Annotated in this window: 35 protein-coding genes and 1 riboswitch (1 of these 36 running past the window's edge); of the genes, 13 read left to right on the top strand and 22 right to left on the bottom strand. The window is 55.8% G+C overall.

The features are described from left to right. Positions 1–432: 432 nt before the first annotated feature. From cysK to BLQ24_RS04255, 4 genes are all read right to left on the bottom strand, one after another. A complete protein-coding gene (cysK, locus tag BLQ24_RS04270) occupies positions 433–1,365 on the bottom strand; it encodes a cysteine synthase A (protein WP_090162996.1) in 933 nt (310 codons plus the stop codon). Positions 1,366–1,519: 154 nt separating this feature from the next. Then, entirely contained in the window at positions 1,520–1,951 is a 432-nt protein-coding gene (locus BLQ24_RS04265; protein WP_090163022.1) for an RrF2 family transcriptional regulator, read from the bottom strand. Positions 1,952–2,168: 217 nt separating this feature from the next. Then, positions 2,169–3,044: a phosphoribosylaminoimidazolesuccinocarboxamide synthase gene (locus BLQ24_RS04260; protein ID WP_090162994.1), complete on the bottom strand. Its 876-nt coding sequence runs from the start codon at positions 3,042–3,044 to the stop codon at positions 2,169–2,171. A gap of 130 nt (positions 3,045–3,174) precedes the next feature. Beyond that, complete coding sequence (locus tag BLQ24_RS04255) at positions 3,175–4,377, bottom strand: MalY/PatB family protein (RefSeq protein WP_090163020.1); 1,203 nt, start codon at positions 4,375–4,377, stop codon at positions 3,175–3,177. Positions 4,378–4,626: 249 nt separating this feature from the next. On the opposite strand from BLQ24_RS04255, the gene BLQ24_RS04250 reads away from it, so the two are divergent. The 3 genes from BLQ24_RS04250 (at position 4,627) to hflX (ending at position 8,423) form a co-directional block, all read left to right on the top strand. Next, positions 4,627–5,601 carry a bile acid:sodium symporter family protein gene (locus BLQ24_RS04250; RefSeq protein WP_090162991.1) on the top strand — a complete coding sequence of 325 codons (975 nt, stop codon included), beginning with the start codon at positions 4,627–4,629 and terminating at the stop codon, positions 5,599–5,601. A gap of 168 nt (positions 5,602–5,769) precedes the next feature. Next, on the top strand, positions 5,770–6,999 hold the full coding sequence (gene pepT, locus BLQ24_RS04245) for a peptidase T (protein ID WP_090162989.1): 1,230 nt from the start codon (positions 5,770–5,772) through the stop codon (positions 6,997–6,999). A 131-nt stretch (positions 7,000–7,130) separates the two neighbouring features. After that, positions 7,131–8,423, top strand: a complete 1,293-nt coding sequence (hflX, locus tag BLQ24_RS04240; protein ID WP_090162987.1) for a GTPase HflX — start codon at positions 7,131–7,133, stop codon at positions 8,421–8,423. Positions 8,424–9,153: 730 nt separating this feature from the next. Here the strand turns inward: hflX and BLQ24_RS04235 are convergent. The 7 genes from BLQ24_RS04235 to pheS form a co-directional block, all read right to left on the bottom strand. Continuing rightward, positions 9,154–10,125 carry a cation diffusion facilitator family transporter gene (locus tag BLQ24_RS04235; RefSeq protein ID WP_242869583.1) on the bottom strand — a complete coding sequence of 324 codons (972 nt, stop codon included), beginning with the start codon at positions 10,123–10,125 and terminating at the stop codon, positions 9,154–9,156. A gap of 109 nt (positions 10,126–10,234) precedes the next feature. Next, the gene (gene lon, locus BLQ24_RS04230) at positions 10,235–12,508 is read right to left on the bottom strand and encodes an endopeptidase La (RefSeq protein ID WP_090162986.1); all 2,274 of its coding nucleotides are present in this window, start codon (positions 12,506–12,508) and stop codon (positions 10,235–10,237) included. Positions 12,509–12,660: 152 nt separating this feature from the next. Beyond that, positions 12,661–13,641, bottom strand: a complete 981-nt coding sequence (locus BLQ24_RS04225; RefSeq protein ID WP_090162984.1) for a PAS domain-containing protein — start codon at positions 13,639–13,641, stop codon at positions 12,661–12,663. Between the two features lie 11 nt (positions 13,642–13,652). Continuing rightward, positions 13,653–14,381 carry a response regulator gene (locus BLQ24_RS04220; RefSeq protein WP_090162982.1) on the bottom strand — a complete coding sequence of 243 codons (729 nt, stop codon included), beginning with the start codon at positions 14,379–14,381 and terminating at the stop codon, positions 13,653–13,655. Between the two features lie 2 nt (positions 14,382–14,383). Next, positions 14,384–15,499, bottom strand: a complete 1,116-nt coding sequence (locus tag BLQ24_RS04215) for a sensor histidine kinase (RefSeq protein WP_090162980.1) — start codon at positions 15,497–15,499, stop codon at positions 14,384–14,386. Between the two features lie 136 nt (positions 15,500–15,635). Next, positions 15,636–18,062, bottom strand: a complete 2,427-nt coding sequence (pheT, locus tag BLQ24_RS04210) for a phenylalanine--tRNA ligase subunit beta (protein WP_090162978.1) — start codon at positions 18,060–18,062, stop codon at positions 15,636–15,638. A gap of 18 nt (positions 18,063–18,080) precedes the next feature. After that, the gene (gene pheS / locus BLQ24_RS04205; RefSeq protein WP_090163016.1) at positions 18,081–19,118 is read right to left on the bottom strand and encodes a phenylalanine--tRNA ligase subunit alpha; all 1,038 of its coding nucleotides are present in this window, start codon (positions 19,116–19,118) and stop codon (positions 18,081–18,083) included. Positions 19,119–19,418: 300 nt separating this feature from the next. Here pheS and BLQ24_RS04200 point away from each other — a divergent pair, with 300 nt between their 5' ends. Continuing rightward, positions 19,419–20,462 carry an SPFH domain-containing protein gene (locus BLQ24_RS04200; protein WP_090162976.1) on the top strand — a complete coding sequence of 348 codons (1,044 nt, stop codon included), beginning with the start codon at positions 19,419–19,421 and terminating at the stop codon, positions 20,460–20,462. Between the two features lie 806 nt (positions 20,463–21,268). Here the strand turns inward: BLQ24_RS04200 and BLQ24_RS04195 are convergent. The 3 genes from BLQ24_RS04195 to BLQ24_RS04185 all read right to left on the bottom strand — a co-directional run bounded on the left by BLQ24_RS04195 (position 21,269) and on the right by BLQ24_RS04185 (position 24,760). After that, a complete protein-coding gene (locus BLQ24_RS04195; protein ID WP_090162974.1) occupies positions 21,269–22,363 on the bottom strand; it encodes a hypothetical protein in 1,095 nt (364 codons plus the stop codon). 42 nt (positions 22,364–22,405) lie between these two features. Beyond that, positions 22,406–23,500 (bottom strand): GNAT family N-acetyltransferase, encoded by a 1,095-nt coding sequence (locus BLQ24_RS04190; RefSeq protein WP_090162972.1) that lies wholly within the window; start codon positions 23,498–23,500, stop codon positions 22,406–22,408. 69 nt (positions 23,501–23,569) lie between these two features. Beyond that, the gene (locus BLQ24_RS04185) at positions 23,570–24,760 is read right to left on the bottom strand and encodes an SseB family protein (RefSeq protein ID WP_163427508.1); all 1,191 of its coding nucleotides are present in this window, start codon (positions 24,758–24,760) and stop codon (positions 23,570–23,572) included. Between the two features lie 145 nt (positions 24,761–24,905). Here BLQ24_RS04185 and BLQ24_RS04180 point away from each other — a divergent pair, with 145 nt between their 5' ends. Genes BLQ24_RS04180 through BLQ24_RS04165 form a run of 4 tightly spaced genes read left to right on the top strand, consistent with a single transcriptional unit; the run spans position 24,906 to position 27,947 of the window. Beyond that, the gene (locus tag BLQ24_RS04180) at positions 24,906–25,838 is read left to right on the top strand and encodes an alpha/beta fold hydrolase (RefSeq protein WP_090162966.1); all 933 of its coding nucleotides are present in this window, start codon (positions 24,906–24,908) and stop codon (positions 25,836–25,838) included. A 40-nt stretch (positions 25,839–25,878) separates the two neighbouring features. Then, a complete protein-coding gene (locus BLQ24_RS04175) occupies positions 25,879–26,229 on the top strand; it encodes a hypothetical protein (RefSeq protein WP_090162964.1) in 351 nt (116 codons plus the stop codon). After that, positions 26,229–27,248 carry an oxidoreductase gene (locus BLQ24_RS04170; RefSeq protein WP_090162961.1) on the top strand — a complete coding sequence of 340 codons (1,020 nt, stop codon included), beginning with the start codon at positions 26,229–26,231 and terminating at the stop codon, positions 27,246–27,248. The genes BLQ24_RS04175 and BLQ24_RS04170 overlap by 1 nt, the downstream gene beginning before the upstream one ends. 27 nt (positions 27,249–27,275) lie before the next feature. Continuing rightward, positions 27,276–27,947, top strand: a complete 672-nt coding sequence (locus BLQ24_RS04165) for an HAD hydrolase-like protein (RefSeq protein WP_090162959.1) — start codon at positions 27,276–27,278, stop codon at positions 27,945–27,947. A gap of 89 nt (positions 27,948–28,036) precedes the next feature. Here the strand turns inward: BLQ24_RS04165 and hcp are convergent, their stop codons facing one another. Then, a complete protein-coding gene (hcp, locus tag BLQ24_RS04160; protein ID WP_090162957.1) occupies positions 28,037–29,680 on the bottom strand; it encodes a hydroxylamine reductase in 1,644 nt (547 codons plus the stop codon). A 232-nt stretch (positions 29,681–29,912) separates the two neighbouring features. Between hcp and BLQ24_RS04155 the strand changes: the two genes are divergently transcribed. Together BLQ24_RS04155 and BLQ24_RS04150 are read left to right on the top strand one after the other, a co-directional pair. Beyond that, positions 29,913–30,653, top strand: coding sequence for a Crp/Fnr family transcriptional regulator (locus BLQ24_RS04155; RefSeq protein WP_242869582.1), 741 nt, complete (start codon positions 29,913–29,915; stop codon positions 30,651–30,653). Positions 30,654–30,756: 103 nt separating this feature from the next. After that, positions 30,757–30,930: riboswitch (Lysine riboswitch) on the top strand. Between the two features lie 196 nt (positions 30,931–31,126). Beyond that, entirely contained in the window at positions 31,127–32,806 is a 1,680-nt protein-coding gene (locus BLQ24_RS04150) for a Na+/H+ antiporter NhaC family protein (RefSeq protein ID WP_090162955.1), read from the top strand. An 842-nt stretch (positions 32,807–33,648) separates the two neighbouring features. Here the strand turns inward: BLQ24_RS04150 and BLQ24_RS04145 are convergent. The 6 genes from BLQ24_RS04145 to BLQ24_RS04120 form a co-directional block, all read right to left on the bottom strand. Continuing rightward, complete coding sequence (locus BLQ24_RS04145; RefSeq protein WP_207644939.1) at positions 33,649–33,954, bottom strand: DUF6506 family protein; 306 nt, start codon at positions 33,952–33,954, stop codon at positions 33,649–33,651. Between the two features lie 85 nt (positions 33,955–34,039). Next, positions 34,040–35,068: an aldo/keto reductase gene (locus tag BLQ24_RS04140; RefSeq protein ID WP_090163012.1), complete on the bottom strand. Its 1,029-nt coding sequence runs from the start codon at positions 35,066–35,068 to the stop codon at positions 34,040–34,042. Between the two features lie 93 nt (positions 35,069–35,161). Beyond that, positions 35,162–36,160, bottom strand: coding sequence for an ornithine carbamoyltransferase (gene argF / locus BLQ24_RS04135; protein ID WP_090162953.1), 999 nt, complete (start codon positions 36,158–36,160; stop codon positions 35,162–35,164). Positions 36,161–36,213: 53 nt separating this feature from the next. Continuing rightward, positions 36,214–37,596 (bottom strand): class II fumarate hydratase, encoded by a 1,383-nt coding sequence (gene fumC, locus BLQ24_RS04130; protein WP_090162951.1) that lies wholly within the window; start codon positions 37,594–37,596, stop codon positions 36,214–36,216. 35 nt (positions 37,597–37,631) lie between these two features. After that, positions 37,632–39,035 carry an argininosuccinate lyase gene (gene argH / locus BLQ24_RS04125; RefSeq protein ID WP_090162949.1) on the bottom strand — a complete coding sequence of 468 codons (1,404 nt, stop codon included), beginning with the start codon at positions 39,033–39,035 and terminating at the stop codon, positions 37,632–37,634. A gap of 192 nt (positions 39,036–39,227) precedes the next feature. Next, complete coding sequence (locus BLQ24_RS04120; RefSeq protein ID WP_090163011.1) at positions 39,228–40,595, bottom strand: MATE family efflux transporter; 1,368 nt, start codon at positions 40,593–40,595, stop codon at positions 39,228–39,230. Positions 40,596–40,767: 172 nt separating this feature from the next. Between BLQ24_RS04120 and BLQ24_RS04115 the strand changes: the two genes are divergently transcribed. The 3 genes from BLQ24_RS04115 to BLQ24_RS04105 are packed head-to-tail and all read left to right on the top strand — an operon-like array spanning position 40,768 to position 43,500. Further along, positions 40,768–41,940 (top strand): THUMP domain-containing class I SAM-dependent RNA methyltransferase, encoded by a 1,173-nt coding sequence (locus tag BLQ24_RS04115; protein ID WP_090163010.1) that lies wholly within the window; start codon positions 40,768–40,770, stop codon positions 41,938–41,940. Further along, the gene (locus BLQ24_RS10050) at positions 41,937–42,140 is read left to right on the top strand and encodes a hypothetical protein (RefSeq protein ID WP_090162948.1); all 204 of its coding nucleotides are present in this window, start codon (positions 41,937–41,939) and stop codon (positions 42,138–42,140) included. Before BLQ24_RS04115 ends, BLQ24_RS10050 begins: the two co-directional genes overlap by 4 nt. Positions 42,141–42,144: 4 nt before the next feature. Further along, positions 42,145–43,500 (top strand): MATE family efflux transporter, encoded by a 1,356-nt coding sequence (locus BLQ24_RS04105; protein WP_090162946.1) that lies wholly within the window; start codon positions 42,145–42,147, stop codon positions 43,498–43,500. Between the two features lie 576 nt (positions 43,501–44,076). On the opposite strand, the gene trpS is transcribed toward BLQ24_RS04105, so the two are convergent. Further along, positions 44,077–44,887 carry the 3' portion of a tryptophan--tRNA ligase gene (gene trpS, locus BLQ24_RS04100; protein WP_090162944.1) on the bottom strand. The gene runs 287 nt beyond the window's last position, so the window shows 811 of its 1,098 coding nt (coding positions 288–1,098); its start codon lies off the right edge, out of view; it ends in the stop codon at positions 44,077–44,079.

The following is a 44,887-nucleotide window of genomic DNA, read 5'->3' as shown; positions in this document are numbered from 1 at the left end:
CAACTCATATCTTCTCGCTGTATGATTACATTCGTTTCCGCGCTACATTTCGACAGACATAGGGAGCGGGAACGGAGTCAAGTGACAGTACGCTGGCCGAAAGCCGGGCAGCACTTGACGTAGTGACACGGAAAATCCTTACCCGCACCAGCGGGCGTGGATACACGCTTGCTGGCTGCCCTACAGCGAGGATAAATATTGATCGTCTCTGGCGAAGCCTGAGACACCTTTTGACTGCAGACTCTGTGAAAAAGTGTGTGCATCATAAAAAGCAACCAGCAACATTGCTGTTACTGGTTGCCAAAATCTCTTGATTTTTCACTGTCCTCTTGACGGGTAGCAGTTCAATCATTCCGGGGGCGTCTCGATCAAATTCGGTTCTCTATACAATCATGTCGGGAGTTTCTTTCCGGGCGTTTCCGCCGGAGTCAATTAGTCCTCGAACAGCGGTGTGGACAGGTATCTGTCACCGGTATCCGGCAGCAGCACCACGATCGTCTTTCCTTCCGCTTCCGGTCTCTTCGCCACTTCCAGGGCAGCATTCACTGCAGCGCCGGCGGAAATGCCTACCAGCACACCTTCGGAATGACCGATCAGCTTGCCGGCCTCGAACGCCTCGTCATTTCCCACCGTGATGACTTCATCGTACACATCTGTGTTCAGAACAGCCGGAACGAAGCCTGCGCCGATTCCCTGAATCTTGTGCGCACCGCCGTGACCCTCGGACAGAACCGGGGAAGTGGCCGGCTCAACTGCAATGACCTTCACATCCGCATTCTGAGACTTCAGATACTCTCCTGTGCCGGTCAGCGTTCCGCCTGTGCCTACGCCGGCAATGAAGTAATCCACCTGTCCGTCTGTGTCCTCCCAGATTTCCGGGCCGGTTGTCTCTCTGTGTGCCGCCGGGTTGGACGGGTTGTCGAACTGCGCCGGGATATAGCTGTTTTCAATGGACTCCGCCAGTTCATTCGCCTTGGCAATCGCCCCCTTCATCCCCTTTGTCCCGTCAGACAGCACCAGCTCGGCACCATAAGCCTTCATCAGCGCACGTCTTTCCACAGACATGGTCTCCGGCATCACGATGATGATCCGGTAACCTCTGGCAGCAGCGACAGCAGCCAGGCCGATGCCGGTATTTCCGGATGTCGGCTCGATGATCGTGGTGTCCGCATTGACATCCCCTCTCGCTTCCGCATCATCCAGCATCTTCTTCGCAATTCTGTCCTTTACGGAGCCGGACGGATTGAAGTACTCCAGCTTCGCCAGAATGCGTGCCTTCAGGCCGTACTTCTTCTCGATGTGTGTGAGTTCCAGAAGCGGTGTCTTTCCGATCAGTTCGTCTGCTGTCTTGTAAATCTTAGCCATTTCATTTTCCTCCGTAAATATGGTATTTCTTTTTTTTTGCACGGCACATGCCTTCAGGATTATGTTAAAGCAATAAATTCAAGTTTTCCCTCAGGTATATAGGTTTTTATTTTAGAAACGACGGGTATCCCGCCGGATACCCCCGTCCGTTAAACTAAATCATGTAATAATCTGCTTCATCGCCTCTGTTCGCCAGATCAGCAACAGAGATCCCGTCGAAATAACGGTTCGTCATGTCGTAGAATTTCTTCCACATCGGGAGCGTCTTGCAAAAGCTTTCCCGTTCACACGGTTCCGCACCCTCCTCAAGACAGGCTACCGGCGCGAGTCCGCCTTCGACCAGTCTGAGCACTTCGCCCACGCTGACCGTTTCCGGTGGCTTCGCCAGCTTATAACCGCCTCCCTTTCCTCTGTGGCCAATTACATAGCCGTTCTTCGAGAACACAACGATGATACTCTCTAGATACTTCTCCGAGATATCCTGTCTGGCGGCGATTTCTTTCAGCGGAATGTATTCCCCTCTGTCATGTTCCGAAAGATCCACCAGCACGCGCAGTGCGTAGCGGCCCTTCGTGGAAATCCTCATAGCCATCCGGTTCTCTCCTTTCTTCGGTAACTTTCCATACCCGTATTGTAGCACATCCCGAAATAATTGCAAGTAAAACTATAGGTTTATATGAAAAATTTTCGGAGGAACACCTTCCGGCGGACAAAAAATACGCCGCAGAGGTTGGAATTCCAACCTCTGCGGCAGAAAACCGCTCGTCCTCATTTTCCCTGCAGGAAAGGGGGATTTCGAACGACTATGCGTCTAATTTTTTGCCCGTCAGGAGCTCATAGGCCTCCAGATACTTTCCGATGGTCTTGTCAATCACATCCTGCGGCAGGTTGTAATCGCTGTCCGGATTCGCCTTCAGCCAGTCTCTCACGAACTGCTTGTCATAGGACGGCTGGGATTTCCCCGGTTCATAGCCTTCCAGCGGCCAGAAGCGGGAGCTGTCCGGTGTGAGCATCTCGTCGCCGATCACCAGCTCACCCTTCTCGTTCAGGCCGAACTCGAACTTAGTGTCTGCAATGATAATACCGTGTTCTCTGGCGTATTCCGCACATTTGTTATAGATCGCAATGGTGTTGTCCCGGATGCCCTTCGCCAGTTCTTCGCCCCTGCCCGGATAAGCCTTCTCCAGCACGGCGATGCTCTCTTCATAAGAAATATTCTCGTCGTGATCGCCGATCTCCGCCTTGGTGCTCGGTGTGAAAATCGGCTCCGGCAATTTCTCGGATTCCTTCAGTCCCTCCGGCAGGCGGATCCCGCATACCGTTCCGTTTTCCTGATAGCTGGCCCATCCGGATCCGGTGATATAGCCTCTGACGATGCACTCGATCGGCAGCATCTCCAGTTTCCGGCAAAGCATGCTCCTTCCGGCGAAATCATCATTCTGGAAGAATTCCGGCATGTCCTTCACATCCGTGGAGATGACATGGTTCGGCATAATGTCCCGGGTCAGTTCGAACCAGAATTCCGACATCTGGGTCAGAACCTTGCCCTTTCCCACGATCTGATTCTTCAGAATGTGGTCGAATGCGGAAATACGGTCGGTAGCTACCATCACCAGAGCGTCCCCGGTATCATAGATCTCCCGTACCTTTCCCTCTTTTACTGGCTTATATTCCTTCATTGAAAACCTCCAGATTCTGCCGGGCAGTGCACACTGTCCGCTGCTACACTCATACGCTACTCACATACGCTACTCATTTTAGCACTTCAAATCATAACAATCCACCGAATTCTTTCCGGTGCTTCTCCCGCTACACGAACACATACTTTCTGAGCCGCCGGAACGCCTCTTCCACCCGGCTGGCCGGAGATGCCAGGTTCATGCGGATGGTATAATCCCCGCCGAACCTGGTGCCGTCCTGCCAGATGACGCCGTATTTCACCCCCCGGGACTGCAGTTCCCGGATCGAAATATCCCGGTTCCGGCACCATTCCCCGCAGTCCAGGAACAGCATGTATGTTCCCTGGGGTTTCATCACCTGTACCCCGGGCACCTCCGCCAGATACTGAAGCGCCAGGTCCCGGTTTCCCCGCAGCACAGGAAGAAGCTGCTCCAGCCATTCCCGGCCTTCCTGCGAGTAGGCGCCGATCAGTCCGTACATGGAGAGAACGTTCATATTATTATAATGAGAAAGGGAACTTTCCTTCCGGATCCGGTCCCGGAGCCAGCGGTTGTATATGATATGGTAACTGCCCACCAGTCCGGCCAGATTGAAGGTCTTCGACGGCGCATAGAAAGCCGCCGTCCGGTTCCGGGCATCCTCATTCACAGACTGCAGCGGAATGTGCTTTCCCTCCAGAACCAGATCCGACCAGATCTCGTCGGAAATGACCCAGACATCATTCCGCCGGCAGATATCCATCGCCTGTTCCAGTTCTTCCCGTTCCCAGACCCGGCCGGTCGGATTGTGGGGCGAGCAGAATATGGCCGCATGGATGTGATTCCTGCGGATCTTCTCCTCCATATCCGCGTAATCCATGCGCCAGATTCCCTCTTCATCCCGGACCAGCGGACTGTGAACGATGTGGAACCCGTTGTTTTCCAGTGTGGCGGTGAATCCCACATAAGTGGGAGAGTGAACCAGCACATTATCCCCCGGGCTGCAGAGAACTCTAAGTGCGCTGACCACGCCCCCCAGCACGCCGTTCTCATAGCCGATGTGCTGCTTCTCCAGACCCGTTACGTCGTTTCGGTCCTGCTGCCACCGGATGATGCTCCGGTAATACTCCTGCCGGGGAATGAAGTACCCGAACATGGGATGGGCTGTCCGCCCTGTAATCGCCCGCTGCACCGCAGGAACAGTGGGAAAATTCATGTCCGCCACCCACATCGGAATACGGTCAAATTCCGGATCCGTCTTTCCCGGCGGAATCGACCCTGGCATCGCCAGAAGATCCACCGCCAGTGCGTCCTTCCCTCTTCTGTCTATTACGGATGTGAAATCATACTGCATCACCATGCCCTCCTTCTCTGTTCCGGCCTGAGGCCCTGTTCTGTGAAAATTATAATGAGGGGCGCAGGCAGTGTAAAGCCCGTCATTGACACAAATTTATCTGAATATTATAATACAAAACATATGGATGATATTTTCTTAACGAAAAATCATACACACAATTCTATATTTTTTCTGATTGCTGAACACCGGATAAGCGGTGTACCCGACCGACCCCTTCGGCGGGAAGCACATAGAAAGGAGTAAGCAATGAAGAAACTGGGCAAGCTCGCCTCATTCCTCAGCCTGAACATCGGATTCATCATCCTGATCGGATCCCTCTTCGCATTCTGGAAACCCGCTGCCATCTCATGGGCGGTGAATTACACCTCCCTCTTCCTGGGCACCGCCATGTTCGGCATGGGCCTCACCATCCACGTCTCTGATTTCCGCATGATGCTCCGGCATCCGAAAGACATCTTTCTGGGTGCCTGCTGTCAATACACAATCATGCCGCTTATGGCATGGGCCCTCTGCCGCCTCTTCCGCCTTCCTCCGGATCTGGCCATCGGCGTCATTCTGGTGGGATGCTGCCCCGGGGGCACGGCCAGCAATGTCATCACGTACATTGCCGGAGGAGATGTGGCCCTTTCGGTGGGCATGACCATCACTTCCACACTGCTGGCACCGGTTCTGACCCCGGCTCTGACCTATCTGCTGGGAGGAGCCTGGGTTCAGGTTTCTTTCTGGGCCATGGTACTTTCCGTTGTGAAGGTGGTGCTGCTTCCGGTGCTGGCAGGCATTGCGCTGCAGTATTTCTTCCATGAACAGGTGGAGAAGATCCGGGAAGTTCTGCCTCTGATTTCAGTCATCGCCATCGTCATGATCATTGCGGGCATTGTTGCGGTGAACCGGGAGAAACTGCTGGAATCCGGCCTTCTGGTATTCGGCATCGTCATGCTGCACAATCTTCTGGGCATGGGCGCTGGCTTCCTCATGGCCCGCATTTTCCACGAGGATTACCGGAAAACCACGGCCATTGCCATCGAGGTGGGCATGCAGAACAGCGGCCTGGCCGTATCCCTGGCAGCCGTGAACTTCGCCGCCAACCCGCTGGCTACGCTGCCGGGGGCCATCTTCAGCGTATGGCACAACATCGCAGGTTCCTTGTTCGCCGGCTGGCGCCGGAGGGGGGTCGAAGGAAGGCGCCGGAAAATGCAGGATACCGCCAAAGAAACCGCATAATGAAAGCAAGTTTTTCCGGTCCGGGCTTGTTCTGGAACGTCAACCGTCCTATAATCAGGACTGGATGCGTGGAAGGGGCAGGGTTCCCTGCGCCTTCCACCGGCGGAAGATTCCGAACCGGATTCTTTCGTCGGAAACAAACTTCAAATCAGTTATAGGAGGTAATCTATGAAATCTTACGAGAGACTGATGGAGTACGCCAAGTACCCGACGGGTTCCATTGAAGAGAATGCGAGCTGTCCGAGCAATCCGAAGGAATTCGATTTTGCGAACGCACTGGCGGAAGAAATGAAATCACTGGGCATCACCGATGCAGAAGTGGATGAAAACTGCTACGTCATGGGCACCATTCCGGCTAACATCGAGGGATACAACGGACCGGTTCTGGGCCTGATCGCCCACATCGACACATCCCCGGATGCGCCAAACGAGAACGTGAAGCCGAAGCTCACCCACTACGAGGGAGGCGACCTGATTCTGAATGAGAAGGAAGGCCTGAAGATCAGCGCCGATGCCCTGAAGAACTTCATCGGCTGCGACATCATCACCTCCGACGGCACCACCCTTCTGGGTGCCGACAACAAGGCAGGCGTGGCGGAGATCATGACCCTGGCGGAAATTCTGCATAACGACAGTTCGATTCCTCATGGCACAATCCGCATCGCCTTCACCCCGGACGAGGAGATCGGAAGAAGCAGCGACCTGTTCGATGTAGAGAAATTCGGCGCAGACTGCGCTTACACCATTGACGGCGACCTGTTCGGAGAATGCCAGAGCGAGACCTTCAGCGCCATGGGGGCTACGGTCACAGTAACCGGCATCAGCTACCACCCTGGATTTGCGAAGAACAACATGAAGAATGCCATTCACGTGGCAGAAGAGTTCGAGCAGATGCTGCCGGTGAACGAGCGGCCGGAATACCGGGAAGGCCGGGAAGGCTTCTATCACATCACATCCTTCAACGGCAGTGTGGAGAAGGCAACCATGGGATACATCATCCGGGACTTCGTCTGGGAGAAGATCGAATCCCGCTGCGAAGTGATGCGGAAGGCTGCAGAATACCTGAACCACGTTTACGGTGAGGGAACCGTTCAGGTGGAATTCACAGAGCAGTACCACAACATGGGTGAGGTCGTGGAAAAGCATCCGAAGCTGACAGAGATCCCGCTGGACGTCATCCGGGAGATGGGCTACACCCCGGATACGGCACCGATCCGCGGCGGCACGGACGGCGCTTTCCTGTCCTTCAAGGGTCTGCCTTGCCCGAACCTGGGGCCGGGCGGAAGCAACTTCCACAGCCGTCAGGAGTTTGCAGTGGTGCAGGACATGGAGAATGCAACAAAGATGATCATCGAAGTCGTTCAGCGCATTGCGAAGCTGAAGAAGGATGAACTCTAACACAGGTACATGACAGACACTCTCTTCCGGAAACCGGCGGACCGGGAAGCCCGCCGGCCGGAAGGGAGCATTTTCGTTTCTGGGGAAGACTGTACAGGCAGCCTGCCCGGCAGCCGGAATCAGGAGGCAATATGTTCGACACAGCAGAGTATAATGATCACCAGGGCGGTGAAATCCGGAAGCGTCATGCGTTTCTGGTAGGCGTCCGTTTCCCGGGAGACAGCCGCTTCGAAGCACGGATGGAAGAACTCCGGGGGCTGGCGGAGGCCTGCGGAGCGGAGGTCCGGGGCACGGCGGATCAGAAACTGCCCCGGGAGGATTCCGCCTATTTCATCGGGAAGGGAAAGGTGGAGGAAATCCGTCTGGCTGCCGATTCCCTCCATGCGGATCTGGTGATCTTCAACAACACACTGTCCCCCTCCCAGCTGACCAACCTTTCTGAGGCACTGGAGCTGGAAGTGATCGACCGGACGAACCTGATTCTGAACATCTTCGCAGAACGGGCCCGGAGCCGGGAAGCCCGCATGCAGGTGGACTATGCGAAACTGAAATACATGCTGCCCCGGCTGGTGGGCCTGCGGGCGAACCTGTCCCGTCAGGGCGGCGCTTCCGGCTCCATGTCCAACCGCGGCGCCGGAGAAAAGAAAATCGAACTGGACCGCCGGCGCATCGAAAAGCGAATGACGCTGCTCCGGCGCAGTCTGGACGAAATTGCAAAAGAACGGGAGACCCAGCGGAAGCGGCGGGCCCGCTCCGGCATGCCGCTGATCTCCCTGGTGGGCTACACGAATGCCGGGAAATCCACCCTGATGAACCAGATGATCCGCTGCTGCGGCACAGACGATGAAAAACAGGTGCTGGAACAGGATATGCTGTTCGCCACCCTGGACACATCGGTCCGGCAGATCGCACCTTCCGGCCGAAGGCCCTTCCTGCTTTCGGATACAGTCGGCTTCATCGATGATCTTCCCACCGGACTGGTGGATGCGTTCCGTTCCACACTGGACGAAGCCCTCCATGCGGATCTGATCCTGATGATCGTGGACAGCACCGATCCGGAATACCGGAACCACATACAGGTCACAGAAGAGACCCTGGCAGAACTGGGAGCCGGCAGCATCCCGGTGATCACGGTCATGAACAAAAACGACGGCATCCGTCCGATCCTGGAGAAAGACCGGATCCTCATGTCCGCCAAGGACCCGGACCACCTGCCGGCGCTGCTGGATCTGATCGAAACGAAGCTGAACGAAGGCAGCCTCACCTGCACCCTGCTGATCCCCTATGCCCAGAGCCGTCTGGAAAATGTGCTGCGAGAAAGCGGCGTTGTCAAATCCTGCGAATACACCGATGACGGCATCCGGATCACCGCTGCCATCCGGCGGGACCGGATTCAGCAGTTTCAGGAATACCTGCAGGAATAGACAAAAAACACCAACGGGTGCGGTCCCATCATGCAGCAGCGGCCAGCCGGGCGGGTGCGAAATCTTACTTTTTTCGGATTTCGCATCCGCTTTTTTGTCGTTCCCGATCACCGGAAAATATGACCGAAAAAACGAGGTGCGAGAAGATGAATAATCCCGTTTTCCGCACCCTGCCGATTCAGGCAAGAATTGAATAATCAGAGTTCATTTTCTGTGCGCGAATAATATTACAAAACTATTTGATACTATCCTTCCTATGGAGAACAGCTCCCGGCCGATGATAATACTGAGGTGAGATTTACGCCAGACCTTGGATATTCATTCGGATACCGGAATATCATTTCACTTCCGAACGGTGCGAAAACAAGCTTTTCGGATCATTCCGCACCTTCATGCGGGCATGTAATATTTAATTCAAGATTTAATTTGGATTTCGCACCCTTTCCGGCGTGATTTTAGTGCGGAATCGGGAAAAATTGTCAATCCGCACCCATCAGCATTTATTAATCGCACCTTGTATACAACATTCCCATCCATCGCTATGCATAAGTGTCAAAATCACGATTTGTATACAATCCTCCGCACGCCCCGCACACCCCCGCATCCGCACGCCCCGCACACCCCCGCACATAATCCATCCTCATCATCCAGCCAAATCTCCCACATAAAAAAAGCTGCTGCACGAAACGCTCATACCGTTTCGTGCAGCAGCCCCGCCCACAGCCGGCAGCTAAGCCGGGTTCACATGAATCATAATGTGCTTCACATGGGCGAAATGACGTTCCACCTCATCATGAACCCGCTGGGAAATCTCATGTGCATCCGTCAGATTCAGCGACCCGTCCACCGCAATCTCCAGATCAATGTAGATCATGCTGCCGAAGCGCCTGGTATGCAGCAGGTCCACCCGGTCCACTCCCTGCTGATCCTCGATGAACCGGCGCAGATTCGCATCGTACTCTTTCCCGCAGGACTCGTCCATCATGTTGTTCAGGGCGCCCTTCCCGATGTCACAGGCCACCTTCAGAATGAATATACAGATAATCACACTGGCAACCGGGTCCATGATCGGAAATCCCATTCTGGCAGCTGTGATGCCGATCAGGGAGCCGATGGAGGAGAATGCATCGGAACGGTGATGCCACGCATCGGCCATGAATGCCTCCGAATGCAGGATCTTCGCATAATGCCGGGTGTACCAGTACATACCTTCCTTCGAGACAATGGACACCACCGCCGCCACCAGCGCAATCACCCCCGGTGCCGAAAGGCGGCCGTAGCTTCCCAGGACGATCTGCTGCACAGCCTTCATGCCGATGGCGATGCCTGTTGCCGCCAGGATGATGCCCAGCGCCAGAGAGGCCACACACTCGAACCGGTCATGACCGTACGGATGCCGTACATCTGCTTTTTTCTTCGCCAGCTTCACGCCGATGAAGGCGATCAGGGTGGCGAATACGTCAGAAAGGGAGTGAACCGCATCGGACAGCATGGCCCCGGAATGGCCGGCGATACCGGCGATCAGTTTGAACAGGGACAGAAGAATATTTCCGGCGATTCCCACTGCAGAGATTTTCCGCACGATGCGGTTCTGCGTCTCGTGGTCGATCCGGCTCTCCGCCGCCCGGTTCCCGGTACTGTCCCCCCGCTCTTCCGGATTCATTTTCTTCCCGAACCGGTTTTCCTCACTCTCCATGTTCATCCAACCCCTTTCTGATCTTTTCAGACTAAATTCTGTACAGTGTAGCACCGGATGGGAGAATCGTCAATACCCGGGCGGAACTCCTTCCGCCCGGGTACATCCGTTCCGCTTACAGGATATCCAGTGCCTTCAGCACATCCTTCACTTTCTCCACCGGAATGATCTCCAGCGCATTTGTGACCTCTTCCGCCACGTCCACCAGGTCCTCTTCGTTCTCCTTCGGAATGAAGACCCGCTTCACACCGGCCTGCATGGCTGCCATCAGCTTTTCCGGCAGCCCGCCGATGGCAGTGACCCTGCCGCTCAGGGAAACCTCTCCGGTCATGGCCACATGGGGATCCACTGCCTTTCCGGTGACCAGAGATGCAATGGCTGTGGTCATGGTAATGCCGGCGGAAGGACCATCCTTCGGCACCGCACCTTCCGGAATATGGATATGCATATCATACTGATCGAACTCCTCTGCCTTTTCCGGGAACATGGACTTCACCAGACTGACAGCGATCTGGGCGGATTCCTTCATCACATCTCCCAGCTGTCCGGTGAGATTGATCTTTCCGCTGCCCTTCATGCGCAGGGTTTCAATATAGAGGATCACACCGCCCACCTGAGTCCAGGCCAGTCCGGTGACAATGCCCGGATCCTGCTTTCCCGGCACCTTGAGGTGCCGCATCGGCCGCATATCCAGTTCCTTCCGGAGATCGTCCTTCGTGATCACCACCGGATCCTCGGTTTCGTTTTCCTCAATCCGCACAGCCGCATCCCGGCACAGTGCATCGATCCGCTTCCGAAGACCCCGGACTCCCGCCTCCCTGGTATAATCCGAGATGATGGTCTTCAGAACGCTGTCGCTGATCTTCAGCTGACCCTTCTGAATACCCATCTGTTCCATGGATTTTTTCAGCAGATGCTTCTTCGCAATCTTCAGTTTCTCCACCGGCGTGTATCCGTCGAAGTGAATCACTTCCATTCTGTCCAGCAGCGGCCCTGGAATGGTATCCAGCGTATTCGCCGTGCAGATGAACAACACATTCGACAGATCATACGGCACATTCATGTAGTGATCGGTGAAAGTGTTGTTCTGCTCCGGATCCAGGGCCTCCAGCAGCGCCGAGGCCGGATCACCGTTATAAGATGCGGACACCTTGTCAATTTCATCCAGTACCATAACCGGATTGGAGACACCGCTCTTGCGGATTCCCTCCATGATCCGGCCCGCCATGGCACCGATATAAGTTCTCCGGTGCCCCCGGATATCCGCCTCGTCCCGGACACCCCCCAGACTGATCCGGACATACTTGCGTCCCAGAGCCTTTGCAATGCTCTTTCCGATACTGGTTTTCCCGGTGCCCGGTGCGCCTTCGAACAGCAGGATCGAACCGCTCTGCTCTTCCTTCAGATTCATCACGGCGATATGCTGAAGAATACGCTTTTTCACCTTTTCCAGGCCGTAGTGATCCCGGTCCAGAATCTTCCGGGCCTTGTCCAGATCCACGTGCTTCACCGGCTCCGGTTTCCAGGACAGGGAGGTTACGAAATCAAGGTAATCATAGTAGATTCCGCTTTCTGTCTCACTGCTGCTTCCCTGTTTCAGCCGGTTCAGCACCTTCATGGCTTCATCCCGGGCTTCCGGGTTCATGCCGGATTCGTTGATCTTCTGCTCGAACTTCTGGACATCGGACACATTTTCCGGATGCATCTCATCCAGTTCCTTCTGCAGGTAGGCGATCTGCCGGCGGATAGCGCCCTCCCGGTACATATCCCGGTAGTCCTCCTGCTGTTTCGACTCCGCATCTCCCTGCACTTCTGCCAGTTCCAGATATTCGTACAGCGCCTTCTCTTCCAGCTGCGTCCGCTCGCTGACACTGTCTGCAGCCAGAATCGCATAACGTTCCTCACTGGTGATCCGGAGCCAGTAGGACAGCGCCGTAATGACCTCGTTCATGGACTGCATGGTGTCCACATAGCGGTTATAGGACTCGCCCCAGATGAACTTGCTGTCAAACTCCTTGATCGCCTGCTTCGCGTTCTGGAGCCGGTTCTTCGCATCCACCGGATCCATATCGTCCACTTCCGTCCGGACCGACGTGGTCACCTCAATGGTGCCGTCCTCCGCCACGCTGACATGCTCTACGTTGATCCGGTGATCCGTGTGCACCGCTACCACATTCTTCTGCTCGGTCTCTGTCACATATCCTGACACGCCGATCGGATAGAAACTGTCATCTCTCAGGTTTTCCCGTTCTTCCTCTTCCTTCGTGAACAGCAGAATCACCCGTTCACCCTGCTCCGCCGGACCAGCGATCTCCTGAAACACCTTGGAGGTGAAATACAGTGTCACCTCCGGAAGGATCACCATCTTATGTACTGGTACGATTTTCATCTCTCTACCCCACTTCATTTCAATTTGTAACAATGCCGCAGTGTTCTCTGCGGCATGATACTTATGCCCGTTTTGTTAGCACTTAAAACAAAAGAGTGCTAATCTGCCAGTAAAAAAAACCGGGACAAGGGCTCCTGTCCCGAAATATTTTTTTACCAGCCTTCCCCGTCCCGGTCCGGCTCCGCTTCCGGCATCTTCTGTTTCGGCTTCTGTCCGGTGAGATGGGGCAGATAGCTGCCGAAACACTGCACCATCTCCAGCGTTCCAATATATTTCCCCGCCTCATCATAAACCGCCTGATAGCGGACGTACACCGGATCCTCCTTCCGGGGAATCCACATTTCCATGTGATCGGCCTCCCCAGACCGGAACTGCAGCAGCATGCCTTCCACCACTGGACGCACCCGGGGCGGGTGGCACTGCATCACCGGCCGGCCCAGGGCCGAAAGCGGACGGGCGAACACACCGGTCTTTTCTGTGAAGAAACGGACTCGGTCCTCCGCATCGATGAACGTCAGATCGATGGGCAGAAGATCCAGTACCGCTGCCAGCTGTTTCAGGGTGAAGGTACCCTGGGGCAGCGTCACCGGCGCATCCGGCAGCTCCATACCGTTATTTTTTGTCCGCTCCAGCCGGGCATCCCCTTCCGGCCACACCGGAAGAGATGGGAGGAAACTGCAGCCCAGCTCCGGAAAATCCCGGTATACCGCCAGCCACGCCGCTTCATCCATGTGCTCCATACAGAACCGGAATACCGTTTCCTCCCGCTCCGCAGTCTTCCGGATATCTTCCAGCAGATCCCGGATCCGCTGCCGGCGGGCGTCGTCCCAGGACGCCTCATCCGTGGAGCTGGCCAGCCGCCCCAGCGTATGGAAGATCCGGTCGTTTCCGTCCCATATATCCGCCGCCTGCATGCCGCGGCCGTTCTGATCCAGAACCGGGAGAAGCAGTTCTTCGATTTTTGCGTAGTGCGCCTTCACATCCCGGAGGGCGCGGAGGTGTTCCGCCGCCTGTCCGGCCCGGGCATCCGGATCCTCCGTCAGCGATGCGGTTTCCGCTACCAGGTCCAGCAGGGCCTCATTCTCCTTTCGGAGGAACTCCAGCGGATGATGGATGATCAGCTTTTCTTTCATGGGATTCCTCCTCACAGTTCCATTTTCAGATCTTCTTCCGTGGCCAGCCGGTAGCCGACCCCTACTTCAGTGAAAAAATACCGGGAACCCACATGGCCCTTTTCGATTTTTTTCCGGATGTTGGACATGTTGACCCGGAGAATCTGGTTGTCATGGCCGGCCCGGGGCCCCCAGAGTTCCTTCATGATGAAATCGTATGTCAGCACTTTTCCGGCATACCGCCCCAGCAGGGCGACGATGCGGAATTCAATCAGGGTCAGCCCCACGTCCCGGCCCGCCAGCGTCACAATGTGGCGGTCGTAGTCGATAACCAGTTCTCCCACGGAATAGGTGCCTTCCGCCGCAATCTCCCGGTTGGCCGCCGTGGTCCGGGCATGCCGCAGGGAAGTGCGGATACGGGCCAGAAGTTCCTGGGTGCCGAAGGGCTTCGTGATATAGTCATCGGCGCCGGCATTCAGCGCATCGACTTTGTCTGACTCTGCCGTCCGGGCAGACACCACGATCACCGGGATCGATGACCACTCTCTGAGTTTCCGCAGGAACTCCATGCCGTCCATATCCGGCAGCCCCAGATCCAGAATAATCAGGTCCGGGCAGTGGGATTCCACCATCTCCAGAGCATCTGCCCCGTTCATGGCTTTCACCACGTTGTATCCGCTGCTGAGAATCACGTTGGACATGAACCGGACAATGCTCAGTTCGTCCTCTACAATCAAAATCTTATCTCTGATATTTCCCATTTCTACCTCCCCGGTTCGGCCGGTGCTGCTGATGATGCCGTCGCTTCCGGTTCCTCCTCCGGTTTCCGCGGCAGATCGAAGCAAACGGATGCACCGCCCTCCCGGTTGTTTTCGGCCCAGATCGTTCCCTCATGGGCCTGTATGATCGCTTTGCAGACCGAAAGCCCCAGTCCCATGTTTCTGGTGCCGTCGCTCTTCACATCCGCCGAGATTTCTCCCGCCCCGTCGAATGCATTCTTCAGTTTCTCCGGCGGGAATCCCTTTCCGTCATCCGATACCCGGAACCGGAACACAGTCTTTCGTTCTTTCACGGAGATGCAGATCCCGCTGATATTTCCCCCGTGAACCGCCGCATTTTCCATGAGGTTGATCAGCACCCGCTCAATCAGCAGCGGTTCCATGGGGATGAACGGCAGATCATCTTCCAGGTCTGCCTCCACCTTCACGCCCGGATAATGCCGGTGAAATTTCTGTATCGCTTCGAAGACCACTTCCTCCGCATCCCAGGGCTCGATGTTCATATTCGCCTGTCCGGTGCCCACCCGGGTGACCGACAGAAGATTCTCCACTACCCGGATGAGCCACTGGGCTTCGTTCCGCACATCCCGGAGCAGCTCCTGTTTCTGCGTCTCTGTGAGATCCTGATTTTCCAGAATCGCCGATGCGGCGCCGTTGATGGAAGTCAGCGGCGTCCGGATGTCATGGGAGATCGATCGCAGCAGGTTCGCCTGCATCTTCACCCGTTCGTTCTCCAGTTTCAGCATGTCCCGCTGCTTCAGCTGGGTTGTCAGCGTGCTGGTGACGATGGACACGCCCAGCAGAACGACAAAGGTGAGCGGGTAGCCGGTCGCCGTGAAATTAAATGCGTAATACGGATAGGTGAACATGAAGTTCACCACGAAAACCCCCAGAACGGAGGCAGCCAGACCGTACACATATCCTTCCGTAAGCCGGGAAATCATCAGCACGGCCAGAACGAATACCGGCGAGGCATACCCCTGGGTGACATTGTCAATCCGAAAAATATTGCACAGCAGCACAGCTGCCAGAATGATCAGCACCGTGATGCCGGTATCCATGGCGATCTTCCTGCCCCGTCCGCACTTCTCTTGTTCCATATTCTGTACTCCGCTCTCCTTCTCCGACGCCTGTTCATTCTATTGTTATCACAAAACCTGTTAACGGTGTGTTAAAGGAAAAGGGCGTGTGAAAACGCCGAACCGCTCTTTCACACGCCCTGCCCCGACCAGGGGATTATTCTTCACGCAGGATTGCGCCGCACTTATTCTCCAGTGTCTTCACAATCTTCGCCATCTGCTTCTCAATCTGCTTCGCCTTCAGGGTCCCCTTGTCGGATCCGATCTTCAGGTTCAGCATGACAGACTTCTTTCCGGCCGGAATCTGTTTCCCACGGTATTCCTCCACGAAATGAAGTTCCTTCACATGGTGACAGATTGCGTCGTGGATATCCTTCCATGTGACATTTTCATCCACCAGCAGGGACAGATCCTCTTCCACCAGCGGGAACTGCGGCAGATGCTCGAAGGTGTTGCTCCGGGATGCCAGCGGCTCCAGCTTATCCATGTTGAATTCGAAAGCGGCGATCTGCTTCCTGCGGATTCCGGCGGCACTCATGGCCTGGACGCTGACCAGTGCAATGGCGCCGATCACTTCCTTTCCGGACAGGATATTCAGCCACGCTTCATCATCCGCCCAGGACGGCTTCTCCGCCTGACCGAAGGACAGCGGTGCGAGATGGCAGAAGCGCGGGATGGACTCAATGATGCCCTTCACTTCGAAGAACTGTGCCTTCCCGTCATCTCCCACAATACCGCCGGTCAGATAATGCGGCTGCAGCGGCAGCGTTTCATCCTCGGAAGACTCATGATAGACCCCCCGGTGGAACACTTCCGCCAGCTCGAATACCCGGAAAGAATCGAAGTAACGCAGGTTTTTCACCGTCGTCTCCAGAAGTCCCGGAATCAGGGACTGGCGCAGAGAGGCCAGTTCCGGGGCAGGCGGCGTTGCCAGCCGGATGCAGTCCGCCGGATCAATTCCCGAAGCTGTAATATATTTCTCATCCACCCACGGATAGGTGAATACCTCGTTGAAGCCACAGCGGAACGCCAGGAATTCCCGGAGCTTCCGATCCACGCTCTCCTTCAGCTGATGAACCGGATGCTCGAAGGTGATGGTCAGCGGCTGGGCCTCGAAGGAGTCAAAGCTCAGGATACGGGCGATCTCATCCAGAATATCGTCCTTGATGGAAATGTCGCCGGTGGAACGCCAGGTCGGCGCCACGCAGGTGTAATTCCCGTTCTCACAGGTCACGTCGAAGCCCAGTCTGGTGAGCAGCGCCGTAACTTCTTCTTCTGTGAACACCTTTCCCAGTCTGGAATCCAGGAAGTCCTGGGTCACTTCCACCACAGCCCGTTCCGTCTTCACCGGATAGTTATCGCCGTACGCCGTAACTTCCATGGACGGGAAGATCTGACGGAACAGAGAGAGGGCCATAGAAATACCCAAGTCCACCCGCTCCGTATCAATTCCCTTCTCGTAGCGGATGGATGCATCTGTCTTCTCGTCAAACCGCTTGCCGGTCTTCCGGATCGTCTGTGCCGTGAAGGTGGCCACTTCCAGCAGAACACTGGTTGTCTCCGGCAGAATAGAGTCCTTCCGGCCGCCCCGGATGCCCGCCAGGGCCATCGGTTCCTCCGCATCGCAGATCACCAGATCTCCTTCCGTCAGATCCAGTTCATTGCCGTCCAGCAGAGTCAGTTCTTCCCCTTTCACGGCGTTCCGAACCACGATCTTGTCCACTACGTGGGTGCGGTCGAAGGCGTGGGTCGGCTGTCCCACCGCCAGCATGACGTAGTTCGTGATGTCCACAATGGCGTTGATCGGACGCATGCCGGCGTTGATCAGAGAAGTCTTCATCCACAGCGGAGATTCTGTCTTCGCATCCACATTCTGAATCTCTACGGCCGCATACCGGTAGCATTTGTCTTTCGCCTCGATCTTCACCGGGAAGGACGGCAGATTCGCCGCCTTCAGGTCTTTCTGCTCCAGAGGCCGAAGCGGCAGATCATAGATGGCGGAAATCTCTCTGGCAATTCCGTACTGACCCCACAGATCCGGGCGGTTCGTCAAAGACTTATTGTCGATGTCCAGCACCACGTCATCCATGCCCACGACTTCTGCGATGTTCTGTCCCGGCGTGCAGGGCATATCCCCCAGATCCACAATGATTGCGTCGTCCTCCGTCGGGAACAGGCCGTCCAGATAGACTTCCGCCGGCGCGCAGATCATGCCGTAGGAGTACTCTCCCCGCATCTTCGTTTCCTTGATCTTCACCGGTTCCCCTTCACCGTGCCAGACCACCATGGCCCCCGGCTTGCAGACCACCACATTCTCACCCGCATACAGGTTCGTTCCGCCGCAGACGATCTGCACCGGTTCTTCTTCCCCGATATCCACCATGCAGATGCGCAGCTTGTCCGCATTCGGATGCGGCTTCACTTCCAGAATCTTCGCTGCGATGATATTCTCGAATTTCTTTCCTGTGTCAATAACTTCTTCCACCTCGACGGTGCGCATTGTGAGATCGTACGCAATCTGATCCAGAGACAGTTCTTCCGGCAGATCCACATATCTTCTCACCCAATTCATTGATACCTGCATTCTAAACCTCCTGCCTCTCTACTTGAACTGCTTCAGGAAACGTAAGTCCGCTCCGTGGAACATACGGACATCGTCCACACCGTACCGCATCATGACCAGACGGTCCAGTCCGATGTTGACAAAGAAGCCGGACCACACGTCCGGATCCAGATTGGCAGAACGCAGGACGTTCGGATGAATGACGCCACCCGGCATCACTTCGATCCAGCCCACATTATGGCAGACACGGCAGCCCTTTCCGCCGCAGATCAGACATTCCATGTCGATTTCATATCCCGGCTCCGTGAACGGGAAGAACCCCTCCCGCATGCGCACCGTGACCTTCCGGCCGAATACCTTCTCCAGAATTGTCTCGATCATGACTTTCCCGGAAGAGAAAGAAATGTCCTTGTCCACCACCAGCGCCTCGTACTGGAAGAACGCTCTCTCATGGCGGGCATCTGTGGTTTCATTCCGATAGACCCGTCCCGGATAGACGAAGCGGGCCGGCGCACCGTGCTGCAGCAGATAGCGGACACTGGCGCCGGTCAGATGCGGACGCATACAGAGCCGCTCCGCACCGGAATTGTGTTCCGTTCCCTCCAGCCAGTACGTGTCCATCATTTCCCGGGCAGGATGGTCCTCCGCAAAATTCAGATTATCGAAAGCATACTTCTCGCTGGTAATGTCATCCTCGCTGAAGATCTCGAATCCCATGGACTGGAAAGCATCATTCAGGTCATAACACATCTGGGTGATCGGATGCAGTCCGCCCTGCGGAATACCCGTTCCCGGCAGTGTCAGGTCGATCTTCTCCTCCACTGCACTCTGGCCGGCAATCAGCTGCTCTTCCTTCTCCCGGATCTTTTCGGCAAAGAAATTCTTGATCTCGTTCGCAGTCTTTCCCACAGCGGGTCTCTCGGACGGATCCAGAGAACCGAGACTTTTCAGAACTTCCGTCAGTTCGCCCTTCTTCCCCACGAGCTGTCTGCGGACCTCCTGCAGGCGGTCCGTATCCGCAGTTTCCTGAATCTTCTCCAGACCTGCCTGACGGATCTCCTCTAAACGTTTCAGCATCGACATAATCATTAACTCCTTATGAAATAATAATATAAATGTACATCTCTGACCGTGCCCCGGCGCCCGCCTGGGCAACGTTGCACTAATTAATAGGATACCACAGATTGGTTCATCTGCGGACGACTATTTTCGTCCGGCATCACGAAAATCCCCGCCCCGTTTCGTGTACAGCGCCAACATCTTGACAGAATATTCCGATATGATATGATAAATGGACAAAGTCAGCCGTGCGTGCGCTCCACCTCTCTTTTTTGACCATCCCGGAGCCGGGCGGCGCAGAGCGAAAGGAGAGAGCCTATGTTATCCATCATCATTCCTCTGGTGATCATCATCGCACTCATCGCCGCAAACGTGCGCATCGTTCCCCAGGCACAGACCTACGTTATTGAATTTCTGGGAAAATACAAGGCCACGTGGAACGCCGGCCTCCATGTGAAGATCCCGTTTCTGGAACGGATCGTGAAGAAGATTTCCCTGAAGGAGCAGGTACTGGACTTCCCGCCCCAGCCGGTCATCACGAAGGACAACGTCACCATGCAGATCGACTCCGTGGTATTCTGCAAGGTCATTGATCCGAAGCTCTACACTTACGGCGTGGAGAGCCCGATCACCGGTCTGCAGAATCTGTCCGCCACCACTCTCCGAAACATCATCGGAGACATGGAACTGGATCAGACCCTGACCTCCCGGGACGAAATCAACCGCCGGATGGAGGCCATTCTGGACGAGGCCACCGATCCGTGGGGCATCCGGGTCACCCGGGTGGAGATCCGGAACATCAACCCGCCGAAGGAAATCGAGGAAGTTATGACGAAACAGATGCGGGCCGAACGGGAACGGCGGCAGACCGTACTGGAAGCCCAGGCCCATCAGGAAGCGGTGGTCAGCCGGGCGGAGGGGGACAAGAAAGCGAAGATCCTCAGCGCAGAAGCCGACCGGGATGCCCAGATTGCCATGGCGGAAGGCCGGGCCCGCTCCATTCAGCTGATCTACCAAGCAGAGGCCGACGGTCTCCGGGCGCTGCGGGAAGCCAACATCGACGAAGCCGTGTTGAAACTGAAAGGTATCGAGGCCCTGAAAGATGTGTCCGACGGCAGGGCCACGAAGATCTACATGCCTAGCGACATGACGAATGTGATCGCCTCCCTGGGCGTGGCGGGCGAGGCCCTGGGCATCGGCGATGCCACCGCCATTGACAAGGCGCCGAAGAAGCAGCCGCCGCTGGCCCCGGACCCTTGCATTACAGATACCACCGGAAAGGGAGGTGTGGACGCCTCCATCACCACCCGCACCATCAACAGGGATATTTCCCAAGCCGATAGTCAGCAGGAATCCGAGTAAGAAACAGGGACTGACGCAGCGGGTGCGTCAGTCCCTTCCTTCGTTTAGATAGAAACAGTAACGCCCGGGGCCGGTCCCCGGGCGTTTTCATTCTACGCATAAACTGTATGGCGGTCGCCCCGTGGGTGCGATTCTGCGCATGAACTGTATGACGGTCGCCCCGCGGGTGCGATTTCGCGCATAAACTGTATGACGGTCGCCCCGCGGGTGCGATTTCGCAAAAAAATCCATTTTCGCACCGTTCCGAATCCACTTCGAATGGAAAACTCAGAGACATCTCCCCGGGTGTGCATAGTTATTCTAAAAATCTTGATAGTATGCGTATAGCTGAAGGGACTGACCTGTTTGCCAGAGACGCTGATCGGATCTTTTCCATCTGATCGGATCGTTATGCGATGAGCAGTATATTGTTCCAAATCCGACGAGTGCGGAAAAGCCGGTATTGGGCCATTCCGCACCTACATCCGGGCATGTAATAGATTAATCGGGATCTATTTTCGTTTTCGCACCCTCCCAAATGTGATTCAGATGCGAAATGAGGCATTTGGGGCCATTCCGCACCTTTCATCAATATGCAATCGTGATTCGTATACAAAGCGCCCATTCACATCCATTCATCGGTATTCAAATCACAGTTTGTATACAACTCCGGCCAGCTCATCTTCCTGGCCAGCTCATTTTCCCGGCCAGCTCATCTTCCCGGCCAGCTCGTACCCCCAGTCAGCTCGTGCCTCCGAAAAAAATGGACTGACGCACTGCGTGCGTCAGTCCATTTCATATCCGGCCGGATGCCCGGCCGCAGCTTATCAGAATCCGTCTCCGGTACGTATGACCTCGTACGGACGATTGGTCAGGAGCAGGCCTCTTCCCTGCCCGTCGAAGGCGATCCCTTCAAATTCTCTGTGGCCGCCGAATACGCTCTCCCGCACATCGCTCGGCTTCAGACGGCCCAGTTTTCCGGCCGGTACGGAGAGAATGGAGCTGTCACTGACGAAGTACAGACGGTCCAGCTTCGGGTTGTAGCCCATGCCCTGGATGATGTTGTTGCCGCTACGGATCGGGCCGTTCGCATAACGGATTCCCTGCATCACCAGGTGCCAGCGGACTGAACGACGGGAAACGGTGCCTTTGTAAATCTTGATGCTGCGCTTCGGGCTCCAGGTTCCGTTCTTGCTGGAAGTGTAGAAATACGCATTGCCCCGCTTGTCAAAGGCCAGGGTATAGCCCATGCTCACAGTGGATTTCAGGCTGTAGTTCACCGTGTTTTTCACCCGGAAAGTGTTCATGTCCAGTTCTTTCACACAGGTTTTCGAGTAGCCGGGCTTCGCCACGAACCAGAGGCTCTTCGTTTTCGGATTATATGCCAGGGACTGGCAGTGGCCGAAGACAATCAGCGGACCGGTTTTCACATAACGGGTGTTCTTCGAATTGACCTGGTCCGGGAGTTGACCGCCGTTGTCCTGACGAAGAGCGTTCAGATCGAAGCGCACCAGTCTTCCTCTGGCGTTCAGGTTGTTCACACCGCCGTGATCGATCAGATACACGATGTAGAGATATCTTCCGTCCGGGGTAATGGCCATGCTCTGGGGATCCATCGGTGTGCCGCCGGAGGTCAGCATCAATGTGGACATACTCCGGGTGAACGTCGTCCGGTATCCCTTCTGGCTTTTCATGACATCACTGCTGTAATATTCATACGCATGATCCGGAATCACGTAATGTGTGTTTTTTACGGTTTTGTAACTGCTCACCGTGTACGGTGCCAGTGCCGGCTTCTTCTGTGTGTAGGTAGCTGCCCCGGTGCTGAGCGGCAGGCAGAGTGTGCAGATAGCCGCAAGCAGAGCAGCGATCATCCACACCGGAATACGAAGTGATTCTTTCTTTCTGTTGTCATTCCCCATGTTTGTCTTCCCTTTCTTTCATCACAACTCTTCACGAATTATTCATGACAGCTCCGCCGGATCGGAATCCAGTTTTCCGTAGAGCAGGAGGTTGCTGTAAGACCCGTCCCGGTTTCTCTGACCGTCGCGAAGGATTCCTTCGAAGTGCATGCCGCACTTTCGCATGACCCTTCCGGAAGCAGTATTGTCCTCCTGATGGGAGGCGTAGAGGCGATGGAATCCCGCCTGCCGGAAGGCGAATTTCATCACAGTGCGCATCGCTTCCGCAGCCAGTCCCTGACGCCACCACCGGCTGCCGATACTGAGTCCCAGTTCGCCGGACCGGCTGCCGGTGTCCACGTTGAAGATGCCGCAGCTTCCGATCAGATGGGACTTTCCGTCTGCAGATGCGGTGCTCTTCAGTTCGATTCCCCATCCATAAAAATCCCGGTCCATATCATACCGGACCACGTGCATCTTCAGGAACTCCTTCGTCCCTTCTTCCGTTTCACAAGGCGCCCAGGCCACATAGCGGGACACGGCCGGGTCACTTCCGTAATTCGAAAACAGCTCCTCCGCATCGTCAAGACGGTAGCGCCTGAGCACCAGCCGGTTGGATTCCAGACGGACGGTTCCCAGTCCTTCCATCCCATGGTTCCCGGTTTCCGGCTCGGGTGCACTTCCGGCTTTCTGTCCCGGCTCACTGCCGGCTTCCTGCTTCGGTTCACTGACAGGGGAAATCACCCTTCCCCTTCCCGCATTCTCGTCCTCTTCATCATGCAGGTCGTTCATTTCTTCCATCCAGCGGGCCATGGCCGTGGACGGATCCAGCACCCCTTCCCGGGAACAGTTCCCCTCCGGTGTCATACCGAAATCGCTGCCGAAGGATGGAACGGGATCGTCCGCCCATTCCCCTTCGTCCTCCTGTTCATCCCGGAAATCCGAAGCGCCGCTCCGGACGAAATCTTCCAGGCTGGAGAACGGGGACTGCACCGTCTGTGCTTCCCTGCCCCGGAGCCGCTCCAGCACCCCGTTGAATTCCGCCAGATCGAAGTCCAGCCGATCTTCTTCCGGGATTACGTCTGTCCTTTCTTCCTGCTGGATTTCGTCTGTGTCCCTCTGCTTATCCGGCTTTCCCTGCACCTGTTGTTTCTCCATCGCTCTGTTTCACCTGTCCTTCCTTCAATCGCTTTCCTTCCTGATGTTTCCATTACGCTGCCGATGTGCTCAGGACAAAAGCCCGGCCGGCGGGGCATCCAGATCTTCCAGGCGGAACCCGTCTTCCTCTTCCGCACCGGTATCCGGATCCGCCTCCGGACGGCTGCGGCCGGCGTCTTCCGGATGCCCGCCTTCTCCCGGGCGTCCGGCGCTGTCCCTTGCCCCCGCTTCCTCCGAAGCGAAATGCCGGGCCTTCTTCAGCGTCTCCCCGATCCGGATCTGATGCCGCACAGCACCGAACTCTTCCCGGTTGATCTGCAGTTCTTCTGTAAACGGATCAATCCGTATTCCGCCGTAAGCATCCTGCCGCTCTGCCAGTTCCATCACGGCAGGCACATTCATAATCAGGAAGTCGCCCCTTCCGTAATGCTCGAACATGGTCTGAATATCTGTGAAGACCGGGATGTAGAAGTAACTGTCGTCGTGCAGCATCCGGGGAGTGAAGGAAAGATTCTGCGCATCCACCTCCAGGTAATTCTGATCCGGCGCCTTCTGCTCCGCCAGCTTTTCCCGCTGTTCCTCGGACACCTCCCCCGGCACAATCAGCATCACATCATTCAGATGGCGGTAGACCTGCTTCTTCCACTTCTCCGATCCGGTCCTTCTGTAATCCCGGATCAATTCGTGAAGCCGCTCCATCGGATCATCTTCCGGCCCGTTTCCCCGGGCGGTCAGCTGCTCTCTTTCTGCCTGCAGCATCCGCGGAATCATCGGCAGCACCTTCGCTTCCTCTTCATCGTCCGGCACCGGCATCTCTCGAAGCCACGGGAACATCTCCCGGGGCATTTCCAGCGGCTGGCTGAAGGGATCCAGCACGAACCCGCTGAGCCCTTCCCGGGCCTCACAGAGATCCATCAGTTCATTCAGATCCATCACCCGGTAATCCGCATCATCGAACCCGTCCTGAAGATCCTCTTCCAGGCAGAACGCCGGAATAGCAAAATGGTCATTATCGTGGATGATTTCCGGAAGAAATTCATTCTCTTCCTCCGGAGCTGCGGCCGCCTTTCCGTTATCCTTTGTCCCTGCATCTCCCCGGGGTTCGTACTGCCCCGGCACCAGAAACATGGCCCGCTTCATGCAGAGAATCACCCCATGGAAGAATTTCTCATTCTCGTCATGAAGATACATATTCACCAGTTTTTTCAGCACCGCACCCCGTGCGATCCAAGTGATAATCTGATCCCTGTCCGGTCCCATTCTATCTCCCCCTCGTATCATATACACTATCTTCCATGGTACCACATCCCGCCGTGGTTTACACGTGATTCCTGCAGCCGGGAAAGAATGGGAGGACGGAAGGCGGAAAGATATGGTATAGTTAGGAGGACAGGAGGTCAGGACCATGAAAGAAGAGTTTTATTTTCCATCCCGGGACGGTATTCACCGCATCCACGGCGTCCGCTGGATTCCGGAAGGAGAAATCACCGGCGTGCTTCAGCTCACCCACGGCATGTGCGAATTCATCGAGCGCTATGAACCCTTCGCGAAGTACTGCGCCCAGGCGGGATATCTGGTGGTGGGCCACGACCATCTGGGACACGGGAAGTCTGTGAAGAATCCGTCGGAACTGGGGTACTTCACGAAAGAGCACCCTGCGGAGACCCTGATCGAGGATATGCACCGGATCCGGGAAAGGACCCGGGCACAGTACCCGGACGTACCCTATTTCATGATGGGACACAGCATGGGCTCCTATCTGCTGCGGATGTACATCGCATTTCATGGCAGAGGGCTCGCCGGCGCCGTCGTCATGGGAACCGGCTATGTGAATCCGAAAGCCGCTTCCTTCGGCATGAAACTGAGCACGGCCATCGCCCTTGTGAAAGGCTGGCATCACCGCAGCCCGGTTGTGCAGGATCTGGCCATGGGCGCCGGTTCGTACCGGAAGTTCAGTCTGGACGGCAGTGATCCCGCCAACAGCTGGCTCTCCCGGAATGAGGAGAATGTGAAGGCCTACTATTCTGACCCGCTCTGCGGATTCCCCTTCACCCTGAACGGTTTCTACGGACTGTTCCAGACCGTGCACTTCGTCTGTGCACAGAAGAATGTGAACAAGGTCCCGGCGAAACTGCCTGTTCTCTTCGTTTCCGGTCAGAATGATCCGGTGGGGGATCTGGGCAAGGGTGTGGAACGGTCCTTCCGGATGTTCCGGGACGCCGGTGTGGCGGATGTGACCATGAAGCTTTACCCGGACGACCGGCACGAGCTGCTGAACGAAACAGACCGGGACCGGGTTTTTGAGGATATCCTGGGCTGGATGGGGGCCCGCCGCTGAGGACAAAAAATAACGAGTGATTAACGACAGGAGGTATGACATGACAAAGAATGAATTGAAGAAGTACGTGGAAGCACTGATCGCAGCACCAAGCTGCTGCCCGGAAGCGAAGGATGCCGGGGAGAAGTACCTGGCAGCGCTGGGCACGGAGGAAGAAGCGGCGGCCGGAAAGAATCTGCTGGCCGAACTGGAAATGGACATCACAACGATTGATGATCTGCTGGCGATGCTGGGCTCCGATGCCGGAAAGCAGTTCTTCGGGGAAGAAAAGGCGGCGGCGATGACCGTTCACGCAGAGGAAATCAAGGCGGCAGGCGCGAAATACTGCGACTGCTCGGCCTGTGCGGCGGCGGAAGTGATCCTGAACAACAGGGATGTGGTGCTCGCTTAATGTCTGTGCTGTTTACACCCTTTGCGGCCGGCCCGGTTCTTCTGAAGAACCGGGTCGTTATGCCGCCTATGGCCTCCCGGGCTGCGGACGGAGGCATGCTCACCACAGAGCATCTGGATTATTACCTGCCCCGGGCGGAAGCCGGCACCGGATTGATTATCACCGAACACATGTATGTGGACCGCCGGGGCATGGCGGATCCCCATCAGCTGGCCATCGATTCCGATGACCGGATTCCGGGGCTTTCGAAACTGACCCGGCTGACCCGAAATGCCGGCGCCCGGATCATCGCCCAGATCAGTCATGCCGGCAGCATGGCCCACCAGCGGGTCACCGGAATGACGCCGGTCAGCTCCAGTGACGTGCTGTCTCCCACCATGAGCTCCACCGAAGTGCCGGAGGAACTGACGGTTCCGGAAATCCGGGAGCTGGTGGGAAAATTCCGGGATGCAGCGGTTCGGGCGCAGAAGGCGGGATTCGACGGCGTGGACGTACACAGCGCCCACGGATACCTGCTGGACCAGTTTTTTTCGCCGCTGGCCAACAAGCGGCACGATGCGTACGGCCGGGACTCTGTAGAAAACCGGGTCCGGATTCACTGTGAAATCCTCCGGGCCATTCGGGAAAGCACAGGGCCGGCATTTCTCATCGCCCTCCGTCTCGGCGGATCGGACTACATGAACGGCGGCGCCACAGTCGAGGATGCTGCTAAAGCGGTGCCGCTTCTCCGGGAAGCCGGTATGGACCTTTTGGATATCTCCGGCGGCATGAACGGGTACACGATATCCGGCCGGAAAGATCCGGGCTGGTTCCGGGACATCGCTGAGGCGGTCCGGGGAACGGCTGCGGGCCGGGATCTCCCGATCCTGCTCACCGGCGGCATCAAGAAACCGGAGGACGCAGAAACGCTGCTCCAGTCCGGCATCTGCGACCTGGTGGGTGTGGGCCGGGCCATGCGCCGCTACCCGGACTGGACCGCCCGGGCTTGGGACGAGATGGAATCGAAACAGAATCATTAGATCAGAAAGGAATCTTACGCTTCTTCTATGAAACACTATCCATATATTTTCTGGGACCTGGACGGAACCATCATCAACAGCTATAACGGGGTGGCGAAATCCGTCCAGAAAGGTCTGGGTTCCCAGGGCGTCACGGTGGACTGGGAAAATCGGGACCAGATGCTGAAATACATCGGACCGCCCCTCCGAGTCTCTTTCACCGGTTTTGCGGGACTCACGCCGGAGCAGGCCGAAAAGGCCGTGGCCGCCTACCGGGACTACTACATCCCGGACGGCATGTTCGACTGCACGCCGTTTCCCGGTATCCGGGAGGCACTGGGCCGTTCCCGGAAGGCTGGACGAAAGAATCTGCTGGCCTCTTCCAAACCGGAATTCATGTGCCATCAGATTCTGGACCGGTTCGATCTGTCCGCTCCCTTCGATGAGATTGTAGGGGCCACCCCGGACGGAAGAATCGACACGAAACTGCAGGTTCTGGAGGAAGTTTTCCGCAGGCTCCGGGAACAGAATCCGGATTTTCGCCTGTCCGACTGCGTTCTGATCGGCGACACGAAGTATGACGCCGGCGGGGCGGCAGAGGCCGGCATCGACTGCATCGGCGTATCCTACGGCTTCGGCACTGAAGAAGAACTGCGGGATGCGGGAGCGCTGGCGATCTTCGATACCCTGCCGGCGCTGTGCAGTGCGCTGGGCATCTGATGATTCCGGGCGCACCCAAAAATCGGGCCCCCGTATGGAGCATTTCTGCTTCATACGGGGGCCCTTTTCTTCGTCCGTATATCCGGATCCTATGCTTCTTCTCCGAAGAACAGCTTCAGGTCGTTATCCACGGTATCGATGCCTGCGATGCCGAAATTGTCTACCAGAACCTTCGCCACATTCGGTGACAGGAACGCCGGCAGCGTCGGTCCCAGGTGAATATTCTTCACACCCAGGTACAGCAGCGCCAGCAGAACGATGACAGCCTTCTGCTCATACCAGGCGATGTTGAACGCCAGCGGCAGGTCGTTGATGTCTTCCAGTCCGAAGATCTCCTGCAGCTTCAGAGCGATCAGCGCCAGGGAATAGGAGTCGTTGCACTGTCCGGCATCCAGAACACGAGGGATACCATTGATGTCGCCCAGCGGCAGCTTATTGTACTTATACTTCGCACAGCCCGCTGTCAGAATCACCACATCCTTCGGCAGCTTCTTCGCGAATTCTGTGTAGTATTCTCTGGACTTCTGACGGCCGTCGCAGCCTGCCATGACGACGAACTTGCGGATGGCACCGGACTTCACTGCATCCACAACCTGATCCGCCAGTGCGAATACCTGCTCGTGAGCGAATCCGCCGACGATCTCGCCCTGCTCGATTTCTTCCGGCGCAGCACACTTCTTCGCCTGCTCGATGATCGGGGAGAAATCCTTCTCTTCGCCGTACGCACCGTCGATGTGGCCGCAGCCCGGGAATCCGGCAGCACCGGTAGTCCACAGACGGTCCTTGTAGGAATCCTTCGGCGGAACGATGCAGTTCGTTGTCATCAGAATCGGGCCGTGGAAGGATTCGAACTCTTCCTTCTGCTTCCACCACGCATTACCGTAGTTGCCCGCGAAATGATCGTACTTCTTGAAGAACGGATAGTAGTGAGCCGGCAGCATCTCGGAATGGGTGTAAACATCCACGCCGGTTCCCTTGGTCTGCTCCAGGAGCATCTCCAGATCCTTCAGGTCGTGACCCGAAACCAGGATACCCGGGTTCTTGCGAACGCCGATGTTCACCTTTGTCACTTCCGGATTACCGTATGCACCGGTGTTCGCCGCATCCAGGTCCGCCATGCCCTGTACGCCGAACTTTCCGGTTTCCAGTGTCAGCGCAACCAGGTCATCCACAGTGAGGCTGTCATCCAGCGTAGCCGCCAGTGCCTTCTGAATGAATGCGTCCACTTCCTCGTCATCCTTCAGCAGAGCATTCGCATGCTTCGTATAAGCTGCCAGACCCTTCAGTCCGTAAGTGATCAGCTCACGGAGGGAACGGATATCTTCGTCCTCTGTGGCCAGAACGCCTACAGTAACTGCCTTGGCTTCATACTGATCTTCTGTTCCGTTCCAGAGTGCCGCCTGCGGCAGACCTTCTTCCGAACCCAGCTCCTGAAGCAGCGCCGCCTTCATTTCCAGTGTCTTGGTGACACGGCTGCGAAGCTGGTCCAGGTCAAAGTTCGCATTGGTGATGGTTGTGAACAGGTTGACCGTTACCATGTGGTTAACCTCTTCAGAGACGGCCTTTCCGGCTTCTCTCATCTTCACGCAGGCAGCACTCAGACCCTTCGTCACATAAATCAGCAGGTCCTGCATGTGAGCCACTTCCGGCTTCTTTCCGCAGACGCCGGATACGGTGCATCCCTTGCAGCCGGCAGTTTCCTGACACTGATAACAGAACATCTTGTTTTCCATAAGTTCCTCTTCCTTTCTGTTTTCACTTATACCATGCCGGCGCACTCTCTGCATCGGCGTTATTCGCTCAATGCCATTACCATATACGGAAACCACCATTATGGGTGTGATTATAGCAACAGATCAAAAAACATTTCTCTATTCCGACAACTGATGTTGCGTACGCAACACGAAAGCGATATACTCAACAAAGGGGCACGTTGACGAGTTGAATTCTGCCGAAAGAGGGTGCTTGAAGTTGAAAAAAAACGAAAACAATCACCGGAGCTGCTGCGCCGGAAGCGGGAGCCCGGAGCAGCTGCAGCACGAACGGTACCTATGTTCCCCTTTGTTCGAGGATATCACCGCGGAAGACATGCAGAAACTGATGGGATGCATGAAGGGCTTCCGACGGAGCCATCACAAAGGAGAAATCATTCTCATGGAGGACGAGACCGTACAATACATCGGTGTCATTCTGAAGGGAACCATCCATATGGTGAAAGAGGATATCTGGGGTGGTAAGACAATTCTCGCTTATATGCAGCAGAATGAAATCTTCGGAGAAACCTTCGTGGTGCAGCGGGACAACCATTCTGACGTATCCTTCGTGGCGGCCACCGAGTGCGAAGTGCTGTATCTGTCCTTTGATCATATTCTGCACACCTGTATGAATCAGTGCATGTTCCATCATATTCTGATCGAGAATCTGTTCCGCCTCATGGGAGAAAAAAACGGGCAGCTGATGGAAAAGATCCAGGTCACCTCCCAGTCCACACTCCGGAACAAGATCCTGAAATACCTCTCCATTCAGTCCCAGAAACAGAAGTCCCGCTACATTACCCTTTCCCTGAACCGGACGGAAATGGCGAACTATCTCAGCACAAACCGCAGTTCCATGACCCGGGAACTGAGCGCCATGCGGGAGGAAGGTCTGCTGGATTATGACCGGAACACCTTCGTGCTGAAGAATCCGCCCCGGAAGAATGAATAATCATTCATCTGACCACGAAAGCAGCCGGGTTCCATGCATTTATTTTCATGCTTATGCACAAACAACCTTGACAGTACCTTTCCATCGTCATATGATAATAAGAACCTGAGATAGAGGACGCATCACCGCAGGAGTAACCGGAGTGTATCAGGATCGGCAGATCCCGTTCCGGCGGAAGGGCGGGGTGCCGAAGCGGTTCGTTCTGCCGGGCGGATTTGCTGGGCGGATGTTTTAAGAGGCATCCGACTGTCGCTGGCTGCGGAGCGCTATCCTGTTAATACTGATTCTGACGAGGGGCTGACAGAGGCTGTTCGGGATTCCGGCTGGGCCGGTGTACCGTCCTGCGTGCTGTACGACATTCTTCTCGCCGGATTCGTATGGAGTGTTCGAAGCAGCTGATCCGTCAGCTGCTTTTTTGTATTGTATCGCAGATGATTGAAACATGATGTTACTGATGTTGAAAGGAGTTCCTTATGAACAGAACGAGCAGAATGCGCCGCATTCTGGGACTGATCCTCATGGTCGGCGCCCTGGCGTTCGTACTCGCTTCCTGTGCTCCGGCGAAGGCCGGAACCAGTTATCACTCATCCCTGGTAGGCACCGGCTGGGCACTGCTCCCGCCGATCCTGGCCATCGGCCTGGCCCTGATCACGAAAGAGGTGCACAGTTCCCTGTTCGCCGGTATCGTGGTCGGTGCCCTGATGTACACCAAGGGTAATTTCCATGCCACGCTGGATACCATCATGCAGGACGGATTCCTGGCATCTCTCTCCGATTCCGGCAATATGGGAATCATCATGTTCCTGGTGATTCTGGGGGTCATCGTTGCCATGATCAACAAGGCGGGCGGTTCCACCGCCTACGGAAAATGGGCCGTGAAGACGATCAAGACCCGGAAGGGAGCGCTTCTGGCCACCTTCGGCCTGGGCTGCCTGATCTTCATCGATGACTATTTCAACTGCCTGACCGTAGGAAGCGTCATGCGTCCGGTGACGGATACCCATCACGTTTCCAGAGCGAAGCTGGCGTACATCATCGACGCCACAGCGGCGCCGATCTGCATGATCGCTCCGATTTCATCCTGGGCTGCTGCTGTTTCCGGCTACGTCAAAGGCTACAACGGACTGGCGCTCTTCATCCGTTCCATTCCGTTTAACTTCTATTCGCTGATGACAATCGTCATGATTCTGGTTCTGACGATCGGTGAATTCGACTACGGCCCGATGAGAACCCACGAATACAATGCGGTTCACCACAACGACCTGTATACGACAGCGGACCGTCCGTACAAGAATGCGGACGAACAGCTCTCCGATGACAGCAACGGACGGGTTGCTGACCTGATTATTCCGGTCATCATCCTGATCATCGCCTGCGTCATGGGCATGATCTACACCGGCGGCTTCTTCGACGGCGCCAGCTTCGTGGACGCCTTCGCCAACAGCTCCGCTTCCCTGGGTCTGTCCATGGGTTCCGGCGCAGCACTGGTGCTGATCGTCATCTACTTCCTGATTCGAAGAACGATGTCCTTCACAGAACTCATGAACTGCATTCCGGAAGGTTTCCAGGCCATGGTACCGCCGATCCTGATTCTGACCTTCGCATGGACCCTGTCCAAGATGACCGGGCTCATGGGCGCCGCCGATTTCGTGGCAGGTGTCATGAAGTCCACAGCAGGCGGCTTCCAGCTGTTCCTGCCGGCGATCATCTTCGCCGTTGCCTGCGGACTCGGATTCGCAACCGGAACTTCCTGGGGAACCTTCGGAATCCTGATCCCGATCGTTGTTGCCCTGTATCCGTCCTCCGGATCCAATGCAGCACTGCCGCAGATGCTGGTCATCTCCATCTCCGCATGCTGCGCCGGCGGCGTATGCGGCGACCACTGCTCCCCGATTTCGGATACGACCATCATGGCGTCCACCGGTGCGCAGTGTAACCACATCAACCACGTAAACACCCAGCTGCCGTACGCACTGACCGCCGTAGCCTGCTCCTTCGTGGGCTATATCATCGCCGGCTTCACCAAGAGTGCGCTGATCTCCCTGCCGCTGACCACAGTCATCACGATCTGTGTTCTGATGGTTCTGAGAAGCCGTGCCAGAAAGCTGGATTATGCGGATGAAGTCGCCGACGGCGAAATTCCGGCAAAATAGAACCGGCATGTAATTCATCGAAAGAAATACTTTCCAACGCACCCCGCATTCTGTGGGGTGCGTTTTCGTATGCGGAGGGACAGGCCGGCGGCTGGGTGGTGGACGGCCGATCGGGCAGGCGGCTGGGTGAGCAGCGGACGAAGCCGGCGGCCGATTGTATACAAATCGCGATTTGGATGCTGATGCATGACGGTATATGGAAAGATCGTATTCGAATCACATTAAATAAATCCCGGCGGGTGCGGAAATGGCCTTTTCTTCTATTTCGCACCATAATTACGGATTCCAGGGTGCGAAACTCAAATTAAATCTTGATAAATATATTTTCTGTCCGAATGAAGGTGCGGAATGAGGCAGAATGTTTGTTTTCGCACCTTTCGAAAGTTAATAGGTATTCTGGACTCTGAATAGATATCCAATTCCATCGAAAATATTGTCTCCGCATTTTCATCGGACGGGTGCTGCTTTCAATCGATCGAATATTATCAAATAGTTTTGTAGATTTATTCAAGCACAGAAAATGAACTTCGATTATTCTATGCGGGCCTGAACCGTGCAGGTGCGAAAAAGAGATTTTTTTGATTTCCGCACCAACGGAATCCAGGTCGCCTCTTCCGGGGGTCGCGAACAGAATAAGATGAAGTTCGGAGAAGTGCGGAATTTCGAATAATACGAAATCCGCACCCGGCAACCTCCACCGGACTTCTTCCCGCGCATCCTGCTCTTCCGCTCTTCCGCTCTCCCGTGAACCACCCGGCCGCCCGCTCCCCTTCTCCTCCAAAAAACACAAGGGGGAACCGGCGCTGCCGATTCCCCCTGCTCTGTTCTGTTTCTGTGCCTTGCTACTGATCGAATCGCTTGTCACCGGACTCGAAATTCAGCCCCGGATGTGCATCGAACCGGACGGCTCCGATCTGCGCCCGGTCTCCCACGGCTTCCTTCACCAGGTACATTCCCTTGATGCCGAATCCGCCACAGAGTTCGATGCAGCCGATGCCCTGGTCTGCCAGTTCCCCGGCCACCCGGGCTGCAACCGCATAATTTTCCACCGGAATGGCACTGAGCTCCATGTACTCCGTCTTCACGACCTTCCGGTCTCTGTCCGGGTCACTGCCCGGACACAGGAAGATAAATGCCGCTTTTTTCATAATGTTCCTCCTCTGAACGGTTTCTTGACTGCGCACCGGCTCCCCGGCGGTGCAGTCCGTCCGCTTTCATTATTACTTCACGATATTACTTGACGCTGACCTCTCCCGCCAGAACTTTCCGGTAGTCCGCCAGATTCTGCCGCAGAAGTTCCGGTGTGTTCAGTTCGTACGGACATTTCGTCCGGCACTTGTTACAGTTCACACAGTCGTCGATCTTCGCCATCTTTTCCTGCCACTCCTCGGTGAGCCAGGCCTCTGACGGCGCACGGCGCAGCATGAGCGACATCCGCGCGCAGTTATTGATCTCGATACCAACGGTACAAGGCATGCAGTAGCCGCATCCCCGGCAGAATTCGCCGGACAGCTCCTGCTTCTCCTTCTCGATGTAGGCCCGGATCTCATCGGTCATTTCCGGCGTCCGGTCCATATAGGACAGCCACTCGTCCAGTTCCTTCTGTCTCTGAACGCCCCAGATCGGCAGAACATTGTCGAACTGCTGCATGTACGCCATCGCCGCCTCGCCCCGGTTGATCAGACCGCCGGCCAGTCCCTTCATGGCGATATAGCCCATGTTGTGTTCCCGGCACATCTTCACCAGCTTCAATTCCTTCTCGCCGGAGAGGTAACTGAACGGGAACTGCATGGTCTCGTAGAGATCCGATTCCACACATTCGTAGGCCACATTGATCTTGTGGGCAGTGACGCCGATATGGCGGATCTTCCCCTCTTCCTTCGCCTGCAGCATACATTCGTACATGCCGGAACCGTCTCCCGGTTTCCAGCACTGCTCCACCTGATGGAACTGGTATACATCGATGCAGTCTGTTTTCAGCATATTAAGCGATGTCTCCAGATCCTTCCAGAACTGCTCCGGTGTCTTCGCTGCGGTCTTCGTGGCCACGAAAATCTTGTCGTACATGCCTTCGAATGCCATGCCCAGCTTCTCTTCACTGTCGCTGTAGGCGCGGGCTGTATCAAAATACCGCATCCCCCCCTCATACGCCTGTCTCAGCAGGGATACCGCCACTTCCTTCGTGTCCCGCTGAATCGGCAGCGCTCCGAATCCGTTCTGCGGTACCGTGATGCCGGTTCTTCCCAGTGTGATATTCTTCATTCTTCCCTCCCGCATTCTTAACTCCTGATGCAATCTGTCATTCTGAAAAAGCCCCGGCGTACGCCGCCGGGGCTGCCTGTCTCTATTTTAATCCTATCTGCCCAGGGTGGCAACGATAACCGCCTTGATGGAATGCATCCGGTTCTCGGCCTCATCGAAAACCACAGAATGACGGGAGCGGAACACCTCATCCGTGACCTCCCGGATATCATATCCCAGCTCCAGCTGTTCCTTCGCCATCTTGGTGCTGAAATCATGGAAGGACGGCAGACAATGCATGAAGATCACGTCCGGATTCTTCGTTTTTTCCAGCATTTCCTCGGTGACCTTGTACGGGGTCAGCAGACGGACACGTTCCGGAATTTCCGCTTCCTCTCCCATGGACGCCCAGATGTCGGTGTACAGAACATCGGCACCCTCCAGGCATCCGTCATCTGACCGGACTTCAATGACTGCGCCGGTTTCCTCCGCCACTTCGTTCACCCGGTCCAGCACGCTCTGATCGATTTCCTTCGCCAATTCTTCCGGACCGTATGCCACGAAATGCATTCCCATCTTCGCACAGCCGTACATCCAGGCATAGGACATATTGTTCCGGATATCCCCGCAGAAGATGACCTTCACCTTGGAAAGAGGCTTCGCCACATGTTCTTCGATGGTCATCATGTCCGCCAGAATCTGCGTCGGATGGTCGATGTCCGTCAGGCCGTTCCAGACCGGCACACCGGCATATTTTGCCAGCGTCTCCACCGTGGACTGTTCGTAACCCCGGAACTCAATTCCGTCATAGATCCGGCCCAGCACCTTCGCAGAATCTTCGATGGACTCCTTCTTACCCACCTGGGAACTGTCGGAACCCAGGAACACCGCATGGCCTCCTTCATCCCGCACAGCTACTTCGAAGGAACTTCTGGTTCTTGTGGATGTCTTTTCGAAGAGAAGCACGATGTTCTTTCCCTTCAGGGTGTCACCGGTGATGCCGGCCCTCTTCTTCCGCTTTAGATCATGCCCCAGATCCAGCATGTAACGGATCTCTTCCGGTGTGAAATCCATCAGTGTCAGGAAATTTCTTCCTTTCAGATTAACGCCCATTGTATTACTCCTTTTCTTTCTTTTCGTTCTTCGTCATAATGATGATATTGTATTTATTTTGCTGCAGGATGCACCATCTGCTCCGGCACCACCCAGGCGTCGAACTGCTCCGCCGTGACGAACCCCAGGGAAACGGCGGCCTGCTTCAGAGTCGTGCCGTTTTCGTGGGCGCTGTGGGCGATCTTCGCCGCATTTTCGTAACCAATGTGCGGGCTCAGCGCCGTGACCAGCATCAGAGAGTTCTCCATATTTTCCCGGATTCTTGCCTCATTCGGCCGGATGCCCGAGGCGCAGTGAACCCGGAAGGAATCCATACAGTCCGCCAGGAGATTGGCCGATTCCAGGAAATCGTAGATCGTCACCGGCATGAATACGTTCAGCTGGAAATTTCCCTGGGACGCCGCCATGCCGATGGTCACATCATTTCCCATCACCTGAACCGCCACCATGGTCACCGCCTCACACTGGGTCGGATTCACCTTCCCCGGCATGATGGAGCTGCCCGGCTCGTTTTCCGGAATGATCAGCTCTCCGATGCCGCAGCGGGGTCCGGATGCCAGCATTCTGACATCGTTGGCGATCTTCATCAGATCCGCCGCCAGTGCCTTCAACGCTCCGTGAACGTACACCAGCCCGTCCTTCGAGGTCAGTGCGTGGAACTTATTCGGCGCCGTAACGAAGTCCAGCCCGGTGAGCCCGCTGATCGTCTCTGCCACTTCCTTCGCAAAATCCGGGTGCGCATTCAGCCCGGTGCCCACCGCCGTCCCGCCCAGGGCCAGTTCCGAAAGGGACGCTGCCGCCTGGCGGATCTGAAGAATATCGTGGGTGAGCATGGACCGCCATCCGCTGATTTCCTGCCCCAGGGTCAGCGGCGTCGCATCCTGCAGATGGGTTCTCCCGGTCTTGACAATGCCCTCATACTTCTCCTCCAGCTCCCGGAATGTGGTCTCCAGCGCCGATGCGGCCGGCAGAACCCGCTCCGTGATGCAGGTCAGTGCTGCGATGTGCATGGCCGTCGGGAACGTGTCATTGGAACTTTGGGACCGGTTCACATGATCGTTCGGATGCAGCAGCTTCTGCCCCTTCCGCTCGTTGCCCCGGTTCGCAATGACCTCATTCATATTCATGTTGGACTGGGTTCCGCTGCCGGTCTGATAGATCACCAGCGGGAAGTTGCCCTCCAGCTTTCCCTCCAGAATTTCGTCACAGACCGCCGCAATCAGTTCGGCCCGTTCCCCGTCCAGCATCCCCAGTTTTTCATTGGTGAGGGCCGCTGCCTTCTTCAATACGGCAAACGCCCGGATCACTTCCTGCGGCATGGTTTCATGTCCGATCTTGAAGTTCTGAAAACTCCGCTGGGTCTGGGCCCCCCAGTACCGGTCCGCCGGAACCTTCACTTCCCCCATCGTGTCATGTTCGATTCTGTATTCTTCCATTTCCGGATCAAGCCTCCTGCTTCTCATGATTCCCGTTATTCTGTTTCCTTCTCCGCCTGCATGACATGGTGCAGCCATTCTCTTCCCACCTGGATCTGACGGCGGACTTCCGACGGCGCCGTGCCCCCGAAGGAGGTTCTGGCATCCACACATGCCGGAATACTGATGTCCCCCAATACTTCTGTGCTGACCCGGGGATCGATGGCCCGGAGATCTTCATCGCTCAGTCCGTCGAAATCGCAGCCCTTGTGTTCACAGGCCTTCACCATCCGGCCTACGATGGAGTGGGCCTCCCGGAACGGGATTCCCTGCTTCGCCAGATGCTCTGCAATATCCGTCGCATTCAGAAAACCCTTGCCCAGCTGTTTCTGAATCATGTCCATGCGGAACGCCGTCTTCTCCAGCATCCCCGCGAAAATACGGATACAGGCCTTCCAGGTGTCCACTGCATCGAAGAGACTTTCCTTGTCCTCCTGAAAATCCTTGTTATATGCCAGCGGAGTTCCCTTCATTACGGTAAACAGCTGCATCATATCCCCGTAGACCCGGCCGCATTTCCCCCTGAGCAGCTCCGCCATGTCCGGGTTCTTCTTCTGGGGCATGATACTGCTGCCGGTGCAGTAGCTGTCATCGATGGCGATGTAGCTGAATTCGCTGGAATTCCACCAGGCGAATTCCTCCGCCCACCGGGAAATGTGCATCATGGAAATTGACGCATCGCTGAGGAATTCCAGACTGTAATCCCGGTCGCTGACACTGTCCATGGCGTTCTCGGTCGGCGCCCGGAATCCCAGAAGCTCCGTGGTGAGAAAACGGTCCGTCGGCAGGGTGGTTCCCGCCAGAGCACAGGCACCCAGCGGATTCAGATCCATCCGTTCCAGCGTGTCCTGAAGCCGCTCCATATCCCGGCGGAACATCTGGAAATACGCCATGAACAGAAATCCCACCGTAATCGGCTGTGCATGCTGGATATGGGTGAACCCTACGGTGATATCCTCCGCATACTGCTCCGCCTTGTCCAGAATCACCTGCTCCAGCCGGGCCAGTTCCCCCAGGATCTCCCGGATCTGCCGTTTCAGATACAGCCTGCCGTCCACCTGGCACTGATCGTTCCGGCTCCGGGCTGTGTGCAGCTTCTTTCCCACCTCGCCGATTTTCTCAATCAGCCGGCTCTCAATCCCCATGTGAATATCCTCGTCATCCACGGTGAACTGAATTTTCCCCGCTGCAATCTCACTGCGGATTTCCTCCAGACCCCCGATGATCTGCTGCGCCTCTTCTTCCGTGACGATTCCCTGCTTCCCCAGCATCGTGACATGGGCGATGCTGCCGTCAATATCCTCATTATACATGCGCTGATCGAAGAAAATCGATGCGTTGAATTCCTTCACGATCTCATCCATGTCCTTCTCAAAACGTCCGCCCCATAAACTTGCCATACTATTTCCTCCCGGGTCTGCCGACCCAATTTCGTATTTTCATTCAAATTTATTTATATTTTATCATACAATCGCCGATTGTGGGCGATTTTTTTCATTTTCTCCCCGGTTTTTTGAACGGCTGCCGGGGTATTTTTTGTCTCCGGGCGGACAAAAAAACACCGGAGGAGCGTTCTCTCCCCGGTGCTGTTGTTACCCAATTTCTTTTTTCCCCAGCCTGCGGTACACGGTCAGGTACATCGCCAGCGCACAGGCACAGCCCCCCAGCAGATTGCTGATCGGCTCTGCGATGAATACGCCGTTCACCCCCATGCCCAGAGCCGGCAGCAGCAGTGTCAGCGGCACCACAATGAGGACCTTCCTAAGCAGGGAGAAGAAAATCGCCCGCTTCGCACAGCCCAGCGCCGTGAACGCCGCCTGGCCGCTGAACTGCAGTCCCATCAGGAAGAAGCCGAAGAAATACAGATGCAGCGCCGGCACCGCCTTTCGGACGAGGATGCGGTCACTGGTGAAGATTCCCACGAAAGCGTGAGGGAACAGGAGTACCAGCACCCACATGATCAGCAGAAAACCCACGCCGATCATGGTGTTGAAACGAATGGCCTCCTTCACCCGGCCGTATTTTTTTGCGCCGTAATTGAAGCTCATCACCGGCTGGGAACCGGTGGTCAGTCCCATGATCGGCAGGTGGAGCACCTCCCGGACCGAATTCAGAATGGTCATGACCCCCACATAGAGTCCGCCTCCGTACGTGCGGAGCGTCACATTGCAGACGATCTGCACCAGACTGTTGGTGCCCTGCTGAACACAGCCGGCAAGGCCCAGCTGAAGAATCTGTTTCACCAGTTTTCCGCTCAACTTCAGGTCCTCCCGCCGGATCCGGAACAGACAGACTGGGCCGGTCAGAAACCGGAAGACCCACAGTGCGGAAATGATCTGACTGATGACAGTGGCCACCGCCGCCCCCCGGACTCCCATTCCCAGCAGGAAGATGAAGACCGGATCCAGGATCAGGTTCAGGATTCCGCCAATCACCGTGGTCATCATGCCGATTTTCGGAAATCCCTGGGCATTGATAAAAAAATTCATGCCCGTGGAGAACATATTGAACACCGTTCCCAGCAGGTAAACGGTGAAATATGCTCTGGCGAAGGGATAACTGGCAGAGGTGGCACCGAACAGATAGAGAATCGGTTTCCGGAAGATCTCCCCCGCAATCGTCAGTGTCAGTGCTGTGAAAACCAGAAGGGTCACCACATTGCCCTGGAACCGGTAGGCCCGTTTCCCGTCCCCGGCGCCCCGGGCCATGGAGAACAGCGGCGAACCGCCGCTGGCGAACAGCATCGTCAGTGCCAGAATGAATGTGACAATCGGGAACGTGACCCCCACTCCGGTGAGGGCCATGCCGCCGGTTCCCCTCAGATGACCGATGTACACCCGGTCCACCACGTTGTACAGCAGCTGCACGAAGGAGGCCAGTGTCAGCGGAATCGCCTGGGCCAGAATGATCCGCCACACCTTCCCCTTCGAAAAATCGTTTGGTGTATTTCTTTTTTCCATTCTCTTTTTCTCTTTTTCCATAGATACGTATTATACGCCCGCCGGAAATTTCTTGCAATCCCGCCCTCCAGCGTCTAAGATGAATCGGGATGCGGGCAGTCCGCCCGCCTCGCCGGTTATTTTTTGTCATATTCTCATTTCGATTCATTATACAGACAGAACAGGAGCATCCATGAAACTGACACTCATCGCCACTGCCACCTTCGGCCTGGAAGCCGTGGTCCGGCGGGAAATTGAAACCCTGGGGATGAAGGTGCTGTCCACCGAAAACGGAAAAGTCACCTTCGAAGGAGACGAACGGGCGCTCATCCGGGCGAATCTCTGGCTCCGGACCGCCGACCGGGTACAGCTGAAGATGGCCGAATTCATCGCCCGGGAGTCGGAAGAGCTGTTCCAGCAGGTGAAGGGAATTCCCTGGGAGAACCTGATTCCGCCGGACGGAAAGTTCACCGTACTGGTCTCCACCGTGAAATCCAGACTGCGCAGCGAACCGAACAACCAGAAAACCGTAAAAAAAGCCATTGTGGAACGACTGTCCGACTGCTACGGCATGGAGCACTTTCCGGAAACCGGTGCAGCCTACACCGTGAAGGCCACCCTTCTGAAAGACCGGGTCACCATCACCGTGGATACCACCGGTCCGGGGCTTCATAAGCGGGGCTACCGGGTGGCTTCGGTGCCGGCCCCGGTGAAGGAGACCCTGGCCGCCGCCATGGTGGAGCTGTCCTTCTGGAATCCGGACCGGTTCCTGCTGGATCCCTGCTGCGGCTCCGGCACCATCCCCATCGAAGCGGCACTGATCGCCCGGAACATCGCACCGGGCCTTTCCCGTCACTTCGCCTGCGAAGACTGGGAGATCTTCCCGCCGGGAATGTGGAAGGAAGAGAGACAGCGGGCGTTCCAGGCCATGGATTTAGACAAAAAATTACAGATCTATGGGTCCGACATCAGCCGGGAAGCCATCGAGGCCGCCCGCCGGAATGCGGAGGAGGCCGGTGTGGAGGAAGACATCGTATTTGAACGATGCGACATCGGTGAACGGCTGCTCACCCCTTCCACCATGGCACCAAGCGGGATCATCATCACGAATCTCCCTTACGGGGAACGGATCGGAGACCGGGAGCAGGTGGACCGGATCTTCCGGATGCTGCACCGCTTCATGAGCGCCAGGCCGGACTGGTCCCTGTTCCTGATTTCCCCGGACAGGCAGACCGAAGAGAAGGTCATGGGACGGCGGTCCGACCGCAGGCGGAAACTGTACAACGGCCGGATCGAGGTCAACTATTATCAGTTCCACGGGAAGCGGCCGGAACGGAAGAGCGAAAACGGAAAAGAACGCTCTTGATATTTAATAATTCACATTGCACAACCGCCGGCATGGTATCGGTCCGGCCGGGTGTGGGCGGAACGTATCAGGGCGTGCTGGACGGCAGGCTGAATATAATCCGGAGAGATATGCTGAAGGAAATGGAATGTGTGAAGCTGGCGGACCTGTACAGGGACATGAAGGAGAGACTGGCTGCCGAACCCGACCAGGAGTGGTAATCGTATGAAGCAAGGAATTGATTTCACAACCGGAAAGATTGTTGCCCCGCTTCTGAAATTTGCAGGGCCGGTTCTGCTCGCTCTGTTTCTGCAGGCGATGTACGGGGCCGTGGATCTGCTGGTGGTGGGGAAATTCTCCAGCTCCGCAGATGTTTCCGCCGTTTCCACCGGTTCCCAGATCATGATGACAATCACGAACCTGATCAGCAGTCTCTGCATGGGAATGACCGTTCTCCTGGGTCACAGGCTCGGGGAGAAGAAAACAGAAGAATGCGGGCGGATTGTGGGAAGCGGGCTTCTGCTCTTTTTCTCTCTGGGCATACTGCTTTCGATTCTCATCCCGTCGTTTTCTGTGAAACTGGCGGAAATCATGCACGCACCGGAAGAAGCCTTCGACCTGACCGCCTGGTATCTTAGAATCTGCGGTGCAGCTTCGGTCATCATCATTGCCTATAATCTGATTGGCGGCATTTTCCGAGGCATCGGGGACTCGAACACCCCACTTGTCACAGTGCTGATTGCCTGCATTGCCAACATTGCAGGGGATCTGCTGCTGGTGGCGTTTTTTCACATGGGAACCCGCGGCGCTGCCATTGCCACCGTTGCGGCCCAGCTGATCAGTGTGCTGATCTCCTGCGCACGGATTTCGAAGATGACCCTGCCCTTCCCACTGCGTTTCAGAAATGTCCGCTGGGACGGGGGAATCATCCGGAACATTCTGTCCCTGGGAACACCGATTGCACTGCAGGATCTGCTGGTCAGCATTTCATTTCTGGTCATCATGGCGATCGTCAATTCCATCGGACTCACAGAGTCCGCAGGTGTCGGCGTCGCCGAAAAAGTCTGCGCATTCATTATGCTGGTACCCTCCGCATTCATGCAGTCCATGTCCGCATTCGTGGCGCAGAACCGGGGCGCCGGCCAGACAGACCGGGCATTCCAGGGCTTCCGGTCCGCCGTCGCCATTTCCTTTGTCTTCGGTGTAGTGATGTTCTATACGGCGTTCTTCCACGGAGATCTCCTCTCCGGCATATTTGCAAAGGATGCGCCGGTCATCGCTGCTTCCGCAGATTATCTGAAAGCATATGGGATTGACTGTCTGCTGACCTGCTTCCTGTTCTGTTTTGTCGGCTTCTATAACGGAATGGGAAAGACCAATTTCGTCATGGTGCAGGGCATCCTGGGCGCATTCGCCGTCCGGGTGCCGGTTTCCTACCTGATGAGCCGCTGGAATCCGGTGTCACTGTTTCACATCGGACTGGCAACACCCTGCTCCACGATCCTGCAGATTACCCTGTGCTGCAGCTACCTTATTTCCCTGCTTCGCAAGCAGAACACACAAAAAGGATGTATAACATGAGTATCACAAAAAAATAAACGGAAAAAAACTGGACGTTCAGTACGCATCCGGCGAACATTACAGAATGACCTACCTGTCCGACGAAGAACTGCGCTGGGAATTCCGCCTGGTTGACTAAGAAAAAGGTGCGGAATCGCTCGTTTGGTCTGTTTTCGCATGCAAAACACGGTTTCCAGGGTGCGATTCTGACAGAAAAACTTGATTAATATATCCCAGCCGCTTCTAGGGGTGCGTTTCTGGAGAAAAATGGATTTCCGCACCCGTTTGGTCAGCCAGATCGTATACGATTCGGATATGTTAGACAAAAAATAACCCGGCTTCCGATCGGTCATTCCGGCTACTGGCGTAGCAGAATATACAACCGGGCGGAGAGCCGGCGATCCTATGCGATGCTCGGGTGCTGGGAAAAAAAAGCACAATGAAAAAATCGACGGTCCATTAAGCAAGTGCGAAAATGAAGATTTTCTCAGATCCGCACCCCACGAAATTGTGTCGCCCCGGATTTCCGGCCGGATCAGCCGCATGGCGGTGCGAAATCCGAAAAAATTGGATTTCCGCACCTTCCCGGTCCCCCGCTTACTTCAGTCCTGCCTTGAACTCCTCCAGGAAAGAAGCGTCATCGAAGTAGTTGATCTTCATGGCATCTTTCATTTCGAACAGAGTCTGTCCGGCTGCCTTTCTTCCCTCAGCGGTCCCCGCCTTCAGGATTTCGTATACATCTTCGATGTGACGGGAATACTCTTCCCGGCGCTCCCGGATCGGATCCAGTGTCTTCCGGAGCACCTTCTCCAGAAATTTCTTCACTTTCACATCGCCCAGTCCGCCCCGGCGGTAATGATCCTTCAGTTCCTCCAGATTTCCGTACTCCGGCAGGAATTCCGGAAAATCCTCTTCCCGGGAGAACGCATCCAGGTAAGTGAAAACAGTGTTTCCTTCCACCTTCCCCGGATCGGAAACCTTCAGGTGATCCGGATCGGTGTACATGCTCATGACTTTCTGGTGAATTGTCTCCGGCGTGTCGGCCAGGTAGATGCAGTTGCCGATGGACTTGGACATCTTCGCCTTGCCGTCTGTGCCCGGAAGACGCAGGCTGGCCTTGTTCTTCGACAGGTAGATCTCCGGCTCCACCAGCACGTCGGTGTGATAGATCCGGTTAAAACTCCGTACAATCTCTCTGGACTGCTCCAGCATCGGCTCCTGGTCTTCTCCCACCGGCACTGTCGTCGCCTTGAATGCCGTGATGTCCGCCGTCTGGCTCACCGGATAAGTGAAGAAACCCGCCGGAATGCTGGCACCGAAACCCTTCTGCTGAATTTCCGCCTTCACGGTCGGATTCCGCTCCAGTCTGGCCACCGTGACCAGGTTCATGAAGTAGAATGTCATCTCG

The organism is Eubacterium pyruvativorans, from assembly GCF_900102225.1.
GTDB classification, from domain to species: Bacteria; Bacillota; Clostridia; order Peptostreptococcales; family Anaerovoracaceae; genus Aminicella; species Aminicella pyruvativorans.
The sequence above is the reverse complement of the archived record's forward strand: the minus strand, read 5'-3'. Positions and strand labels throughout refer to the sequence as shown.

Coding starts and splice junctions, on each gene's coding strand:
- cysK (WP_090162996.1), bottom strand. CDS start 1,365: ATGGCTAAGATTTACAAGACAGCAGACGAACTGATCGGAAAGACACCG.
- BLQ24_RS04265 (WP_090163022.1), bottom strand. CDS start 1,951: ATGAGGATTTCCACGAAGGGCCGCTACGCACTGCGCGTGCTGGTGGAT.
- BLQ24_RS04260 (WP_090162994.1), bottom strand. CDS start 3,044: ATGAAGGAATATAAGCCAGTAAAAGAGGGAAAGGTACGGGAGATCTAT.
- BLQ24_RS04255 (WP_090163020.1), bottom strand. CDS start 4,377: ATGCAGTATGATTTCACATCCGTAATAGACAGAAGAGGGAAGGACGCA.
- BLQ24_RS04250 (WP_090162991.1), top strand. CDS start 4,627: ATGAAGAAACTGGGCAAGCTCGCCTCATTCCTCAGCCTGAACATCGGA.
- pepT (WP_090162989.1), top strand. CDS start 5,770: ATGAAATCTTACGAGAGACTGATGGAGTACGCCAAGTACCCGACGGGT.
- hflX (WP_090162987.1), top strand. CDS start 7,131: ATGTTCGACACAGCAGAGTATAATGATCACCAGGGCGGTGAAATCCGG.
- BLQ24_RS04235 (WP_242869583.1), bottom strand. CDS start 10,125: ATGAACATGGAGAGTGAGGAAAACCGGTTCGGGAAGAAAATGAATCCG.
- lon (WP_090162986.1), bottom strand. CDS start 12,508: ATGAAAATCGTACCAGTACATAAGATGGTGATCCTTCCGGAGGTGACA.
- BLQ24_RS04225 (WP_090162984.1), bottom strand. CDS start 13,641: ATGAAAGAAAAGCTGATCATCCATCATCCGCTGGAGTTCCTCCGAAAG.
- BLQ24_RS04220 (WP_090162982.1), bottom strand. CDS start 14,381: ATGGGAAATATCAGAGATAAGATTTTGATTGTAGAGGACGAACTGAGC.
- BLQ24_RS04215 (WP_090162980.1), bottom strand. CDS start 15,499: ATGGAACAAGAGAAGTGCGGACGGGGCAGGAAGATCGCCATGGATACC.
- pheT (WP_090162978.1), bottom strand. CDS start 18,062: ATGCAGGTATCAATGAATTGGGTGAGAAGATATGTGGATCTGCCGGAA.
- pheS (WP_090163016.1), bottom strand. CDS start 19,118: ATGCTGAAACGTTTAGAGGAGATCCGTCAGGCAGGTCTGGAGAAGATT.
- BLQ24_RS04200 (WP_090162976.1), top strand. CDS start 19,419: ATGTTATCCATCATCATTCCTCTGGTGATCATCATCGCACTCATCGCC.
- BLQ24_RS04195 (WP_090162974.1), bottom strand. CDS start 22,363: ATGGGGAATGACAACAGAAAGAAAGAATCACTTCGTATTCCGGTGTGG.
- BLQ24_RS04190 (WP_090162972.1), bottom strand. CDS start 23,500: ATGGAGAAACAACAGGTGCAGGGAAAGCCGGATAAGCAGAGGGACACA.
- BLQ24_RS04185 (WP_163427508.1), bottom strand. CDS start 24,760: ATGGGACCGGACAGGGATCAGATTATCACTTGGATCGCACGGGGTGCG.
- BLQ24_RS04180 (WP_090162966.1), top strand. CDS start 24,906: ATGAAAGAAGAGTTTTATTTTCCATCCCGGGACGGTATTCACCGCATC.
- BLQ24_RS04175 (WP_090162964.1), top strand. CDS start 25,879: ATGACAAAGAATGAATTGAAGAAGTACGTGGAAGCACTGATCGCAGCA.
- BLQ24_RS04170 (WP_090162961.1), top strand. CDS start 26,229: ATGTCTGTGCTGTTTACACCCTTTGCGGCCGGCCCGGTTCTTCTGAAG.
- BLQ24_RS04165 (WP_090162959.1), top strand. CDS start 27,276: ATGAAACACTATCCATATATTTTCTGGGACCTGGACGGAACCATCATC.
- hcp (WP_090162957.1), bottom strand. CDS start 29,680: ATGGAAAACAAGATGTTCTGTTATCAGTGTCAGGAAACTGCCGGCTGC.
- BLQ24_RS04150 (WP_090162955.1), top strand. CDS start 31,127: ATGAACAGAACGAGCAGAATGCGCCGCATTCTGGGACTGATCCTCATG.
- BLQ24_RS04145 (WP_207644939.1), bottom strand. CDS start 33,954: ATGAAAAAAGCGGCATTTATCTTCCTGTGTCCGGGCAGTGACCCGGAC.
- BLQ24_RS04140 (WP_090163012.1), bottom strand. CDS start 35,068: ATGAAGAATATCACACTGGGAAGAACCGGCATCACGGTACCGCAGAAC.
- argF (WP_090162953.1), bottom strand. CDS start 36,160: ATGGGCGTTAATCTGAAAGGAAGAAATTTCCTGACACTGATGGATTTC.
- fumC (WP_090162951.1), bottom strand. CDS start 37,596: ATGGAAGAATACAGAATCGAACATGACACGATGGGGGAAGTGAAGGTT.
- argH (WP_090162949.1), bottom strand. CDS start 39,035: ATGGCAAGTTTATGGGGCGGACGTTTTGAGAAGGACATGGATGAGATC.
- BLQ24_RS04120 (WP_090163011.1), bottom strand. CDS start 40,595: ATGGAAAAAAGAAATACACCAAACGATTTTTCGAAGGGGAAGGTGTGG.
- BLQ24_RS04115 (WP_090163010.1), top strand. CDS start 40,768: ATGAAACTGACACTCATCGCCACTGCCACCTTCGGCCTGGAAGCCGTG.
- BLQ24_RS04105 (WP_090162946.1), top strand. CDS start 42,145: ATGAAGCAAGGAATTGATTTCACAACCGGAAAGATTGTTGCCCCGCTT.